This is a genomic window from Streptomyces sp. NPDC058326, assembly GCF_042879855.1.
Classification (GTDB): Bacteria; Actinomycetota; Actinomycetes; order Streptomycetales; family Streptomycetaceae; genus Streptomyces.
Genome location: NZ_JBHVZO010000005.1, coordinates 171,337 through 229,007, shown reverse-complemented (window position 1 = coordinate 229,007; position 57,671 = coordinate 171,337). Strand labels below are relative to the sequence as shown.

The 57,671-nt window shown below is 74.2% G+C and carries 43 protein-coding genes (2 of these 43 only partly in view); 39 read left to right on the top strand and 4 right to left on the bottom strand.

All coding sequences use genetic code 11. The features are described 5' to 3' along the window. The 9 genes in view from ACFVYX_RS12515 to ACFVYX_RS12475 are tightly spaced (at most 43 nt apart) and all read left to right on the top strand, a layout consistent with a single transcriptional unit that may run on beyond the window. Positions 1–3,096, top strand: the 3' portion of a protein-coding gene (locus ACFVYX_RS12515; protein WP_389681303.1) for an amino acid adenylation domain-containing protein. The gene continues 1,566 nt to the left of window position 1, outside the view; only the last 3,096 of its 4,662 coding nucleotides appear in the window; its start codon lies beyond the left edge, outside the window; the stop codon is at positions 3,094–3,096. After that, complete coding sequence (locus ACFVYX_RS12510; RefSeq protein ID WP_389681302.1) at positions 3,093–4,334, top strand: hypothetical protein; 1,242 nt, start codon at positions 3,093–3,095, stop codon at positions 4,332–4,334. The genes ACFVYX_RS12515 and ACFVYX_RS12510 overlap by 4 nt, the downstream gene beginning before the upstream one ends. Then, positions 4,319–5,602, top strand: coding sequence for a trans-sulfuration enzyme family protein (locus tag ACFVYX_RS12505; RefSeq protein WP_389681301.1), 1,284 nt, complete (start codon positions 4,319–4,321; stop codon positions 5,600–5,602). Before ACFVYX_RS12510 ends, ACFVYX_RS12505 begins: the two co-directional genes overlap by 16 nt. 43 nt (positions 5,603–5,645) lie before the next feature. Further along, a complete protein-coding gene (locus ACFVYX_RS12500) occupies positions 5,646–6,854 on the top strand; it encodes an OsmC family protein (RefSeq protein WP_389681300.1) in 1,209 nt (402 codons plus the stop codon). Next, on the top strand, positions 6,851–8,479 hold the full coding sequence (locus ACFVYX_RS12495; RefSeq protein WP_389681299.1) for an AMP-binding protein: 1,629 nt from the start codon (positions 6,851–6,853) through the stop codon (positions 8,477–8,479). Before ACFVYX_RS12500 ends, ACFVYX_RS12495 begins: the two co-directional genes overlap by 4 nt. Then, on the top strand, positions 8,476–9,411 hold the full coding sequence (locus ACFVYX_RS12490) for a 3-oxoacyl-[acyl-carrier-protein] synthase III C-terminal domain-containing protein (protein ID WP_389681298.1): 936 nt from the start codon (positions 8,476–8,478) through the stop codon (positions 9,409–9,411). Before ACFVYX_RS12495 ends, ACFVYX_RS12490 begins: the two co-directional genes overlap by 4 nt. 2 nt (positions 9,412–9,413) lie before the next feature. After that, positions 9,414–10,379, top strand: coding sequence for a 3-oxoacyl-[acyl-carrier-protein] synthase III C-terminal domain-containing protein (locus tag ACFVYX_RS12485; RefSeq protein ID WP_389681297.1), 966 nt, complete (start codon positions 9,414–9,416; stop codon positions 10,377–10,379). A gap of 37 nt (positions 10,380–10,416) precedes the next feature. Then, a complete protein-coding gene (locus tag ACFVYX_RS12480; protein WP_389681296.1) occupies positions 10,417–11,631 on the top strand; it encodes a cytochrome P450 in 1,215 nt (404 codons plus the stop codon). Then, complete coding sequence (locus tag ACFVYX_RS12475; RefSeq protein ID WP_389681295.1) at positions 11,628–12,044, top strand: hypothetical protein; 417 nt, start codon at positions 11,628–11,630, stop codon at positions 12,042–12,044. Before ACFVYX_RS12480 ends, ACFVYX_RS12475 begins: the two co-directional genes overlap by 4 nt. A 51-nt stretch (positions 12,045–12,095) precedes the next feature. Here the strand turns inward: ACFVYX_RS12475 and ACFVYX_RS12470 are convergent, their stop codons facing one another. Further along, entirely contained in the window at positions 12,096–12,647 is a 552-nt protein-coding gene (locus tag ACFVYX_RS12470; RefSeq protein WP_389681294.1) for a hypothetical protein, read from the bottom strand. Positions 12,648–12,744: 97 nt separating this feature from the next. Then, the gene (locus ACFVYX_RS12465; protein WP_389681293.1) at positions 12,745–13,449 is read right to left on the bottom strand and encodes a 4'-phosphopantetheinyl transferase; all 705 of its coding nucleotides are present in this window, start codon (positions 13,447–13,449) and stop codon (positions 12,745–12,747) included. A gap of 173 nt (positions 13,450–13,622) precedes the next feature. On the opposite strand from ACFVYX_RS12465, the gene ACFVYX_RS12460 reads away from it, so the two are divergent. The 13 genes from ACFVYX_RS12460 (at position 13,623) to ACFVYX_RS12400 (ending at position 27,233) form a co-directional block, all read left to right on the top strand. After that, positions 13,623–14,093, top strand: coding sequence for a cation:proton antiporter regulatory subunit (locus ACFVYX_RS12460; RefSeq protein WP_389681292.1), 471 nt, complete (start codon positions 13,623–13,625; stop codon positions 14,091–14,093). A gap of 7 nt (positions 14,094–14,100) precedes the next feature. Further along, positions 14,101–15,333, top strand: a complete 1,233-nt coding sequence (locus tag ACFVYX_RS12455; protein WP_389681291.1) for a cation:proton antiporter — start codon at positions 14,101–14,103, stop codon at positions 15,331–15,333. A 202-nt stretch (positions 15,334–15,535) separates the two neighbouring features. Then, a complete protein-coding gene (locus tag ACFVYX_RS12450) occupies positions 15,536–17,848 on the top strand; it encodes a collagenase (protein ID WP_389681290.1) in 2,313 nt (770 codons plus the stop codon). Positions 17,849–17,938: 90 nt separating this feature from the next. Then, positions 17,939–19,123: an NAD(P)/FAD-dependent oxidoreductase gene (locus tag ACFVYX_RS12445; protein ID WP_389681289.1), complete on the top strand. Its 1,185-nt coding sequence runs from the start codon at positions 17,939–17,941 to the stop codon at positions 19,121–19,123. Continuing rightward, positions 19,120–19,461 (top strand): (2Fe-2S)-binding protein, encoded by a 342-nt coding sequence (locus tag ACFVYX_RS12440; RefSeq protein WP_389681288.1) that lies wholly within the window; start codon positions 19,120–19,122, stop codon positions 19,459–19,461. Before ACFVYX_RS12445 ends, ACFVYX_RS12440 begins: the two co-directional genes overlap by 4 nt. Continuing rightward, the gene (locus ACFVYX_RS12435) at positions 19,442–20,980 is read left to right on the top strand and encodes an FAD-dependent oxidoreductase (RefSeq protein ID WP_389681287.1); all 1,539 of its coding nucleotides are present in this window, start codon (positions 19,442–19,444) and stop codon (positions 20,978–20,980) included. Before ACFVYX_RS12440 ends, ACFVYX_RS12435 begins: the two co-directional genes overlap by 20 nt. Positions 20,981–21,067: 87 nt before the next feature. After that, positions 21,068–21,982 (top strand): dihydrodipicolinate synthase family protein, encoded by a 915-nt coding sequence (locus ACFVYX_RS12430; protein WP_389681286.1) that lies wholly within the window; start codon positions 21,068–21,070, stop codon positions 21,980–21,982. A gap of 243 nt (positions 21,983–22,225) precedes the next feature. Further along, positions 22,226–23,230 (top strand): proline racemase family protein, encoded by a 1,005-nt coding sequence (locus ACFVYX_RS12425; RefSeq protein ID WP_389681285.1) that lies wholly within the window; start codon positions 22,226–22,228, stop codon positions 23,228–23,230. A gap of 121 nt (positions 23,231–23,351) precedes the next feature. Further along, a complete protein-coding gene (locus tag ACFVYX_RS12420) occupies positions 23,352–24,062 on the top strand; it encodes a GntR family transcriptional regulator (RefSeq protein ID WP_389681284.1) in 711 nt (236 codons plus the stop codon). Positions 24,063–24,372: 310 nt separating this feature from the next. Then, positions 24,373–24,804 (top strand): cell division protein SepF, encoded by a 432-nt coding sequence (locus ACFVYX_RS12415; protein WP_389681283.1) that lies wholly within the window; start codon positions 24,373–24,375, stop codon positions 24,802–24,804. 55 nt (positions 24,805–24,859) lie between these two features. Continuing rightward, a complete protein-coding gene (locus tag ACFVYX_RS12410; RefSeq protein WP_389681282.1) occupies positions 24,860–26,155 on the top strand; it encodes an ATP-binding protein in 1,296 nt (431 codons plus the stop codon). A gap of 25 nt (positions 26,156–26,180) precedes the next feature. After that, a complete protein-coding gene (locus ACFVYX_RS12405; RefSeq protein ID WP_389681281.1) occupies positions 26,181–26,594 on the top strand; it encodes a nucleotide pyrophosphohydrolase in 414 nt (137 codons plus the stop codon). Positions 26,595–26,747: 153 nt separating this feature from the next. Next, complete coding sequence (locus tag ACFVYX_RS12400; protein ID WP_389681280.1) at positions 26,748–27,233, top strand: DUF6099 family protein; 486 nt, start codon at positions 26,748–26,750, stop codon at positions 27,231–27,233. Positions 27,234–27,433: 200 nt separating this feature from the next. On the opposite strand, the gene ACFVYX_RS12395 is transcribed toward ACFVYX_RS12400, so the two are convergent. Then, positions 27,434–27,691, bottom strand: a complete 258-nt coding sequence (locus tag ACFVYX_RS12395; protein WP_389681279.1) for a hypothetical protein — start codon at positions 27,689–27,691, stop codon at positions 27,434–27,436. 296 nt (positions 27,692–27,987) lie between these two features. Here ACFVYX_RS12395 and ACFVYX_RS12390 point away from each other — a divergent pair, with 296 nt between their 5' ends. The 16 genes from ACFVYX_RS12390 to argF all read left to right on the top strand — a co-directional run bounded on the left by ACFVYX_RS12390 (position 27,988) and on the right by argF (position 56,495). Next, positions 27,988–28,911: an LLM class F420-dependent oxidoreductase gene (locus ACFVYX_RS12390; protein ID WP_389681278.1), complete on the top strand. Its 924-nt coding sequence runs from the start codon at positions 27,988–27,990 to the stop codon at positions 28,909–28,911. Between the two features lie 13 nt (positions 28,912–28,924). After that, positions 28,925–29,839, top strand: coding sequence for a homocysteine S-methyltransferase (gene mmuM, locus ACFVYX_RS12385; protein WP_389681277.1), 915 nt, complete (start codon positions 28,925–28,927; stop codon positions 29,837–29,839). A 52-nt stretch (positions 29,840–29,891) separates the two neighbouring features. Further along, positions 29,892–31,358: a 3' terminal RNA ribose 2'-O-methyltransferase Hen1 gene (locus tag ACFVYX_RS12380; protein ID WP_389681276.1), complete on the top strand. Its 1,467-nt coding sequence runs from the start codon at positions 29,892–29,894 to the stop codon at positions 31,356–31,358. Then, positions 31,355–33,907, top strand: coding sequence for a polynucleotide kinase-phosphatase (locus ACFVYX_RS12375; protein ID WP_389681275.1), 2,553 nt, complete (start codon positions 31,355–31,357; stop codon positions 33,905–33,907). Before ACFVYX_RS12380 ends, ACFVYX_RS12375 begins: the two co-directional genes overlap by 4 nt. Before the next feature lie 315 nt (positions 33,908–34,222). Beyond that, entirely contained in the window at positions 34,223–34,948 is a 726-nt protein-coding gene (locus ACFVYX_RS12370) for a Crp/Fnr family transcriptional regulator (protein WP_389681274.1), read from the top strand. A gap of 90 nt (positions 34,949–35,038) precedes the next feature. Next, complete coding sequence (locus ACFVYX_RS12365) at positions 35,039–35,917, top strand: hypothetical protein (RefSeq protein WP_389681273.1); 879 nt, start codon at positions 35,039–35,041, stop codon at positions 35,915–35,917. Continuing rightward, on the top strand, positions 35,914–38,337 hold the full coding sequence (locus tag ACFVYX_RS12360; protein WP_389681272.1) for a hypothetical protein: 2,424 nt from the start codon (positions 35,914–35,916) through the stop codon (positions 38,335–38,337). The genes ACFVYX_RS12365 and ACFVYX_RS12360 overlap by 4 nt, the downstream gene beginning before the upstream one ends. Continuing rightward, positions 38,334–39,974, top strand: a complete 1,641-nt coding sequence (locus tag ACFVYX_RS12355; RefSeq protein WP_389681271.1) for a hypothetical protein — start codon at positions 38,334–38,336, stop codon at positions 39,972–39,974. Before ACFVYX_RS12360 ends, ACFVYX_RS12355 begins: the two co-directional genes overlap by 4 nt. Next, the gene (locus tag ACFVYX_RS12350) at positions 39,971–40,567 is read left to right on the top strand and encodes a Pycsar system effector family protein (protein WP_389681270.1); all 597 of its coding nucleotides are present in this window, start codon (positions 39,971–39,973) and stop codon (positions 40,565–40,567) included. Before ACFVYX_RS12355 ends, ACFVYX_RS12350 begins: the two co-directional genes overlap by 4 nt. A gap of 8 nt (positions 40,568–40,575) precedes the next feature. After that, positions 40,576–42,975 (top strand): VWA domain-containing protein, encoded by a 2,400-nt coding sequence (locus ACFVYX_RS12345; protein WP_389681269.1) that lies wholly within the window; start codon positions 40,576–40,578, stop codon positions 42,973–42,975. A 22-nt stretch (positions 42,976–42,997) separates the two neighbouring features. Further along, the gene (locus ACFVYX_RS12340) at positions 42,998–46,594 is read left to right on the top strand and encodes a tubulin-like doman-containing protein (RefSeq protein ID WP_389681268.1); all 3,597 of its coding nucleotides are present in this window, start codon (positions 42,998–43,000) and stop codon (positions 46,592–46,594) included. Beyond that, positions 46,591–49,143: a hypothetical protein gene (locus ACFVYX_RS12335; protein WP_389681267.1), complete on the top strand. Its 2,553-nt coding sequence runs from the start codon at positions 46,591–46,593 to the stop codon at positions 49,141–49,143. Before ACFVYX_RS12340 ends, ACFVYX_RS12335 begins: the two co-directional genes overlap by 4 nt. Beyond that, complete coding sequence (locus tag ACFVYX_RS12330) at positions 49,140–51,494, top strand: hypothetical protein (protein ID WP_389681266.1); 2,355 nt, start codon at positions 49,140–49,142, stop codon at positions 51,492–51,494. The genes ACFVYX_RS12335 and ACFVYX_RS12330 overlap by 4 nt, the downstream gene beginning before the upstream one ends. Continuing rightward, positions 51,491–53,947: a hypothetical protein gene (locus ACFVYX_RS12325; protein ID WP_389681265.1), complete on the top strand. Its 2,457-nt coding sequence runs from the start codon at positions 51,491–51,493 to the stop codon at positions 53,945–53,947. Before ACFVYX_RS12330 ends, ACFVYX_RS12325 begins: the two co-directional genes overlap by 4 nt. Positions 53,948–54,151: 204 nt before the next feature. Further along, complete coding sequence (locus ACFVYX_RS12320; protein ID WP_389681264.1) at positions 54,152–55,387, top strand: arginine deiminase; 1,236 nt, start codon at positions 54,152–54,154, stop codon at positions 55,385–55,387. A 97-nt stretch (positions 55,388–55,484) separates the two neighbouring features. Further along, positions 55,485–56,495, top strand: coding sequence for an ornithine carbamoyltransferase (gene argF / locus ACFVYX_RS12315; RefSeq protein ID WP_389681263.1), 1,011 nt, complete (start codon positions 55,485–55,487; stop codon positions 56,493–56,495). Positions 56,496–56,582: 87 nt separating this feature from the next. Here the strand turns inward: argF and ACFVYX_RS12310 are convergent, their stop codons facing one another. Next, positions 56,583–57,062 carry an ATP-binding protein gene (locus tag ACFVYX_RS12310; protein ID WP_389681262.1) on the bottom strand — a complete coding sequence of 160 codons (480 nt, stop codon included), beginning with the start codon at positions 57,060–57,062 and terminating at the stop codon, positions 56,583–56,585. 238 nt (positions 57,063–57,300) lie between these two features. Between ACFVYX_RS12310 and ACFVYX_RS12305 the strand changes: the two genes are divergently transcribed. Continuing rightward, positions 57,301–57,671, top strand: the beginning of a protein-coding gene (locus tag ACFVYX_RS12305; RefSeq protein WP_389681261.1) for an enoyl-CoA hydratase family protein. The gene runs 457 nt beyond the window's last position; 371 of the gene's 828 nt are visible here — the first part of the coding sequence; the start codon lies at positions 57,301–57,303; its stop codon lies off the right edge, out of view.

Genomic DNA, 57,671 nt, shown 5'->3' with positions numbered 1-57,671 from the left:
CGCAGCTCCCGCCGCCTCGACGGGGTGGCGGCGGTCGTCTTCGCGCCCGTCCTCGGCCCCGGCACCCAGGGCGGCGTCTTCCTCGAGCGGCTCGGCTGGCACCGCCTCCACGGCGGGGTGCACACGCCCCAGGTGGCCTTCGACCATCAGGCCTTCGAACTGGCCACCGGTCTGCTCGTCAACTGGGACACCCTCGACGGCCTTTTCCCAGACGGCCTGGTGGACGAGATGTTCGGCGCCTACCGAGAGCTCCTGACCGAACTCGCCTCGTCCCCCGAGGCATGGAAGCGCGCCTCCTTCGACCTCACCCCGTCCGGCGGCCCGGCCGCCCGGCGTGCCGCCAACGACACCCGCCGGCCCCGCGGCGCCACCACCCTGCACGGGCTCTTCCGCGCACGCCTCGCCGAGCGGCCCGAGCGGCCCGCCGTGCTCACCGGGAAGCACACGGTGACCTACGCGCGGCTCGACGCACACGCCCGCGCCGTGGCCGACGCGCTCGCCGGGGCCGGTCACCGGGCGGGCGAACCCGTCGGTGTCGTGGCGGCCAGGGGATGGCAGCAGGTGGCCGCGCTCCTCGGGGTGCTCTACCACGGGGGCGCCTACGTCCCCCTCGCCCCCGACTGGCCCGGACAGCGGCACCGGCAGGTGATCGAAAGGGCCGGGCTGCGGACCGTGCTCGCCGGCCCCGAGTTTCTCGCCGGCCACCCGGAACGGCCCGCGGTGGTCGATCTGGCGGCGGCGCTCGACCGGCCCGCCGCCGACCGGATGAACGAGCCCCTCCCCGTGCCCGAGGACCCGGAGGCACTGGCGTACGTCCTGTTCACCTCGGGCACCACCGGCGTACCGAAGGGCGTGATGATCCGGCACGACAGCGCGGCGAACACCGTCCTCGACATCAACGAGCGGTGCGAAGTCGGCCCCGGGGACCGGCTGTTCATGGTCTCCGAGTACACCTTCGACCTCTCCGTGTACGACGTCTTCGGCGCGCTCGCCGCCGGCGCGGCCGTCATCGCCGCCGACGTGCCCCGCGGCGAGATCGGCGAGCTGTACCGCCTGGCGACCGGCCTCGAGGCCACCGTCTGGAACAGCGTGCCCGCCTACTTCGGCCTCCTGGCCGACTACGTGCGCAGCGGCGGCCACGCCCCCGTCGGCTCGCTCCGCCAGGTGCTCCTCAGCGGTGACTGGGTGCCGCTGAACGTCGCCGACGAGCTCGCCACCGTCGCGCCGGAGGCCCGCTGTCTGGCGCTCGGCGGCGCCACCGAGGCGTCCATCTGGTCCAACGCCCAGGAGGTTCCGCGCGAGGGGATACCCGCCGGATGGACCTCCGTCCCGTACGGACGGCCCCTGACCAACCAGTACTACGCCGTCCTGGACGAAGAACTCGCCGACCGGCCCGACTGGGTCCCCGGCGAGCTGTACATCGGCGGCAGGGGACTGGCCGACGGCTACCTGAACGCGCCGGAGACCACGTCCAGGGCCTTCGTCACCCGGCCCTCCACCGGAGAGCGGCTCTACCGCACCGGCGACTGGGGGCGCTACTGGCCGGACGGGACACTGGAGTTCCTCGGACGCCAGGACCAGCAGACCAAGGTGAACGGCTTCCGCGTCGAACTCGGCGAGATCGAGACGCACCTCCTCGCCTGCCCCGGTGTCGCCGACGCGATCGTCCTGGCCCAGGCCTCGGCCGGCGGCAGCGCGCTCGTCGCCCACCTGGTCGCCCAGGCGGGCACGGACGGCGAAGAACTCGTCGACCGCGCCCGACGGCACCTGCGGGAGACCCTGCCGCCCCAGCTCGTACCGCGCGGCTACCGGCTCCACCGGCGCCTCCCGCTCACCGACAACGGCAAGGTCGACCGGGCCGCGCTGGCCGCGAGCACGGACACGGGCTCGGCGCCCGGCGCCACCACCGCGGGCACCGGGACCAGCGGCACCAGCACCGGCGGCATCGGCTCCGCCCCCGGCGCCACCACCGCGGGCACCGACACCGGCAGCACCAGCACCAGCTCCGGCGGCATCGACTCCGTGGCCGGTGCCGCGGTGCTCCGGCTCTGGACGGAGCTGCTCGGCCCGGCCACGCCCGACTCCGACTTCTTCGACCAGGGCGGTGACTCCCTGACGGCCGCCCGCATGATGAACCGCCTCGAGGCCGAGCTCGGCACCCGCCTCCCGCTCACCGCCCTCTACGAGACGGCCACACCCGCCGGTCTCGCCGCCCTCCTCACCGAGGCGGCCGCCACCGCGCCCGGCAGCGCCGGCACACGGCCCACCGCCCCCTGCCTCAGCCGGCTCTCCGCCGCCGGGGGACCGCCGCTCGTCCTGATCCACCCCGTGGGCGGCGACATCCTGTGCTACCGCCCCCTGCTCTCCCGGCTCACCCCCACCCACACCGTCTGGGGAGTCCGCGCACCGGGCACGCTCGGCGACCGCGCACCCCTGCGCTCCGTGCGGGAACTCGCCGGGGAGTACGCCGCAGAGCTCCGCCCCCTGTTCGCCGACGGCGCCCCGGTGCGCCTCGCCGGCTGGTCCTTCGGGGCACTGGTCGCCCACGAGACCGCCCGCCTGCTCACCGCCGACGGCCACCGGGAGACCGGCGCCGACGTGGTGATGCTGGACCCATGGCTCGCCGCGGGGGACACCACCGCCGGGGAGCGGGAGCTGATCGGGTCGTTCTTCTTCAACCTCTCCGGAGGCCGGGCCGTCGTCCCGGCCGAAGCCCTCGCCGGACTCAGCGGGGAGGCGGCCCTCGCCCGGGCGCTGGAGCTCGCCACCGCGGGACACCCGGCGCTCGGCTCCCTGACCTCCGGGAGCCTGCGCACCCTGTTCGCGCTCTACCGTGCGCACAGTGAGGCCCTCGCGGAACACCGGTTCACCCCCGAGGACGCGGTACGCACCCACGTCCTGGAGACGGAACACGGTCTCGGTGGACCGGCGGGCCGCTACCTGCGCCCGCTGCGCCGGACGCTCACCGGGCACGGCACCCCGCCGCCCGCGTCGGTCTCCTTCCACCGGACCCCCGGCGACCACTTCTCGATCGTCACCGAGGAACAGGCCGATCTGACAGCGGGTCTGATCCTCGAGAGCGTGAGGAGCCGGTGACCCTACCTCACTGCCAGATCGTGGGATACGGCGCCGCCGCGCTGGGCGTCCCGCTCGCGGCGGACCGGGCCGGACTCCTGCCCCGGCTGGCCGCGGCCGGGCTGTGCCTCCTGGACGGAGCGCCGGACCGCGAGCGGCTGCTGCGGGCCCGCTTCCCGTACGCCATCCACTCCAACTCCCGCGCCGGGGACTTCATCGAAGGAGTGAGCCCGACGGGGGAGCTCGGCCGTGCGCTGCGCATGCCGGCGGGCCGGGAACTCTCCCTGGCCAGGGAACAGGCGGTGCCCCTGCGGCTGGTGGGACGGTTCCTCAACGACGTCTCCGACGTCCTCGAACAGGACGTCCTCACAGACGCCGTACGGCTCGGCGCGCGCGTCGCGGAGCTCCGCCGCAACGACGACGGCACCTGGACGAGCCTCGACGGGGACGGCGCGGAGCTGACGACCTCGTCCCGGGTCGTCCTGGCCACCGGAGGCTGGGAGGACACCGCTCGCACGGCGGGTGATCTCGGCGTACCGCCCGAGCGGGTGGTCGCCTCCGCCGACCTCCTCACCGGCGCCGTGCTCGACCGGGCGAGCGCCGTGCTGCGCGCCGGCGGCCGGATCGTCGTCGTCGGCGCCTCGCACAGCGGATTCGCCACGGTGGAACTGCTCCTCGAGCGGCTGGGACACCGGCTCACGGCCGGGGCCATCACCGTCGTCCACCGCACCCTGGCCCTGTCGTACGACAGCATGAAGCGGGCCCGCGCCGAAGGACCCCTCACCGGCCAGACCCTGACGGTCTGTCCCGACACAGGCAAGGTCAACCGGTTCAGCGGACTGCGCGGCCGCAGCCGGCAGGTGTGCGAGCGGGTCATCGGCGGCACCGAGCCACGGGTACGGCTCTGCGCGGCCGGCAGTCCTGAGGCCAGACGGGCCACCGCCGACGCGGGACTCCTGGTGCACGCCTCCGGCTACCGGACGTCCGACGTGCGGCTGCGCACCGCGTCGGGCGAGCCGCTCCCGGTCCGCACCCGGCGGGGCACCACGGCCGTCGACGACGGCTGCCGCGTCCTCGCCCGGCATGGCGGACCGGTCCCCGGGGTGTACGCCCTGGGCCTCGGCTACCCGCGCATCGGTGACGACGGCGTCGGCCGGGTCGGAATCAACCTCTTCCACGGCGCCGACGCGGATCGGATCGTCATGGCGCTGACCTCAGCACTGAGCAACGAAAGGGCACCCTCATGGCAAGGGCGATAGGCAACACTCCGGGCTCCAGCGAGGAGCACCAGTGGACCAACAGCCTGGAGCGCGGCCGCGTCCCCGGCCCCAGGCTGCCCCAGCAGACCGTGGTCGACGGCACCGGGCCGAGCACCCGCAGCGTCCACGCCGGGACCTACGTCGACCCGGTGACCGGCGCCGTCGGCACCCCGATCTTCCAGAGCAGCACCTTCGTCTTCTCCGAGGACACGTACAAGGCCTTCGACCAGGGCCACATCCGCGACGTGGCGATCTACGGGCGGTACGGCTCCCCGAACCAGTGGGCGGTCCAGGAGAAGATCGCCGCCCTGGAGAACGGGGAGAGCTCCCTGCTCTTCTCCTCGGGCATGGCGGCCATCACCACCGCGCTCCTGGCCCTGACCAACCACGGCGGGCACATCGTCAGCTCCCGTGACGTGTACGGCGGCACCTACAACCTGCTGCGCGAGGACATGCACCAGCTCGGCCGCACCGTGACCTTCGTCGACCCCACCGACATCGAGGAGATCCGCGCGGCGGTACGGGACGAGACGCAGGTCCTGTTCTTCGAGACCCTGACGAACCCGCTGCTCAAGGCGATCCCGCTGATCGAACTCGGCCGGCTGGCCGAGGAGCTCGACCTGTTGCTCGTCATCGACAACACCTTCCTCACCCCGCTGTACGCGCGCCCGCTGGAGCACGGCGCGCACATCGTCATCCACAGCTGTACCAAGTACCTCAACGGACACAGCGACGTGACCGCCGGAGTGGCCACCGGCCCCCGCAAGTACGTGGACCGCCTGTGGAGCCAGATGCTGAAGTTCGGCGGCTCGCTCGACGCGATGATGTGCTTCCTCCTGGAGCGCGGCCTGAAGACCCTGGTCCCGAGGATGCGGGCGCACGCGGAGAACGCCGCCGCCGTCGCCGCCTTCCTCGCCCAGCACCCCGAGGTGCGCCGCGTCCACCACCCCTCGCTGCCCGACTACCCCTACAAGGACCTGTTCGCCTACAGCCCCGACGCCTGGGGCGGAATGGTGAGCTTCGAGGTCGAGTCCGGCGACGAGGGCGCGCTACGGCTCCTCGACCGGCTGCGCGTCCCCGTGGTTGCCACCAGCCTCGGGGGAGTGGAATCCCTGGTCAGCCTGCCGTTCAACACCTCCCACAGCGTCCTGACCGAGCGTCAGCGCAGGGAGGTCGGCATCGAGCCCGGCCTCGTACGGTTCTCCGTCGGCATCGAGGACGCCGAGGACCTGATCGCCGACCTGGACCAGGCGCTCACCGGCCTGTGAGCACCCCCACCACCCCCGCAGAGACAGCGAGCAGGAGAGCAGCATGCGCAACGGACTGAACATCAGCGGTGTCTCGGAGCTGATCCACGAGATCCGGGAGAAGCCCGAGGAGGCCCTGATCGACTTCAGGGTCACCGGACACCCGGCCAGGGACGGCGTCGCCACCCATGTGCGGACCGCCCGGCACGGCACCGTCCGGATGGCCCGCGGGTTCCGCGTCGACCAGCTCTCCCACCGGACACGGCCCGAGGACGCCGTGTCGGCCGCCGGCCGCCTCGACCCGCTCACCAGCCCGTACGAGTCGGCCCTCGCCGCGCTCGGCGCCTGCGCGCTGATCACCCACGTCAACGGCTTCACCGGGCGCGGCGTGGCACTCGACGAGATCGACCTCACCGCCCGCGCCGAACTGCCCCTCGACGCCTCCGGCCACGCCGCGGCCGGCGCGGGGCTGCACGGGATCGCCTGGCGCTGCACGGTGGCGTGCGGCGCCTCCGACGACGTGGTCCAGGGCGTCAACCGCCTCGTCACGGCGTTCAGCCCCAACCACCGGGTCTTCCTCGACGAGGCCGAGCTCACCCTCAGGGCGCTGATCACCCGCGGCGACGGCCGCCAGGAGACGCTGACCCTGCCCTACACGCCGGCGGCCGCCCCGGACCCCGGCGCCGACCGGGCCCGCCTCGAGGTGCGGCTGCGCTGGGAGTACGGCACGGAGGTCCACGCCAGGACCACCCTGGAACACGGCGGCACCCGCCGTGAGGGCGCGTCCGTCCTCGTGGTCGACCAGTCCAAGCAGATGCTCGGCATCGGCAAGGGCCCCAACCCCCAGGAACTGCTCCTCTCCGCCGTCTGCGGCGAACTCGTCGGCCTCGTCCGCGAGGAGACCGACCGCACCGGGACACCGGTCGAGGAGCTGCACGTCGCCAGCGGCGGCCGGCTGGACATCCGCGGCATGCAGAACGTGCTCCGCGAGGTCCCGAGCCGCTTCCACAACCTCGGCTTCGACCTGGCGCTCACGAGCGACGCCGACCTCGACGCGCTCTCCTCGGTGCTCACCGCGGCCCTCGGCCGTTCCGTGCTCCTCGCCACGCTCGCCCGCCCGCAGACCATCGCGATCGAGCTGGGCCGCCCGGGCGCGCAGGACACCGAGTACCTCAGCAGCACCACCGCCGCCGAGGCCTTCCGCGACGAACTGTCCCGCCAGCAGCAGGAGGCCGCCCGCGCGGCGGAGGCCGCGGCCTCCGGCGAGGCGTGAGCACGGGCGGCTCCCTGCCGGGCGACGGCGTTCCCCGGCTCTTCCACACCTATCTTCTGCGCGCCGCCCGGCACACCCCGGAAGCGCCCGCGCTGATCTGCCGGGACCAGGTGTGGAGCCACGGACTGCTGGCCGACCGGGTGGCGTCCCTGGCCGACGCCCTGCACGCCCACGGGCTGCGCGCCGGGGAACGGATCGCCCTGGAGTTCGCCCCGTGTCCCGAGGCCGTGGCCCTGGAGATCGCCGCGGCCTCCCTGGGGCTCGTCTTCGTGCCGCTCGGCCCCGACCTGCCCGCGGAGCGCAAGGCCAACATCGTGCGCAGGACCGCGCCCCGCGCCCACATCACCCCGCCGGGCCGCACCCCCGCGGACCGCCCGGGGACGGCCACGGGCACCCTCACGCCGGACGGGCACCTGGAGCTGACCGGTGCCGGGCGGCCACCGGGGGAGCGCCTCGAGCCGCGACCCTCCGACCCGCTGTACGTCATCTTCACCTCGGGCTCCACCGGTGAGCCCAAGGGCATCGTGATGAGCCACGGCGCCGTCGTCTCGTTCTACGAGGGGTTCGGCGGGTTCGGCGTACGGCCGGGAGTCCGTCTCGGCAGCACCTCGCCGCTCCAGTTCGACTTCTCCCTCCTCGACCTCGGTCTGGCGCTCGGCGCGGGCGGCTGCCTGGTGCAGGTACCGGCCCTGCTCCTCCAGCAGCCGCAGGGCCTCGTCCGCCACCTCCAGCGCCACGAGGTGACCCAGATGAACGGGGTGCCCTCGATCTGGCGCGGTGTCCTGGACGCGGGGGCGACGGACCTGCTCGCCGGGACAGCGCTCGACACGGTGCTGTACGCCGGCGAGGGCTTTCCCCTGCGCGGCCTCCGGGAACTGCGCCGTGCGCTGCCCCACGCCCGGCTCATCAACGGCTTCGGCCACTCGGAGTCGATCGCCTGCGCGTGGAAGGTGCTCACCGGGAAGGAGGTGCCCCACCGCGACGGCCGCGTGCCGTTCGGCACCCGCGCCATCGACGGCATGCGCATGTACCTGGTGCGCGAGGACGGCACCCCGACGGACCGGCCCGGTGAGGTCGCCGAGCTCTACGTCGAGGGTGACGCGCTCTTCGACGGGTACTGGCAGGACCCGGAGACCACCGCGGCGGCACTGGTGCCGAGCCCCCTGGGGACGGGACGCCGCGCCTTCCGCTCGGGGGACCTCGCGTCGAGGGACGAAGCGGGGGAGTTCTACTTCCACGCCCGCAGGGACAGCCAGGTGAAGATCCGCGGCAACCGGGTCGAGCTGGAGGAGATCGACGCCTGCCTGCTCGCGCATCCCGCCGTGGACCTCTCCGCGACCATCGTGAGCGGCGGCGGTGCGATCGTGACCTTCGTCCGCCCCGGCGACTCCGCTCCCGGCGGTTCGGGTCCCGGCGGTCCGGGGCCCGGTGGTTCGGGTTCCGCCGGTTCGGGCCGGGACGGTTCCGTATCCGGCGAACTGGCCGACGAGCTGCGCCGGCACGCCGTCCGGCACCTTCCCCGGTACATGGTGCCCAGCCGGTTCCGCGTCGTCGACGACATCCCCCTCACCAGCAACGGAAAGACCGACCGGCACGAGATGGCACGACGTTGGGAGGGCAGATGACGGACATCCATCTGAGCGGACTCAGCCGCCGCCACGGACGCTGGCACGACCTGGAGGACCTCCTCGGCGACGGCGCGGTGTCCGCCGCGTCCGTCACCGCCCTGCGCCGGGGAGGCCTGACCCGGTACGCGGTCTTCGACGAACCGCCCCGCGCCCGGTACGACGACTGTCTCGCCGAGACCCTCGACCGCACCGGCCTGCGGCCCGCCGAGGTCGACGCGGTGCTGTTCTTCTCCTCCACGTTCTCCGCGTACGACGACCACGCCGATCTCGCCGCGCTCTGCGCCCGGTTCGGGATCCGTGACGCCTTCCCGCTCGGCATGTTCCTCGGCCAGTGCACGAACTTCTCGTCGGCCCTCACCGTCGCGCAGGGTCTCGCCGCCACCCAGGGCCTCGACCACGTGCTGCTGCTCGGCGTCGACGCGCTCGACGACCGGCGTGCCGCACGGGTGCTGCCCGGTGACGTGTCCGTCTTCAGCGACACGGTCGTCACCTGCCTGCTCTCCCGGCCGAGGACCGACGGCTACCTGGTCGAGCGCGTCGAGCACCGCTACCGGCCCGAACTGCACGCCCTCCACCCGCAGCGCGACCTGCTGCGCTACATCGACGGCTTCACGGACGCCCTCGGAGGGGTGGTCGACAGACTCACCAAGGCGACCGGGCGGGCCGCGGGCGACCACACCAAGCTGGTCCTGGCCAACCACGCGCGTCCAGTGCTCCGTAACTTCGCCGCGACCCTCGGCATCCCCTTCGACCGGGTGCCGACCGAGGGCATCGGCACCCTCGGGCACTGCTTCGCCTACGACCAGCTGATCACCCTGAGCGAGCTGGCCGAGCGCGGCGAAACGACGCCCGGCGACGCCCTCCTCGCGATCGGCGTGGGCGCCAACTACCTCTACAGCGCCACCTCCTTCATCCGCTGCGAGGCCTGACGATGACCAGCTCCCACCACCGCGCCGAGCCGGACGTCGGGCTCGGCGGGCTCGGGTACGCCGTCGGCGAGTCCCTGCCGATCGAGCGTGCGGTGCCGCCCGGCACCTCCGACGAGCTCCTCGACCGACTGCGTGCCCATGGCTTCGTCAACTGCTCGGTCGCGCGGGAGACACCGGCCGAGCTCGCCGCCCGCTCCGTCGCCGAGACGCTCGCGCTCTCCGGCGTCGACCCCCGCCGCGTCGACGCCGTGCTCTACGGCACCTGCAGCTACTGGGGCGAGGGGGACCCCCCGCCCGGCGACCCGGGGAAGCTGACCGGCACGATCGCCCGCCTCGTCCTCGAACCCCACGGGCTCGGGCACGCCGCGCTGTCCCTCGTGTGGCTCGCCGAGTCCGGCAACACCGGCTCCGTCCTGCGCCTCGCGCGGGCCCTGGTCGCCACCGGCGTCCACCGCACGGTGCTGTGCGTGAGCGCCGACGCCGTCCCGCCGCTCCCCGGCGAGTACCGGGCGATGCCCAACGCCGTCACGATCAACGGCGACGGCGCCGCCTCCTGCCTGGTCTCCACGGACGTGCCGGGAGACTTCCGTCTCCGCTCCACCGTCCAGCACTCCAGCGCCCCCATGCGCGCCCTCGCCAAGGGGCAGGGGCTGCGCAAGCACCTGGAGATCGTCAAGGGGATCCGCGTCTGCCGCGCCGCGCTCGACACACCCCAGGACGGCTTCGCCGTGATGCTCTCCAACCACTACTCGCGCCCGGTCCTCACGGAGTTCGCCACGCTGGCCGGTGTACCGGCGGAGCGCCTGTACACCGCCAACATCGCCCGCCTCGGGCACTGCTTCGCGGCCGACACCCTCATCGACCTCGCCGACCTGCACCGCGGCGGGCGGCTCGCGCCCGGGGACGACGTCCTGATGCTCACCACCGGTCCTTCCACCTGGGGCATGACCGCGGTTCGCGCCCGCTGAACCGATTCCCCTCCGCACCGACAGGAGTCCACACCTGATGGAGATCACGCCGGAGTTCCTCCGTGACCCCTACCCCGTGTACCAGCGGATGCGGGAGACCGGCCGTATGCACCTGAGTTCGGCCAACACCGGGCGCACCTGGTTCCTTCCGCACCACGCCGACATCCGCACCGCGCTGCGCGACGAGAGGTTCTCCGCCGCCCGTAAGGCCGGGGGTTTCGTCAACCAGTTCCCGGCCGAGGTGCGGCCCGAGTTCGCGCGGTTCAACGACGCCATCAGCCGGTGGATCGTGCTGCACGACCAGCCCGAGCACCGCCAGCTGCGCCAGCTGATGCAGCAGGGGTTCACCCGACGGCTCATCACCACCATGGAGCCGAAGATCCAGCGGGTCTGCGACGACCTGATCGACGCCTTCGTCAAGCGCGGCGGCACCGAGTTCATGACCGAGTACGCCCACCCCTTCCCCGCCAAGGTGATCGCCGAGATGCTCGGCGTGAACCCCGAGGACTACCCGGCCTTCGTCCGCTGGTCGGAGGACCTGCTCAACTTCGCCGGCTCCCTGCGGCCCACCCTCGACATGTTCCGTGCCGCCCAGGACGGACTCCTCTCGATGATGGACTACTTCGCCGAGCTGCTTCCCGAACGGCGGGCGAACCCCGGCGACGACCTGGTCAGCCTGCTGCTCAGCGCCGAGAGCGAGGGCGAGTGGATGACGGCCGAACAGGTCCTGGCGAACTGCACGCAGATCATCGTCGCCGGGCACGAGACGACACGGAACCTCGTCGCCAACGGCGTCGAGCTGCTGCTCCGCTTCCCGGAACAGCGCGCCCTCCTCGACGCGCGGCCGGAGCTGATGCCCAGCGCGGTGCGGGAGATCATGCGCTACGAGAGCCCGCTCCAGTTCATCCGGCGGGTGGCCCGGGAGGACTTCGAGTTCGGCGGCGCCGAGGTCCGGGAGGGGGACGGGCTGGTGCTGATGCTCGGTTCGGCGAACCGCGACCCCGAGGCCTTCGACGACCCCGACACCTTCGACCTCACCCGTAACCCCACGGGGCATCTGGCGTTCGGCTGGGGTCCGCACGTGTGCGTCGGCGCCGCCCTGGCCGAACTGGAGGGCCAGGTGTCGTTCCGGACCCTCCTCGACCGCCTCCCCGGCCTGGAGCTGCGGGGGCCGGAGCCCGAGCGCATCCCCAACCCGATGCTGAGAGGCTTCGCCACCCTGGACCTGGGCTTCCGGGAACAGTCCGCGTGAGCGCCGCCGACCCCACGGCGCGGGCGGAGCCCGACGCACCGGACGGCCACCGCTTCGCGCGGGCCGCCTCGACGGCCGCCGAGGCCCTCGCCGGCGCCGGGGTGGCGCCGGCCGACGTCGAACTCCTCCTCGTGGCCACCGACGCCTTTCCCGCGTACCACGAGCAGCCGTCCGGCGGGAACGTCCTCCTCGACGGGCTCTTCAACGCGGCCGTCATCCGCGAGTTCGACGAGCGGACGGGCCTCACGCGGGCCGTGCCGATCGGCCTCACCCTGGCCCCGGACGCCCCCGCCGACACCCCCGTCCGCTGGGCCGAGGCGCTGCTCGCCGCGGAGTCCCGGCGCACCGCGCTCGTCGTCACCGTCCTCGGCCCCGACACCCCGCGCGCGCGGGTCGTCCAGCGACCGGACTGACCCTCATATCTCCTGCGGACAGGGAAGCTTGGTCCCTGCCGGAAGCCGTTCTCAACCGCGAGGAGCGGGCCCCGTCGCGTGTCCGCTCCATCCGTCGGTGGGTGCGTCGTTGACCGCGAACACGCCCGTTCCGGTGGCGCACGGGTTACCGGCGAACCGGGAGGACGCTCCTCCGCCCAGGCTCACCTCGTCGCCCTCTCTCGCGAAGACCTCTCCGCGCGCGTCGTGGACGACGGCCTTGCCGTCCTCGATCCGGGCCGTCCATCCGTACCCCCAGTTGAGGGCGACGGTCCCGCCGGCGGGTTCCGACGTCACGGCCAGGCAGTTCTCGTCCGTGACCACCAGAGTTCCCGTGAGGAGCCCAAGGAGGCCGGCCGGCGGGTCGTCCTTCGCGCGCACGATCATCCGGGGCGGCGTCTCGGGGTTCCTGGCCGTGCCGCTCGCCCTCTCCCGGGCGGCGACCGGGTGCGGTTTCCGGTCCGCCGGGGGTTCGTCGGTGAGCGACCCGCAGCCGGTGACGCCCGCGAGCAGCAGGACTCCCGCCACGGCCGCCACGCCACGGTGCACGGTCGTCCTCGTCCGCTTGCCGAGCTGGTCTGTCATCGCATCCCGTCCGTTCGCCAGACGCACGACCGGTGTGCGCTCCGAGGTGGGACGGCCGTGCCGCCGCCCGGGTTCCGCACGGCGGCACGGCCGGTTGTCAGCCGACCTCCGGCGACACGCCCCACCGGGGGACGTCCGGCGTGCGCCGGAGGGCGACGGCGGTGACGACGAGGCCGGCGCGGCAGAGCCAGCGCCCTTCGAGCACTTTCAGACGGTCGCCGTCCGGGCCGTCGTCCGGGACGCCGACGTGCGCGGTGAACGTCCCCGCGTCCGGGTCGATCAGGACGTCCGCGTCCCCGAAGTCCAGTTCGCGCCCGGTCAGCGGGTACCAGACCTTGAACACCGCCTCCTTGGCGCTGAACAGCAGCCGGTCCCAGCGGACCTCCGGCACGGAGGCGGCCAGTTCACGGATCCGGGCCCGTTCCCCCGGCAGGGACACGACCTCCAGCACGTCGTCCGGCAGCGGCGCGTTCGGCTCCGCGTCGATGCCGAGCCCGCGGTAGTCGGAGACGCGGCCGACGACGGCCGCGCGGTACCCGGCGCAGTGGGTCATGCTGCCCACGAGCCCGGCCGGCCACCGCGGAGCACCGCGTTCCCCCGGCACGAGCGCCACCGCCGCCACTCCGAGCGCGCTCATCGCACGCCGGGCGCACATGCGGACGGCGGCGTACTCGTGGAGTCGTTTCGGCAGGGCGCGCGCGACGGCGGCGGCCTCCTCGGGGAACAGGGCGCGGACGGCCGACTCGCGGTCGAGGAAGGTGTGGGCGGCGCTCGCGGGCGGGGGTATCAGTTCCTCGATCACGGGAGCCCAGAGTACCCACGGTCCGACCGGATCCACCCGGGTCGCGTCACAGGGAGGCGGGCGGTCGCGCGTGACACCCGTGTTCCGGGGTTCCGGAGGGGCGATGACACCATGGCACGCGTCACGACCACCCACGATCGACAGGAGGGGACGGGCCTGTGCCTGCTCCGCGGATGAGAACGACACCCCTGCCCGGCATCGGAGTCCAGTACGACCTGACGACCCGGGAGCACCGCCAGCTGTCGGTCATCGCGCACCGCGACGGGACCCGCACCGTGAACGTGTACCGGGCCGACGACCCCGACGCGTGCGCGCAGTCGCTGCACCTCACCGAGGCCGAGACGGCCTCGCTGATCGACGCGCTGGTGCCCGCCCACCACAGCCCCACCGTGCTGCACACCACCGGTCTGGGGCTCGTCGCCGAACGCATCGAGCTGTCCGCCCACGCGTACTGGAACGGGCGGGTCCTCGGCGAGACCCGGATGCGGACCGAGTCGGGGGCCTCCGTCGTCGCCGTGCTCCGCCGCTCCGGGGCGATACCGTCCCCGACGCCCGCCTTCCGGCTCGCCGGCGGTGACACCCTCATCGTCATCGGCACCCGCGAGGGCGTCGACGCGGCCGCCGCGATCCTCGGTCGGGAGTGAGGGCGGCGTGCACTCCGCGGTCTTCCTGATCGAGTTCGGTGCCATCATCCTCGGTCTCGGCCTGCTCGGCCGCCTGGCCGGCCGGTTCCGGTTCTCCCCGATACCCCTCTACCTCCTCGCCGGACTCGCCTTCGGCAACGGCGGCCTGCTGCCGCTCGGCGCCAGTGAGGAGTTCGTCGCCATCGGCGCGGAGATCGGGGTGATCCTCCTGCTCCTGATGCTCGGCCTCGAGTACACCGCGAGCGATCTCGTCTCCAACCTCAAGACGCAGTACCCCGCCGGGCTCGTCGACTTCACCCTCAACGCCCTCCCGGGCGCCGCCGCGGCGCTGCTGCTCGGCTGGGGGCCGGTCGCCGCCGTCGTCCTGGCCGGCGTCACCTGGATCTCCTCGTCCGGCGTCATCGCCAAGGTCATGGGCGATCTGGGACGCCTGGGCAACCGCGAGACACCGGTGATCCTGAGCATCCTGGTCCTCGAAGACCTCGCCATGGCCGTGTACCTGCCCATCATCACGGCCCTCCTCGCGGGGGTCGGTCTCGCGGCCGGCAGTGCCACGCTCGCCATCGCCCTTGGCGTGGCCGGCGCCGTCCTGTTCGTCGCCGTCCGCTACGGGCGTCTGATCTCCCGTTTCGTCTCCAGCGACGACCCGGAGAAGCTGCTCCTGGTGGTCCTCGGGCTCACCCTGCTCGTCGCCGGTGTCGCCCAGCAGCTCCAGGTGTCCGCGGCCGTCGGGGCGTTCCTCGTCGGCATCGCCCTGTCCGGGGAGGTCGCCGACGGCGCCCACACCCTGCTGAGCCCGTTGCGCGACCTGTTCGCCGCGGTCTTCTTCGTCTTCTTCGGTCTGCACACGGACCCCGCCAGCATCCCGCCGGTGATCCTCCCGGCGCTCGCCCTGGCCGTCGTCACGGCGCTGACGAAGATCGCCACCGGGTACTGGGCGGCGCGCCGTGCCGGGATCGGGACCAAGGGACGGTGGCGGGCCGGCGGCACCCTGGTGGCGCGCGGCGAGTTCTCCATCGTCATCGCCGGTCTCGCCGTCACGGCGGGGGTGCAGCCGCAGCTGGGGCCGTTCGCCACCGCGTACGTCCTGATCCTGGTGGTCATCGGCCCGCTGACGGCCCGCTTCACCGAGCCCGTCGCGGCGCGCCTCATGCGGAGCCGGACGAAGAGCGTGCCGCCCGTGGAGGCTGTGACGCCCGAGGCGGTCGCGGCACCCGAGGCGGCCTCCGACCGCGTCTGAGGAACGGCTCGTTCCGGGGGGTCCCTCCAGGGGACCCCCCGGGTCTGTTCTGCGCCGGATTCCCGCCAGACCCTTGTCAGTGCAATTTCACATTACTATGGTACTGCTCGCACCACTGCTGGAAAGAACGTCAACTCGGCTTGCAACCAGGCGAGTTGACTGGGAACCACCCCCACATCCCCTCCCTCCCACAGGAGCCCTGGTGTCCCAGCACAGATCCGTGCGCAGCGCCCTCCTCGCCTCCGCGCTCGCGGTCGGCCTGCTCGTCCCCCTCGGACAGACCGTCAGCCAGGCGGCCGGGCCGACCGGTTCACCGACCGCGACGACGGCGCCGCGGCCGCACCCCCATGACGAGGTCGACCGCCTCGCCTCCGCGCCCCCGGCCGTCGCGGCCCCGGCGCCCGCTCCCGGCGGCGCGGCAGCCGGCCGTACACCCGGCGCCGCCACCGACCCCGCCGCCGAGCCGCCGCATACGCGACGGCAGGCCGGCGCCCCCTGCACCCTCGACGGCGTCACCGGCCTCACCCCCGAGCGCTTCGCCGATTTCCTCGCCGATCCCGCCGTGACCGCCGACGACTGTCTCCGCGGCCTCGTCTGGACCTGGGACGCCCGGCTCGCGCCGGTCATGTCCGACGCCCACGTCCAGGCCGTCGCACGCCGCGCCACCGGCCTCGCGGCCACCCACGACGGCACCAACTCCACCCATCTGGAGGAGATGTTCACCTACCTCCACGCGGTGGCCTACCACGACTTCTCGCGCGACGAGATCGACACCGGCGACGCCCCGACCGTCGACGCCGTACGACGGGCGGTCGCGGCCTTCGGCACGGCCCCGCGCACCTTCGACGTCACCGCCACCAACGCCGACACGCTCCGCGAGGCCCTGTACGCGGCGAGCGCCCCCGGCCTCCGCCACCACCAACTGCCCCTGATCCGCAAGGTGCTCGCCACCATGGACGCCGACCACCCGGCCACGCGCCTCGACCCCGCCTGGGCGGGCGCCGCGCTCGCCGGGCTCTCCGTCAACTACCTCGGCGTCTACCCCGGCAACCGGGACACCGCCTTCCACACGGCGGCCGCCGCCGACCCGGCGTACCGCGCGGCCTTCAAGGCCTTCGCGGGGTACGGCCACCTGAAGGGGACCGCGAACAGCTGGGTCGCCCGTGACGCCCTGAGCGAGTACGGCCGCTTCGGCCAGATCGAGGGCCTGCGCCCGGCCGTCGTCGCCGACCTCGGCGCCCTGCTCGGCCCGGCCGAGACCGCCTTCGGCACCGGCAGCGCGCAGTGGGCCTCGCTGGTCTCCTGGCTCAACGTCTACGAGGCCTGCGCCCCGTACGGGGTGTGCAAGGCGGACATCGAGCGCCGGATCTTCCCGTACACGTACACGTACGACAGCGGCGCCATCAAGGTCCGCACCGGGCTCCCGCGCGCCACCGTCGACACCCTGTACTACGCGAGCAAGCAGGTCGCGGCGCAGTTCCACCGGGTACTCGGCACCCAGGAGCCGCTGGCCGGCGACCCCAACACCTCGCTGAACATCGTCCTGTACGCCTCACGCGCGGACTACGAGACGTACCACCCGATCCTCACCGGTATGGGCACGGACAACGGCGGCATCTACATCGAGCGCGGCGCCACCTTCTACACGTACGAGCGCCGTGTCCCGCAGGACTCGTCGCTGACCCTCGAAGAGCTCTTCCGGCACGAGTACACGCACTACCTCAACGGACGGTATGCCGTCCCCGGCTTCTTCGGCGAGGGCCCCTGGTACCAGGGTGACCGCACCACGGCGATGGACGAGGGCACGGCCGAGTTCTTCGACGGGGCCACCCGCGACGACGGCGTCAGGGTCCGCAAGTCCCTCGTCCGCAGCGTCATCGCCGACACGGCGGGCGGCGGCCCGCGCATGACCGTACGGCAGATCCTGCACGCCACCTACGACGGCGACGGCTTCCGCTTCTACGCGTACGCCGGCACCTTCTTCGAGTACCTCTGGACCGAGAAGCCGTCCGCGCTGCGCGAGATGTACCAGCACCTGCGCCGCAACGACGTCGCGGCGTACGACGCCTGGCGCGCCCGGCTGAGCGCGGACACCTCGGTACAGCGCGACTACGACCGCTTCCTGGACACGGCGATCGCCGACGTCGACCGGCTGTTCGTGCCGGCCACCACGTTCACCCCCGTCGCAAGGCTCCGGGACTCCCGGGCCGCCGACGTCGCCGCCTCGTTCGCCTCCGCGACCTCCAACACCCCCGTCTGCACGGAGAGCGGTGCGCCGGGCGGACGCCGCTTCACCTGCACCGGACGCGTCACCGCCAACCTCGCGAACGCGGGCAGCGCCGACCAGGTCTTCAAGGACATGTCCGAGACGGTCGACTACTTCCTCCTCGACCGGGCGGGCACGGCCTCGAACAACCTCGCCGACATGAACTGCTCCTTCGGCCCCGTCGACATCTGGACCGGCGGGCGCGCGGGAACGTCCACCTACCGCTGCGAGGGACCCCTGCGCGGCTGACCCCGGCCGCCAACCCGTCCGACAGGGCGCGGAGTCCGACGCACTCCGCGCCCTGTTCCACCCCCTGAAAGAATGTGACATCTTACCGCCGTGCCCAAGACACAGAGCCTGGACGCCGTGATCATCGGCGCGGGCGTCGTCGGAGCCGCCTGCGCGTACTTCGCCGGCCGCGCGGGACTCTCCGTCACCGTCGTCGACAGGGGACCCGTCGCCGGCGGCACCACCGGCGCCGGAGAAGGCAACCTCCTCGTCTCCGACAAGGAGCCCGGCCCCGAACTCGACCTCGCGCTGCTCTCCGTACGCCTCTGGAGCGAACTCGCCGCCACCCTTCCGCAGGACACGGAGTACGAGACCAAGGGCGGCCTCGTGGTGGCCCCCGACCCGGCCACCCTCCAGGCCCTGCGCGGCTACGCCGAGAGCCAGCGGGCCGTCGGCGTCGAGGCCGCCGAGATCCCGGGCGACACCCTGCGCACCCTCGAACCGCACCTCGCGGACGGGCTCGCGGGCGGCTTCCACTACCCGCAGGACGCCCAGATCCAGCCCGCCCGCGCGGCCGCCCGGCTCCTCGCCGCCTCCGGCGCGTCCGTCCACCTCGGCGAGGAGGTCACCGGCATCCTGCGCACCCCGACCGGAGCGGTACGCGGAGTCCGCACGGCCCGCCGTGAACTCGCCGCCCCCACCGTGGTCAACGCGGCGGGCACCTGGGGCGGGGCCGTCGCGGCCCTGGCCGGCACGGAGCTGCCGGTGCGGCCCCGGCGCGGGTTCGTGCTCGTGACCGAACCCCTCCCCAGAGTCGTACGGCACAAGGTGTACGCCGCCGACTACATCGCCGACGTGGCCAGCGGCTCCGCCGCGCTCCAGTCCTCGGCCGTCGTCGAGGGCACCCCGGCCGGGCCCGTGCTCATCGGCGCCACCCGGGAGCGGGTCGGTTTCGACCGGGCCCTCTCCGTCGAGGCCCTGCGCAGGCTCGCCTCCCAGGCGGCGGCGCTGTTCCCGGTCCTCGCCGACGTACGGGTGCTGCGCGCCTACCACGGCTTCCGTCCGTACCTGCCCGACCACCTTCCGGCCATCGGCCCCGACCCGCGCGTCCCGGGGCTGCACCACGCCTGTGGCCACGAGGGCGCGGGGATCGGTCTCGCCCCGGCCACGGGACTGCTCGTGACGGCCGCGCTGACGGGGCAGGTCCCGGCCGTGGACCCCTTCCCGTTCCGGCCGGAACGGTTCGCCGCCGGCCCCCGTCCCGACCCCGCTTCCGCCCGGGAGACCACACCATGAGACGACTCCGCCGCACCACCACAGGCGCCCGCACCCCGCGCTCCCTGGTCGGCGGGCGGGCGAAGGACACCTTCACCGTGGAGTTCGACGGGCGCCCGCTGCCCGCGCTCGCCGGGCAGTCCCTCGCCGCCGCCCTGTGGAGCGCGGGCATCCTGACCTGGCGCACCACACGCGTCTCGGGCGCCCCACGGGGTGTGTTCTGCGGGATGGGCAGCTGCTTCGACTGCCTCGTCACCGTCAACGGCCGGCCCAACCAGCGCGCCTGCCTCACCCCGGCCCGCCCCGGGGACACCGTCACGACACAGGAGGGCACCGGCCGTGCCGAACTCACCGTCTGACACGAGCACAGGCACGAGCACGAGCACGGACCCGCGTCCGGAGCCGTATCCGGAAGGGGACGGGCCCGGAGGTTCGGGGCCTGAGGGCCTCGCCGACCTCGCCGTCGTCGGCGCAGGCCCCGCCGGACTCGCCGCGACCGTGGCGGCGGCCCGGCTCGGGCTCCGTGTGGTCCTTATCGACGCCGGGGACCGCCCGGGCGGCCAGTACCACCGGCACCCGGCGCCCGAGCTCGGCGCGCTGAGGCCCGGGGCGCTGCACCACGGCTGGCGGGAGTTCGCCCGGCGGACGGCGGCACTGGACGGCCTCGTCCGCTCCCGTCGCGTGACCTACCGCCCGCGATGCCACGTCTGGACCGTGGTGCCCGAGGGCTCCGTCTGGCGGCTGCACGCCCTCGTCACCGGCGACGACACCGCGGTGACCGTACGCGCCCGTGCGGTGCTCCTGGCCACGGGCGCGTACGAGCGTCAACTGCCCTTTCCCGGCTGGACCCTGCCCGGCGTCGTCGCCGCGGGCGGCGCGCAGGCCATGCTCAAGGGCGGGCTCGTCCTGCCGGGCCGCCGTGCCGTCGTGGCCGGCAGCGGCCCGCTGCTCCTGGCGGTCGCCGGCTCCCTCGCGGCGGCGGGCGCGCGTGTCCCCGCCGTCGTCGAGGCCGGAACGTATCTGGGGTACGCCGGTTTCACCCCCGCCCTCCTGCGCAACCCCGCCAAACTCGCCGAAGGAGCCGTGCACGGTGGCGCGTTGCTGCGGCACGGGGTCCGGCTCCTCACGCGCCACGCGGTCGTCGAGGCGCACGGCGGCGACCGCGTGGAGGCGGTGACCGTCGCCCGGCTCGATGCCGACTGGCGGCCCGTGCCGGGCACGGGCCGCCGGATCCCCTGCGACACGGTCGCGGTCGGCCACGGGCTCGTACCGCAGCTGGAGCTGGCGACGGCCCTCGGCTGCGCCACCCGCACGGCAGCCGACGGGACGCCCGCGCTCGTCCTCGACACCGATCAGTCGACCTCCGTTCCGGGCATCTGGGCGGCCGGGGAGACCGGTGGTGTCGGCGGCGCCCGACTGGCGGTTCTGGAGGGCGAGTCGGCGGCGGAGTCCGTGGCCCGGACGCTGCTCGGTGCTCACTCGCCCGGGCTCCCCGCGAGGGACTCGGCCGCCCGGCGCCGCCGTGACCGGCTGCGCGGGTTCGCCGAGGCGATGGGGGCCGTGCACCGGCCCGGCGCCGGATGGACCCAGTGGCTGCGGGAGGACACCGAGATCTGCCGGTGCGAGGAGGTGCCCGCCGCCCGTGTGACGGAGGCCGTCGACACGCTCGGAGCCCGGGACGCCCGTACGGTCAAGCTGCTCACCCGAGCCGGAATGGGCTGGTGTCAGGGCCGGATGTGCGGGTCCGCCGTGGCGGCACTGGCGGGACAGCACCCGTGCGCCGGTGGCGAGGCCGCCCCGCCACCGGACCGCCGCCCGCTGTCCTGTCCCGTACCCCTGCGTCACCTGGCCGAGCTGCCGACAGACACGCCGACCTGACTTTCAGTCAAAAACCTTTCGCGGCAGTCATCTTGTGATCCTTACGCCCACCAGTAAAATGTCACACACCACACAAGGGAGTTCTTCATGGCTCACGAGCAAGCCCCTGTGCACCGCGTCCACCCCTGGCACGGGATCATGGTCGCCACCGCCCTCCCCCTGCGCGACGACGGCTCCGTCGACCACGACGCCTACGCCCGCCACGTCGCCTGGCTCATCGCCCAGGGCTGCGACGGCGTCGTCCCGAACGGCTCCCTCGGCGAGTACCAGACCCTCACCGGCGAGGAGCGCGCCCGCGTCGTACGGACCGCCGTCGAAGCGGCCGGCGACGGCTCCCGGGTCATGCCCGGCGTCTCCGCGTACGGCAGCGCCGAGGCCCGGCGCTGGGCCGAGCAGGCCGCGGAGGCCGGGGCGGGCTCGGTGCTGCTCCTGCCGCCCAACGCCTACCGGGCCGACGAGCGTTCCGTACGCGCCCACTACGCCGAGGTCGCCGGAGCCGGCCTGCCGGTCGTCGCCTACAACAACCCCCTCGACACCAAGGTCGACCTCACCCCCGCCCTCCTCGCCCGCCTGCACGCGGACGGCAGCATCGTCGCGGTCAAGGAGTTCAGCGGAGACGTCCGGCGCGCCTACGAGATCGCCGAACTCGCCCCGGGACTCGACCTGCTCGTCGGCGCCGACGACGTCCTCCTCGAACTCGCCCTCGCCGGAGCGGTCGGCTGGGTCGCCGGCTACCCCAACGCCCTCCCGCGCACCTGCGCCACGCTCTACCGCGCCGCCGTCGCCGGAGACCTCGACACCGCGCTCCCGCTCTACAAGTCCCTCCACCCGCTGTTCCGCTGGGACTCCAAGGTCGAGTTCGTGCAGGCGATCAAGCTGTCCATGGACCTGGCGGGCCGCCCCGGCGGACCCACCCGCGCGCCCCGCGTCCCACTGACCCCGGAGCAGGAGGCCGTCGTGCGCGCCGCGACGGAGAAGGTCCTCGCCGAGGGACACGCGTAGGGCGTGTCTGACAATTCCCGTCGGGTCCGGCCCGCCCGGCACGCACGCTCGCCGCACGGCCGAAACGCCCAAGTAGCTCCGCTACGAGGGCGTCCCGGCCGCACGCCGATCGCACGCACCGAACGACCCGGCCTGATCCGACGCCAATTGTCAGACACGCCCCAGGCCCGGGACCGCTCCCGCGCACAGGTACGTACACCGCCTCCGTACGTACGCCACCTCCCGTAGACCCGAAGGGACCCCATGCGCACCCGCCACGTCTACCACGCGGTGGACTCCCACACCGAAGGCATGCCCACCCGGGTGATCACCGGCGGCGTCGGGGTGATCCCCGGCGCCACCATGGCCGAGAAGCGGCATCACTTCGCCACCCACCTGGACCACGTCCGCACCCTCCTCATGTACGAGCCGCGCGGGCACGCGGCGATGAGCGGCGCGATCCTGCAGCCGCCCACCCGCCCCGACGCCGACTACGGCGTCCTCTTCATCGAGGTGTCGGGGCTCCTCCCGATGTGTGGCCACGGCACCATCGGTGTCGCGACCGTCCTCGTCGAGACGGGCATGGTGCCGGTCGTCGAGCCGGTCACCACCGTCCGCCTCGACACCCCGGCGGGGCTCGTGAGCGTCGACGTCCGGGTCGAGGACGGCCGGGCGTGCTCCGTCACCCTCACCAACGTGCCCGCGTTCGCCGCCGGTCTCGACCTCAAGGCGGACGTGCCCGGATACGGCACCGTCACCTACGACCTCGCCTACGGCGGCAACTTCTACGCCTTCGTCGCCCTGGAATCCCTGGGGCTGCCGTTCGACCCGGCCCACAAGGACGAGCTGCTCGCCGCCGGCCTTGCCGTCATGGAGGCGGTCAACGCGGGCCCCGACCGGCCCGTCCACCCGGAGAACCCGGACATCGCCGGGGTGAAGCACGTCTACCTGGCCGCGCCCGGCTCCGACGCGGTCCGCTCACGCCACGCGATGGCCATCCACCCGGGCTGGTTCGACCGCTCCCCGTGCGGCACCGGAACGAGCGCCCGCCTCGCTCAGCTGCACGCCAGGGGACTGCTCGCCCCCGGTGCCGACTTCGTCAACAAGTCCTTCATCGGCACCGAGTTCACCGGGCGGATCGTCGAGGAGACGGAAGTGGCCGGCCGGCCGGCCGTCGTCCCGACCGTCACAGGCCGCGCGTGGATCACCGGCACGGCCCAGTACTTCCTCGACCCCGAGGATCCCTTCCCCGCCGGATTCCTGCTCTGACCGCGACGGACGCGCGCGAGGGCCGACGGCGAGGACCCTGGGGGGTGGGCAACTCCCGCCCCCCGGAAGGAGAAACGTGACATTGTACGATGCTCCTCCGTGACTTCTCGGAGGACGCACGATGGGTGACCTGAAGCAGTACGGCCTCGTCAGAGCGCAGGAACGGCTCCGCGACCAGGTCGGGCACGCCCTCCGCGCGGCCCTGATCGCCGGCGAGCTGCGGCCCGGCCAGGTCTACTCCGCCCCCGGTCTCGCGGCCGACCTCGGCGTCTCCGCCACCCCGGTCCGCGAGGCCATGCTCGACCTGGCCCGGGAAGGCCTGGTCGAACCCGTCCGCAACAAGGGCTTCCGCATCACCGAGGTCAGCGAACGGGACCTCGACCAGTTCACCGAACTGCGCACGCTCATCGAGGTCCCCACCATCGGCCGCGTCACGAGGAAGGCCGACCGGGAGCGGCTGGAGGCGCTGCGCCCCGTCGCCGAGGAGATCGTCTCCTGCGCCCGGCAGCACGACCTCATCGGCTATCTGGAGGCGGACCGCCGCTTCCATCTCGCGCTGCTCGCCCTCTCCGGCAACGAGCGTCTGGTCGAGACGGTGGGGGAGCTGCGCAAGCGCTCCCGCCTCTACGGTCTGACCGGTCTGGACGAGGCGGGCAAACTCGTCTCGTCCGCCGAGGAACACCTCGAACTCCTCGACCTGATGATCGCCGGCGACGCGCGCGGCGCGGAGGCGTGCATGCGCCGCCACCTCGGGCACGTACGGTCGCTGTGGGCCGACGCCCGCGACGAACCGGCCGGCCGCGGGCGTCCCGGCGAGGGCGGGGCGAGGTGACCCTCGGCCACCGCGCCGACCCGCCTGATCGTTGGCTCTGGCGCAAGGACGGCGACCCGGTCATGGCCTTCGAAGCGGCTCGCGGCACGGCGTGAAACTGTCCCGTGCCACCCGCACCCCGACCCCGCAGATCTACGGCATGGGCCGCTAGGGCCTGTCTTTTGGATCATGCCGGGCCCGACGGGATGGGGCCGGACAGGCCCAGGATCCGTCCGGCGATTCCGTCCGGAGAGGCCCCGGGGCTCCGCCACCCGGGCATCACCTCGTGTCGTTGTTGGGCCGAACGGGTGAGGAGCGGGAGGATGTGCCCATGAGTAGGTACGAGAGGTACGACGTCACCGACGAGCAGTGGGAGGGCCTCGCCCAGGTCGTGCCCCTGCGCGGCCGTGACGAATGGCCGTCCAGGGTCGACCACCGCACGATCCCCGAGCAGTACGAATCCGCCGAGCAGCGCCGCATGGTCGTGCTCCGCGTGCAGGTGTTCGCCGACGCCCGTGAGGTCGCCGAGTACCTGATCGCCCAGATTCCGGTGCTCCTCGACCTGACGAGCGCCGACACCGAGGTCGCCAAGCGCATCCTCGACTTCAGCAGCGGTGTCGTCTTCGGCCTCGGCAGCGTGATGCACCGCGTCGACCGGAACGTTTTTCTCCTTGCCCCGGCCGGTACGGAGGTCGAGGGTTCGGAGGGGGAGGACGAGGAGAGCACCGTCGGCGGCAGGACGGCCGGGGTCCCCCGATCGTAGGAAGGTCATCTCGACGTAACGGTTCGTCAGGGAATGGACTGCGTACGGTCCGGGCATGGACCTCACCGGCGGCTTCACGCTCGACCACCTCTCCTCCGCGGCTCCCTCCTCTCGCGCACGTGTCTCCGTCCCCGAGGCGCGCGGCCCGGCCGCGTCGGAGAACCGGCCCCGGGGCCGGAGCGGCCGGAGGCCGGAGGGCGGGCCGGCCGGTGAGGGAGAGGACGGAGGGCTCCGCGCGCGGCCGGCCGTCACCGAGCTCCGCCTGTCCGCCTTCGCCGGGCACCGCGCCGCCGTGCACGCGCTGGGGCCGGTCACGCTCTTCGCGGGACCCAGCGGAAGCGGCAAGTCCACCACCCTGAGGGCGTACGAGGCGCTGGCCCGGCTCGGCGCGGGCGACCCGCTCGGCGAGGTGTTCCCCGACGCCGCCGACTGCGTGCCCGAGCGGGCCAGGCCCGACGCCCAGGGCAGGCGCGGCTTCCGCATCGGGTGCACCGTCGACGGACCGGAAGGCCCCGTCCACCTGGACCTCGCCGTCCAGGCCGAACCCCGGCTCCGCATCGTCGGCGAGCGCCTCACCGGCCGCGGCCGCACCCTGCTGGCCACCGCCCTGCGCGACCCCGGCCGCACCACCGTCCAGGCCGAGTGGCACACGGCCGGCTCCACCCCCGTCACCCGGGCCCCGCTCCCCGACGACCTCCTCGGTACGGCTCTGCTGCCGCTGCGGGTCGCCGGGAAGACCCCGGGCCAGCTGGAGGTCCTGGCCGCCGCCGAGCAGGTGGTCATCGGGCTGCGGTCCGCCTTCGCCTGCGACCCGCGGCCCGAGCGGATGCGGGCCCCCGTCCTCCCCGGCGAGGGCCGGCTGCGGCGCGGCTGCGGCAACCTCGCCGAGGTCCTGCACCGCACCCACACGGACTGCCCGCGCCGTCACCACCGCCTCGCGACCATGGCGGGCGCGGGCTGCGCGGGATCCGTCACCGGGCTCGCGGTGCAGGAGCTCCCCGAGGGCACGGTCCGGGCGGTCCTGGAACGAGGAGGCAGGCCCGCCACCCCGCTCGGCCGCCTCGGGGACGGGGAACTGCGCTACCTGGCGCTCGCGCTCACCCTGCTCACGGGCCCCGGTGTGCTGGCGATGGACCGGATCGCCGAGGTGCCCGACGCCATGCAGTCCCTGACGCTGCTCGCCGACGGCCTCGACCGGGGCCTCGACGGGCGGCAGGTGAGCGAACTGCTCGGACTGGCGACGGGCATCGCCGCCGACGGACACGTCCGGGTGGCCGGGACGGTCGGCGACCGGGCGGCGGGGGAGGCGCGCCGGACGCCCGGGGTGACGGTGGTGGACCTGAGCGTCTGAGGGTCACGGTGGTAGACCTGCGGGCATGACCGACAACGACGTAGCGGGACTCCGGCGCAGGCTGGCCGAGTTCGCGGCCGCCCGGGACTGGCAGCCCTTTCACACGCCGAAGAACCTGGCGGCGGCCCTCAGTGTGGAGGCGGCCGAACTCCTGGAGATCTTCCAGTGGTTGACGCCCGAGCAGGCGGAGCGGGTGATGGACGACCCCGAGTCGGCGCACCGGGTCGCCGACGAGGTCGCGGACGTCCTCGCCTATCTGCTCCAGTTCTGCGAGGTGCTGGGAGTCGACCCCCTGGCGGCGCTCGCGGCGAAGATCGACCGGAACGAGGTCCGGTTCCCGGCCCGTCGACGGGGCGACGGGGTCGGGGGAGGAGCCGGGGGAGGCAGTGAAGAGAGAGGCGGGGAAGGGGGCGAGGAAAGGGGCGAGAAGGGGGCGTGACGGGAGATCGTCACTCTTCGGAGTGATCGACTTTTCCCCGTCGAGCCTCCTGTCCACAGATTTCCGAATTCCCCTGGTGACGTGGCTCAGGCGGCCTCACTCTGGGTAGTGGACTGAGTGGGCAGATAAGTCGTACGAACGGGGGCGGCGTTGATGGAAGCGGAGCGACTCATCGCGCTTGGCCGGCACGCGCTGGCCGAGAGCGGAACGGCGGAGGGCATCGTGGCGGAGGCCTGGCAGGCCCAGGCACTCGCCCAGGCGATAGGGAACCATCTCGCGCTCTGCGGACCGCAGGAGTTGCGCGGAGAGGCGCGCGGGCTCAGCGAGATCGGGGAGTACCCGGCGTGGGGCGCCGGCGGTCCGCGAGCGGCCCAGCTCTCCGACGTGGCGGATCCGGCAGGAGCGTTGAGCCTCCTCGGGGAACTGCTCGGGGAGGTGGGCATCGCGCTGGTCGGCGTGGCCTGCGTCACCGACGAGGAGGGGCTCTACTGGCAGTGCATCGAGGCCATCGACGCCGCCGACGAGTCGAGCGACCGGGTGCGCGGGATGCTGCGGCGCCTCGCCGTGCGTGACGGAGAGCGGGCCCGCCCGCCCGACGCCGCCCAAGGCCGCGCGGGCCCAGGGCGGGGCCGGTGGTGAACGGCGTCGGGCGACCGGCGGGGCAGACGGACGTACTAGGGCCTGTCTGACAATTCCCGCCGGGTCCGGCCCGCCCGGCACGCACGCTCGCCGCACGGCCGAAACGCCCAAGTAGCTCCGCTACGAGGGCGTCCCGGCCGCACGCCGATCGCACGCACCGAACGACCCGGCCTGATCCGGCGCGAATTGTCAGACAGGCCCTAGGGGCGCTCGGGACCGAGTTGCCCGCGCCGGCCCTGGGGGTCCTGCTCGGCCTCGTGCTGGTTCGGCTCGTGGCGGTCGGCGGTGGACTGGAGGTCGGCGTCCAGCTGGGAGAGGTCGGCGGAGAGCGCCGCCATCAGCTCCTCCATCTGCTCCAGCAGACCCTTGGGCGCGCCGGTGCCCTTCTGCTCCGGCACGGACTGCGGCACCGGCTGCTGCTCGGGCACGGCCCGCTCCGGCGGGGCTTCCTGGGACATGGCGGCCTCCTCGGCCCGGGCCCCACCGCCGAGGACGGGACCACGAGAGAGAGCGACGCACCGGCAGCGGCCGCCGGCACGCGGGCCGGGCGGTCCGGCTCCGCCCGAGCCAACGACGGGCGCCGGGCCCCGGTCACTGGCGAGGGCGGACGCGGCCCGCCAGGGGGCGGGATATTCACCCGACCGAGCCGGGGCGATCAAGGGGCTGACGGAGAGGTTGACGGAGAGGCCGGCGGAGAGGCCGACGAGGCCCGGCGAGGGGGCTGATACGGCCCCGGCGGTGCAGGATGGAGGGCATGGATCTTCGTATCTTCACCGAGCCCCAGCAGGGGGCCGACTACGACACTCTCCTCGCGGTGGCACGGGCCACCGAGGAGCTCGGGTTCGACGCCTTCTTCCGCTCGGACCACTATCTCAGCATGGGCTCGGCCGACGGGCTGCCCGGACCGACGGACGCCTGGATCACCCTGGCCGGCCTCGCCCGGGAGACCAAGCGGATCCGCCTCGGCACGCTGATGACCGCCGGCACCTTCCGGCTCCCCGGTGTCCTCGCCATCCAGGTCGCCCAGGTCGACCGGATGTCCGGCGGCCGGGTCGAACTCGGTCTCGGCGCGGGCTGGTTCGAGGAGGAGCACAAGGCCTACGGCATCCCGTTCCCGAAGGAGAAGTTCGGCCGGCTGGAGGAGCAGCTGGCGATCGTCACCGGCCTGTGGGGGACCGAGGTCGGCAAGACCTTCAGCTACGAAGGGGAGTTCTACCAGCTCACCGACTCTCCCGCGCTGCCCAAGCCCGCCCAGGACAGGGTCCCGGTGCTGATCGGCGGGCACGGCGCGCGCCGCACGCCCCGCCTGGCCGCGCGGTACGCGGACGAGTTCAACCTTCCCTTCGGGTCCGTGGAGGAGAGCGAGCGGCAGTTCGGCAGGGTCCGCGCGGCGGCCGAGGAGGCCGGGCGGGCACCCGGCGACCTGGTGTACTCCAACGCGCTGGTCGTCTGCGTCGGCAAGGACGACGCCGAGGTGGCCCGGCGGGCCGCCGCCATCGGGCGGGACGTCGACGAGCTGAAGGCGAACGGTCTCGCGGGCTCGCCCGCCGAGGTCGTCGAGAAGCTCGGGCGGTACGAGGCCGTCGGCTCCTCCCGGGTCTACCTCCAGGTCCTGGACCTGGACGACCTGGACCATCTGGAGCTGATCTCCGCGCGGGTCCAGTCGCAGCTGGGATGAGAGGAGCACTGCGGTGAAGCCGGTGCGCACGCTCGCCGAGGCCCTCGGAGCGGACGTCCTCGTCCTCGACGGCGGCCTGTCCAACCAGCTGGAGGCGCAGGGCTGTGACCTCTCGGACGCGCTCTGGTCCGCGCGGCTCCTCGCCGACGCCCCCGAGCAGATCGAGGCGGCCCACGCGGCGTACGTACGGGCGGGGGCCCGGGTACTCATCACCTCCAGCTACCAGGCCACCTTCGAGGGCTTCGCCCGGCGGGGCGTGGGCCGGGACGAGGCGGCCGGGCTCCTCGCGCGGAGCGTGGAACTGGCCCGGGCGGCGGCGGAGGGCGTGCGGGAGGAGGTCTGGGTCGCCGCCTCCGTGGGACCGTACGGCGCGATGCTCGCGGACGGGAGCGAGTACCGGGGACGGTACGGGCTGTCCGTGCGGGAGCTGGAGGCGTTCCATCGGCCCCGGATCGAGGCGCTCGCCGCGGCGGAGCCGGACGTGCTCGCCCTGGAGACGGTTCCGGACGTGGTGGAGGCGGAGGCGCTGCTGCGGGCGGCCGAGGGGTGCGGGGTGCCCGTGTGGCTCTCGTACACGGTCGAGGGCGGGCGGACCCGGGCCGGGCAGGACCTGACGGAGGCCTTCGCGGTCGCCGCCGGGGCCGAGCGGGTCGTCGCCGTCGGCGTCAACTGCTGCGACCCGGAGGAGGCCGGACCCGCCGTGGAGCTCGCCGCCGCCGTGACGGGGAAGCCCGCCGTGGTCTACCCCAACAGCGGCGAGCGGTGGGACGCCCGCGCGCGGGGCTGGCACGGGGACGTGGCCTTCGACCCGGCCCGCGCCCCCGCCCTGGCCGCGGCCGGCGCACGGCTCATCGGTGGCTGCTGCCGGGTGGGCCCGGCCACGATCACCGCGCTCGCCGCCTCCACGGCCACCCATCGCAGGGGCTGAGCCCAGGGAAAATGCCTGGTCGGCAGGGGAGAGGGGAACCATACTCGGACGGGTGTTCCTGACGATCAGTACGACCGGCGACCAGGAGCGTCCCGCGACCGATCTCGGCTTTCTGCTGCACAAGCATCCCGAGCGGGCGCAGACGTTCTCGACTTCCCACGGCACCGCGCACGTCCTCTACCCCGAGGCGAGCGCCGAGCGGTGCACGGCGGCACTTCTCCTGGAGGTGGACCCCGTGGCGCTGGTGCGCCGCGGCAAGGGCAAGGGACGGGGCGGCGCCCCGGACTCGGCGCTCGCGCAGTATGTGAACGACCGGCCCTACGCGGCCTCTTCGCTGCTCGCCGTCGCGCTCGCCACGGTCTTCAAGACGGCGCTGCACGGTGTGTGCAAGGCGATGCCCGAGCGGGCCGCCGCGCCGCTGCCGCTCCGTGTCGAGGTCCCCGTGCTGCCCGCCAGGGGCGGCGCCGATCTGGTGCGCGCCCTGTTCGGGCCGCTGGGCTGGGACACGGTGGACGCCGAGCCGGTGACGCTCGACCCGGAGTTCCCCGAGTGGGGCGACTCCCGTTACGTGCGGCTCGTCCTGGAGGGCGAGCTGCGGCTCGCGGACGCCCTCAACCACCTGTACGTCCTGCTGCCGGTCCTCGACGACGCCAAGCACTACTGGGTCGCGCCCGACGAGGTCGACAAGCTGCTGCGCGCCGGTGACGGCTGGCTCGCCGGCCACCCCGAGCGGAAGCTGATCACGGCGCGCTACCTCTCCCGCCGCTGGGGCCTGGCCCGCGAGGCGACGGAGCGGCTCGAACTGGTCCGGCTCGCCGAGGCCGAGGGCCTGGACGTCGACGACGTCGACAACGCCGTCGACGAGTCGACCGACACCGAGGAACGGCCGGTGCCGCTGGCCGAGCAGCGACGGGACGCGATCCTCGCCGCCCTGACCGCCGCGGACGCGAGCCGCGTCCTCGACCTGGGCTGCGGACAGGGCCAGCTGGTGCAGGCCCTGCTCAAGGACGTCCGCTTCACGGAGATCGTCGGTGTCGACGTCTCCGTCCGCGCCCTGACCGTCGCCGCGCGCCGGCTGCGGCTCGACCGGATGGGGGAGCGGCAGGCTGCCCGCGTGAGACTGGTGCAGGGTTCGCTCGCGTACACCGACAAGCGGCTCACCGGCTACGACGCGGCCGTGCTCAGCGAGGTCATCGAGCACCTGGACCTGCCGCGGCTGCCGGCCCTCGAGTACGCGGTGTTCGGCTCGGCCCGGCCGCGCACGGTCCTCGTGACCACGCCGAACGTCGAGTACAACGTGCGCTGGGAAACGCTGCCCGCCGGGCACGTCCGGCACCGCGACCACCGGTTCGAGTGGACCCGTGAGGAGTTCCGGAGCTGGGCCGCCTCGGTGGCCGAGCGGTACGGGTACGACGTCGGGTACACCCCCGTCGGCCCCGACGACCCCGAGGTCGGACCGCCCACCCAGATGGCCGTCTTCACCCGCGCCGGCGAGACCCCGAAGGAGGTCGCGGCATGACCCGTACGCTCCCCGTCACCGACCTGTCCCTCGTGGTGCTCATCGGCGCCACCGGTTCCGGCAAGTCCACCTTCGCCCGGCGCCACTTCAAGCCGACCGAGATCATCTCCTCCGACTTCTGCCGGGGGCTCGTCGCCGACGACGAGAACGACCAGTCCGCGAGCCGGGACGCCTTCGACGTCCTCCACTACATCGTCGGCAAGCGCCTCGCGGCGGGACGCCTCGCCGTCGTCGACGCCACCAACGTGCAGCAGGAGGCCCGGCGACAGCTCGTCCAGCTGGCCAGGTCGTACGACGTGCTGCCCATCGCGATCGTCCTCGACCTGCCCGAGGACGTGTGCCGCGAGCGGAACGCCGCACGCCCCGACCGCGCCGACGTGCCCGCGCACGTCATCCAGCGCCACCGCCGCGAGCTCCGCCGCTCCCTGAAGGGCCTGGAGCGCGAGGGCTTCCGCAAGGTGCACGTCCTGCGGTCCGTCGAGGAGGTCGAGGCGGCCGAGGTCGTCCTGGAGCGCCGCTTCAACGACCTGCGCCACCTCACCGGCCCCTTCGACATCATCGGTGACATCCACGGCTGCCGCTCCGAGCTGGAGACCCTCCTCGCGAAGCTCGGCTATGTCGACGGCCACCACCCCGAGGGGCGTACGGCGGTCTTCGTCGGCGACCTCGTCGACCGGGGACCCGACTCGCCCGGCGTCCTGCGCCGGGTGATGGGAATGGTCGCCACGGGCGACGCGCTGTGCGTCCCCGGCAACCACGAGAACAAGCTGGGCCGCTGGCTCAAGGGCCGCAAGGTGCAGGAGACCCACGGTCTCGCCGAGACGATCGAGCAGCTGGGGCACGAGAGCGAGGAGTTCCGGGCCGAGGTCGGACGGTTCATCGAAGGACTCGTCAGCCACTACGTGCTCGACGGCGGCAACCTCGTCGTCTGCCACGCCGGTCTGCCGGAGAAGTACCACGGCCGGACCTCGGGGCGGGTGCGTTCGCACGCCCTCTACGGGGGCACCACGGGCGAGACCGACGAGTTCGGGCTGCCGGTGCGCTACCCGTGGGCGGAGGAGTACCGGGGACGGGCCACCGTCGTGTACGGACACACGCCCGTGCCCGACACCTCGTGGATCAACAACACGATCTGCCTCGACACCGGAGCCGTCTTCGGCGGGAAGATGACCGCGCTGCGCTGGCCGGAGCGCGAACTCGTCGACGTACCCGCCGAGCGCGTCTGGTACGAGCCGGCCCGGCCGCTCGCGACCGAGGCGCCCGGCGGCCACCAGGGACGCCCCCTGGACCTGGCCGACGTGCACGGCCGGCGGACCGTGGAGACCCGGCACCTCGGCAACGTCGCCGTACGGGAGGAGAACGCCGCGGCCGCCCTGGAGGTCATGAGCCGGTTCGCGGTCGACCCGCGGCTGCTCGCCTACCTGCCGCCGACGATGGCACCGACCGCCACCTCGAAGGAGGAGGGCTACCTGGAGCACCCGGCCGAGGCCTTCGCCCAGTACCGGGCGGACGGTGTCGAACGGGTCGTGTGCGAGGAGAAGCACATGGGCTCCCGGGCCGTCGCCCTGGTCTGCAGGGACGCCGGGGCCGCCCGCGAGTGCTTCGGCGTCGACGGGGTGACCGGTGCGCTGTACACCCGCACCGGCCGGCCCTTCTTCGACGATCCCGCCGTCACCGAGGAGGTCCTCGGCCGGCTGCGGACCGCGATCGGCGCCGCCGGGCTCTGGGACGAACTCGCCGCGCGGGACAGCGCCTCCGGCGCGGGGGACTGGCTGCTGCTCGACGGCGAGCTCATGCCCTGGTCGCTCAAGTCGGCCGGGCTTCTCCGCGCACAGTACGCGGCGGTCGGCGCCGCCTCGGGCGCCGTCTTCCCGGGCGTCGTCACCGCCCTCGAACGCGCGGCGGCCCGCGGGGTCGACGGGATCGAAGGGCTGCTCGCCAAGCAGCGGGAGCGGGCGGCGGACGCGGCCGCGTTCACCGAGGCGTACCGCAGGTACTGCTGGCCGACCGAGGGCCTGGAGGGCGTGCGGTTCGCCCCCTTCCAGCTGCTCGCCGCGCGGGGACGCTCGCTCGCCGCCGTGCCCCACGACACACAGCTGGCCTGGCTCGACCGGCTCGTCGAACACGACCCGACCGGGCTTGTCCAGGTCACCCGCCGGCTCGTCGTCGACACCGGTGACGAGGCGTCCGTCCGCGCGGGCGTCGACTGGTGGCTGGAACTGACCGGCGCGGGCGGCGAGGGCATGGTCGTCAAGCCGCTGGCCGCGCTCGTCCGCGACGCCAGGGGCCGGCTCGCCCAGCCGGGCGTGAAGGTGCGCGGCCGGGAGTACCTCCGGATCATCTACGGCCCCGAGTACACCCGGCCGGAGAACCTGGAGCGGCTGCGGCAGCGCTTCCTCGGCCACAAGCGGTCGCTGGCCCTGCGCGAGTACGCCCTCGGCCTCGAAGCGCTGGACCGTCTGGCGGACGGGGAACCCCTCTGGCGGGTCCACGAGGCCGTCTTCGCGGTCCTCGCCCTGGAATCGGAGCCGGTGGACCCGAGACTCTGACGCCCTAGGGGGTGTCTTGTCGATCAGGCCGGGCTCGCGGCGTCCGACACCCCCGGGGCGGGACGGGGGCGCCGGAGGCCGTGACGCCGACGGGGGGCGCAGGGGTGCCGGGAACGGCGCTCCCCTGCGCCCCCTGTGCCCGTTGACGCGTTTCTTCCGTACCCTCTAGCGTTCTTCACCCCACGACGTGACACAGCGTCAATAACGTGGCGGGGTACGCCGTATGAGGCGGAAGCGCACACGTGAACGCGCCGGTCGGACACCGGCGGGCGGTCTTCCCGGAAGGCCCGGGGACGGTACGGGGGTGAGCGGTCGGTGAGTCTCTTCGGCCAGGACCGCTCCTTCCTGCATGCCCTCCCGGTGGCCGACCGGCGGTCCCTGCTCGCCGAGGGCGCCCGGCGCGTCTACGAACCCGGGGAGGTGATGATCCGCGAACGCGACACCAGCGCCTACGTCCTCGCGCTCCTCACCGGCTGGTCCGTCGTCTCCGTCGGCACCGAGCGGGGATCGCGGCTCATCCTCGCCCTCCGCGGCGCGGGCGAGGTCGTCGGCGACCTCTCCGCCGTCGACCGTCGCCCCCGCAGCGCCAGCGTCACCGCGCTCGGCAGCGTCGAGGCGGTGGCCATCTCGGGCGACCGGTTCCGGCGCTTCCTCGCCACCCGGCCGCACGCCACCGCGCTGATCATGCGCCAGCTCGCCACCCGGCTGCGCAGCGCCGACGTCGAGCGCCGCGCGCTCGCGTCCGAGACCGTCCTCCAGCGTCTCGCCGCCCGGCTCGTCGAGCTGGCCGAGCGCGCCGGACGGACGGGGGACACCGGGACCGTACTCGAACTCCCGCTGCCCCAGCACGACCTGGCGGCGGCCGTCGGAGCCACCCGGGAGGCGGTGGCCAAGGCGCTGCGGCTGCTGCGGGAACAGGACGTGGTCCGCACCGCGCACCGCACCGTCGTCGTCATCGACATGCGGGTCCTCGTCCTGCTCGCGGAGGGGCGCGCACGCCCCGGCGGAGACCCGGCGGACGAATCTCCTCCGGGTGTGTAAACGGCTACATCGCCGGTCGCGGAACGCGGCCAGTCTGGACACGCACCACCACGGCACCAACGGCACCAGGGCATCACACAGGGAGTCCGAGTGAGCACTGCGGGAGTGAACGGGGAAGCGGGCGGAGAAGGGGGCGGAGGGTCGGGCGGCATCCACCGGTTCGTCGTCTTCGGCGACATCTGCGGATCCGGGTCCCTGGACATGGCCGAGAAGAGACTGCAGCGCACGGCGATGTACGCCGCGTTCGAGGACGCGTACAGCTCCGTCGGCGTCGAGCCCGGCACCTTCCACCAGGAGGACCGGGGGGACGGCATCCTCGCCGCCCTGCGCCCCGACGTGCCGCCGACCCTGATGGTCGGACGCTGGATCGACACCCTGTACGAGAGCCTGCGCGGCCACAACAAGGGCCGGACACGGCCGCTGCGGCTGCGGATCGGCATGAACGCGGGGCTCGTGGTCCAGGACCGGCACGGGCTCGTCGGGCGGGCGGTGGACCTCGCCGCCCGGCTCTGCGACAGCCCCCCGGCCAAGCGGATCATGAACGAGTCCCCCGGCGTCGACCTGCTCGTCGTCGTCTCCGACTGGCTGTACGCCAACGTGGTCGCCGAGGGCGGCCGGTACGTGGAGCCGGACCACTACCGGCAGGCCCGCATCCGCTCCAAGGAGACCGACGAGGCCGCCTGGTTCCACGTACCGCGCCGACCCGCGCCGCCGCTCATCGGCCCCGAAGGGGAACTCGCGGCCGCGGAGGAGCGGGTGCCGGCGGTGGGGTCACGGACCGGCGTTGGGCCGTCGCGGGGGGACGGCCCAACGCCCCGGACCGGGGGCGGGAGCCGTACGTACCACGTCGGGGGCGACCTGCTCGACGTCCACGGCAACACCATCCACGGCGGTTTCACCGGAATCAGCAAGGGCGGCGGAGCCGACCAGGGGGCGGGGGCCGGCTCCGGGGCGGGGGAGACCCAGTGAGCGACGAGGACGAGTCCGCGCCCCACGAGGAAGGGCCGGACGGCGGGCACGGCGACCGGGCGGACGCACAGGACCGCGGAGGCGACCGCGGGAGCGATCGTGGCCCGGACCGGGGCTCCGACCGTGGTTCGGACCGTGGCGGCGAGCGCGCCGACCGGGACGCGGACCGGGCGGGCGGGGCCGACCGGTCCGACACCCCCGGCGAACAGCCACGCGAACCGAGCGTCTTCGAGGTCGCCGACCGGGGACCCCTCGGCGGCGAGAGCGACACCGGCGGCGCCGCCACCGCGCGCCGGGCCGTCCGCACCTGGGCCGGCGGCGGCGCCGACCGCCTCACCACCATCCACGGCGACGGCACCGTCTTCGAGGGCAACCAGATCTTCGCCCTGTACGGCTCCGACCGCTCCCCGCACTTCGTCCAGGGCCCCGTCCCGCCCGAGACGCTCGACCACCTCGGCCGGGTCTACTGCGCGACCGCCGGCTACCGGCGCATGCGGGACCGGCTCCGCGACCACCGGGTGCTCGTCCTCTGCGGCGAGCCCGGCAGCGGCCGCAAGGCCACCGCGCTCGCCCTCCTCGACGAACTGACCGGCGGCAAGGTCTTCCGCCTCGACCCGCGCCACGGCGTCGACGAGATCACCGAGGACGCCCTCCAGGAGAGCGGCGGCCACCTCCTGGAACTGCTCACCGAGGACGTACCCGCCGAGAACGAACCGCGTCCCTCCCGCTCCCGCCGGGGCGAGCACACCACCGCCGCCCGCCACTCCGCCGCCCGCCTCTCCGAACTGCACCTGGACCGCTTCGGCGACCTGCTGCGCGGCCGGGACGCCTACGGGGTGGTCCTCGTCGAGAACGGGGAGCTCGCCGACCGGCTGCTGCGCGGACGGTACGGCATGTACTGCGCGCCCCCGCCCGCCGACGAGGTCCTTCACCGCCACCTCTGGCACCGGCTGCGCGCCGAGCCCGACGAAGCCCTCGGTGCCGCGCGGGCGCGCGCCGCGCGGCGGGACGTCGCCGACGCCCTCGGGCTCGAGGAGCTGCGGCCCCGTGAGGCCGCCCGGCTCGCCGACCACCTCGCCAGGCACTGGCGCGGCGAGGTGACCGACGAGCAGCTCCTCGCCGAATGCGCCTCCTTCGTACGCTCCCAGGCCCGCGAGTGGTTCGCCGGCGCCGACCGCCCCGGCGCGCTCCCCGAGGCCCTCCCGGCCCTGAACGCCGGGGCGTTCCGCATCGCCGTCGCCGTCTTCGACGGCTCGGCCTTCAGCCTCGCCGCCGAGGCCGCCGAACTCCTCGCCTGGGAACTCGCGGTCACCCTCGACCCCGAACACGCCCCGGGCCGCCGCCTGTTCGGGACGCACGCCGAGCACCGGCCCGTGCAGGCCCGCGCCGTCCTCGAGGACGGCGAGCTGGACCTCGGCCCGGCCAAGGTGCCGGTGCGCGCCGTCCGCTTCCAGGGCGAGGCCCTCGCCGGAGCCGTCCTCGGCGAGGTCTGGCACGGCTACCACAACGTCCGTGGCCCGGTGGCCCGCTGGCTGCGCGCGCTCTGCGACGACCCGCGCCCCGAGGTGTGGGTACGGGCCTCCATCGCGGCCGGCGTGCTCTGCTCCTGGGACTGGATCCACGGCTTCCGCGAGCTGGTCGTGCCGCTCGCCGTGACGGACGAGCCGGTCGCCCGCATGGCCGCCGCCACCGCGCTCGCCGAGTCCGCGCGCGACCCGCGCGTCCGGCCCGCCGTCGCCGCCGTGCTCAAGAACTGGGCGCGGTCCGGAGAGGACGCGCTCGTCAGGACCGCCCTGCTCACCCACGGCTACGTCCTGGCCGCCGGCGGCGTCCCCGGCTCCCTCGACGCCCTCGCCCGGGTCGTCAGGACCCGCGAGGCGACCGACGTCGAGGTCCTCGTGCCCGCCTCCTTCAGCGTGGCGCGGCTGCTCGCCTCCGGTGAGCCCGCGCCCGTGCTCCGGCGGCTCCGGGAGTGGCTGGAGGACGGCCGGCTCAGCCTCGCCAACCTGGTCCACCTCGCCGTCATCCGCGCCGTGAGCACCCGGACCACCCACCTGTGGGGACTGCGGGAGGTGCCCGAACTCGACGGTCACGCGGCCCGCCCCCTGTTCGTCGCCCTGCTCGCGACCCGGCCCGGGCTCGCGCCCGAGCTCGCGTCGCTGCTGCGGCACACCCTCGCCACGGCCCGTTCGGGGGAAGCCGCCCTGGAGGCCTTCGGCGGTCTGCTCCGGCGGGCCGCGAAGGACCCGGAGTCGCTGGAGCACGTCTGCGCCTTCCTGCCCCGCCTCGCGGTGGACCGCAGGGACCGGGACCGGCTCAGGGGCCTGCTGAACGAACTGGTCCGGGACCGTGACCGGCCCCTGGACAGAGCCGCGGCGCGCCGGATGTGGGACGCCGTGACGGAAGGAGCGAACCGATGACCGGACCCGAGCAGCACAGGAACGCCAGGCCGGACGAGCGGGCACGCGCGGACGAGCGGGGGCGCGACGGGCGGGGACGGGACGAGCGGGCACGGGACGGCCGCGAGCGGCAGGGGTACGACAGCCGGGAACGGCAGGGGTACGACGGCCGGGAGCGGCAGCGGTACGACGGGCAGGACGGCGGCCGGCACGCCGGTGGCCGCGACGACGACGAGGGCCTGGACACGGACCGCGAGCGGGACAGGCACCAGGACCAGGAGCGCGTACGGGGAGACGGGCAGCGCCGGTGGGGCGGGGAGGCCGGCGGGTCCGAGTCCGGGCCCGGCGGACGTCCGCGGGGACCGCTGATCGGTGAGTACGCGCCCCCGTACCGGCGCCGGAGCGGCCGGGTCGCCGCCGTGCTCCTCTACCGCAACGGTGGCCACCGCGTGGTCTGGCCGGATCGCACGGAGGACGTGAACAAGCCGATGCTCGGCTCCCCGTACACCGTCTTCGAGGTCCAGCTCGGCCGTAACGTCACCGAGTTCAGACTCCAACTGCCGGCCGCGGGGGACGGCGTCTTCTTCGAGGCCGTCGCCAAGGTGCAGTGGGTCGTGACCGACCCGCACCTCGTCGTCAGGGAACAGGTCGAGGACGTCGCCGAGCTGCTCCACGACGAGCTCCTCGACGGACTGCGCAGGCTCTCCAGGAGGTTCCGGATCACCGAGGCGCAACGCGCGGACGAGGCCGTACGGGAGGAACTGAGCGCCGGACGCCTCAGTTTCGGCCGGGACATCGGGCTGCGGACCCGCGTCCTCGTCTTCATCGACCTCGACGACTCCGTCAAGGCCGAGGTCTCCCGCCGTGACCGGGTCGGCGTCACCATGGAGGCCGACGAGCGCGTCGCCGAGGCGGAGCGGCGCAGGGAGGCCGCCGAGCGGGCCCTGGTCGCCGACCGCGCCCGCGAGATGGAGGCCCTCTTCCGGCGCGGCGACCTGGCACAGATCGCCCACCACATGGCGATGCACCCGGACAAGCAGTGGGAGATCCGCACCCAGCTCCAGCGGGAGCGGCGCGAGGGCCAGGAGGACTACCTGGCCGTCTTCAACCGGCTCCTGGACACCGGGGTCCTGGAACGGCACGACATCGGCGAGCAGATGTACCAGGTCCTCATGTACCTGCGGACGCAGACCGGCACCGTCATCGACGGCATCACGGACCGGGTCCTCAACCCCTCGGGCGGTACCCCGCCGCGCCACCTCGCCCTGGAGGACGCGCTGCCGGAGCCGAGCCGCCCGGACTGGGACGAGGACCACGGGGACGCCCCACGGGACCCCCGGGTGTACGAGCCGACCCGGGTCGAGTCCGGCTCCGAGCGCGAACGGGACCGCGAACGGGAGCGGGGGAGGGCGCGCGAGCGGGGCCGCGACGGCGACCCCCGCGACCGGGGCCGGTCGCGCGACCGCTACGGCGACGGTCACGGCGACGGCCACGAGCGGTACGAGGAGGAGGACCCGTACGAGCGGCGCGACGCGTACGAGCGGGACGACCGGTACGACCGCGACGACCCGTACGACCGCGAACGGCGTGAGCGTCCCCGGCGGCCCGCCCGCCCGGCCCGCCCCAGCTCCGAGTTCGACGACTGGGACGACGCATGACCACGACCCCGGGCCCCGCGCGGGGCCCCGCGACGCCGCACACCGGTGCCGATCCCGTACGGGACCCCGCCGCGGATCCCGTACGGGACCCCGCCCCCGTACCGAGCCCCGTCCCCGCCCCCGTACCGCCCGAAGAGCTCCGGTTCATGGCCGAGCGGCTGCTCGCGACCGTCCGTGAGGACATCGGACGTGCCGACACCAAGGCCGCGATCCTGCTCTCCGGCGCCCTCGCCTTCCTCGCCGTCGTGTTCTCCGCGGACCGGGGCCCCCTGCCCGCCGCCGGTGCCGGACTCGCGTTCCTGCTGCTCTCGGGAGCCCTGTGGACGGCGGGTGTCCTGATGCTCGTCTCGGTCGTGCTGCCCCGCACCCGGATCGGGGCCGACCGCACGCTGCTGCGCGAACTGACGGCCGGGCCGTCCGAGCCCGCGCTGCGCGAGCGGCTCACCGCGTCCGGCACGGACGCCACCGGCTGGCTCCTCGAACAGGCCAGCGTGCACGGACTCGTGCTCGCGGCGAAGTACCGGTGGCTGCGCCTGGGCGTGTCCGCGCTCGTGCTCGGCGCCCTCCTGGCCCTCTTCAGCGAACTGTGGTGAGAGAGAACATGCAGTGGAACAACAAGGGGGGCGCCCTGCTCCTCGCCGGGGCGCTCCTGGCGCTCTCCGGCCCGCTCGCGGCGACCACCGCCTCGGGCGCGCCCCGGCCCCCGGCCGGCAAGACCGCCGCCGCACCCGCCGAAGGACCCGAGGCACTCGTCGAGGGGCCCGACCCGATCGACTTCGCCGTCGTCGTGGACCAGTCGGCGAGCCTCGCCGACAAGGACCTCGCGCGCGAGACCGAGGCGGCGGCGCTGCTCAGCCAGGGCGAGATATCGGAGCGCTCCCGGGCCACCGTCATCGGCTTCGGCAGCTCCGAGAGGCCCGGCCAGTCGCCCGTACGCGAGGTCTGCCCGCTCACCGTCGCCGACGCGGCCGGCCGTGAACGGCTCAGCGACTGCGTCCAGGAACTGAACCGCCGTGACCCCGCCCGTACGGGACCGGGCACCGACTTCCCCGCCGCCATCCGCCAGGCCGTCACCCGCCTCACCGGCACCGCCAAGGGCACGGGCAAGGCCGGGAAGGGCGCCGCCCCCCGGGTCGTCTTCCTGCTCACCGACGGCAGGCTGGACGTCGCCGACAGCCCCGAGTACGGCCCCGACCGGGACAGCCGCCAGGCCAACGGAGCACGGCGGCTCACCGAGGAACTCGCCCGCGCCCGCGCGGCCGGCGTGCAGATCTGGCCCCTCGGCTTCGGCCAGGAGATCGACCGGGCCGCCCTCACCGCCATGGCCGCCGGCGGCCACCTCGGCGGCTGCTCCGAGATCCCCGGCTCCGTGCCGCGCATGCGGGTCGTCGACACCTCCGCCGAGATCGACAAGGCCCTCCAGGAGACCTTCGCCGCCGCCCGCTGCGCCCGGATCGCGCACGGCACCGTCGGCAAGCCGCCCGCCGACCTGACCGTCGTCATCCCGCCCATCGCCACCGACGGCTCCCTCACCGTCGCCAAGCACGACCCGAAGGTCAGGGTCACGTACTTCGACCCGGCGGGCCGCAAGGTCCCCGTACGCGGCGAGTTCGACGGCTCCGCCTTCGAGGTGAGCGGCCAGAACGGCCCGGTCGAGGCGCTGCGCGTGACGAACCCGCTGCCGGGACGCTGGCGCGTCCACATCGAGGCGCCCGAGGGCCACCGCGACCGCGAGGTCGCCGTCCGGGCGCTCTGGCAGGGCCGCCTCCGCTCCACCGTCGTCCTCGACCCCGCGTCCCCGCGCGCAGGGGAGCAGGTGAAGGTCGAGGTACGGATGCAGACCCGGCGCGGAGTCGTCGTCACCGACCCGAAGCAGCTCGCCGGGCTCTCGGTCGCCGCCGACCTCAGCGGCGAGGGCTTCGAGCCCGTCGCCTTCCGGCTCGCCGACGACGGAAAGGCCCCCGACGCGAAAGCGGGCGACGTGCGGTTCACCGGCACGCTCACCGTCCCCGCCGGAGCCACCGGCGACCTGGAGCTCGTCACCCGCATGGAGGCGCCCGGGATCACCTCCGACCGGCGGCCGCTGCACGCCGTCGTCGCCGGCGACGCACCGCTCGTGACCGCCGCCCTCACCGTCGACCAGGCCACCGTGCACCCCGGGGGCACCGTCCATGGCACCCTCGACGTCACCAACAACGACGCGGAGCCGCGCACCCTGCGGCTCGCCCTCGGGGACCAGACCCCCGGCGCCGAACTCGCCGTCGCCCCGGCGACCGTCACCGCCCAGCCGAACCGCAGCGCCCGGTTCCCCTTCACCGTCACCGTCGGTGACGGCACCCCCCTCGGTGAACTCGGCGGCCGGATCAGCGTGATGGACACCGGTGACGGCGACCGCGTCCTGCGCGGCGCCTTCCTCGACATCCGGGTGGTGGCGCCGCCGAGCTGGTGGGAGCGCTGGTGGAAGGTGGTGGCGGGCGGGGCCGCGGTCCTCCTCGTCCTCGGCGCCCTCGTCGGCATCCGGCTCGTCGCCTGGCGCCGCCGCCGCGACCTCACCGGCGTCACCCTCGAACTGTGTCAGGACGGGCAGCTGATCGACTCGCTGACCGTCCACCGTGGGCAGAGCCCCGGCGGCGCCTACGCCTTCGCCGTCGACGAACGGTACGGGGCGCCGCCGACCCTCCGCCGGATCCCCGGCGGCGGCTCCTCCACCGCCCATGTGCTGCGCCGCACCGGCGCGGGTGAGCTGCTGCTGCGCCCCAGTGGCGGCGCGCGGATCCCCGTCAGGACCGGTGAGCCGACCGCGCTCGGCGCGCACGAACTCGTCGTACGGGGGGGCCGCCCGGCACCGCGCGGCGCCCGCGCCACGCCGTGGTCCCGCCGCCCGCCCCGCACCGGCCCCGGCACCAGGGGAGGGGGAGCGGGCGACCCGGGCGGCTCCGGGCCCGTGACCGGGGGACCGGACGCCTCCCCGGGCGCGAGCGACTACGACCCCGCCTTCTGAACCGGTCACCGAGGAGAACGACATGAAGATCTACCAGCCCATGCTGTTCGTCGGACTCGGCGGCACCGGCGGACGCATCGGCAGCGAACTCGAACGCAGCCTGCGCCGGGAACTCTGCGGCCCCGACGGCACCGACCTGGTCGACGGCGGCCGCCGGCTCCCCTTCCAGCTGCCCGACTGCCTCCAGTTCGTCTACGCCGACTTCAGCGAGGGCGAACTGCTGAGCCAGCCCCAGTTCCGGGCGAAGGGAGCCGAGGGCGCCGCCTTCGCCCGTACCTCCCGGATGGTCCGCGACCTGCTGCCCACCGACTTCGACTCCTCGCCCGAGGTGACCCGCATGCTGCGCGTCTCCGTCCCCGAGGAGACCCGGCTCTGGCTGCCGCCGCAGGCCCGCCAGCCGCGCGTCGCCCCCCTCAACAACGGGGCGGGACAGCTGCCGACCGTCGGCCGCGCCGCGCTCTTCGCGACCCTGCGGTCCGGGCTCGAACCCGTCCTGCGCCAGCTCCGCGAGGCGATCGGCGCCATCGGGCAGTCCGCGGGCGACCTCCGGCGGGTCGGCGGCGGCCGGATCCGTGGCTGCGACGTGTTCGTCGCCTTCTCCGTCGCCGGCGGCACCGGAGCCGGCATCTTCTACGACTTCATCCATCTCATCGGGCACGAGTTCCGCAACGCCCACGTGCCAGGGGTGAAGATCTACCCGCTCGTCGTCATGCCCTCCGCATTCCCGCCCGAGGCCGGCGGCGGACGCGAGGCCGAACTCAACTCGGCCCGCGCCCTCGTGGACCTCTCGCGGCTGGTCGACGACCAGAACGTGCCCGACGCCGTCGACCAGGTCGGCGACGTCGAGGACCGCGGCCGGCTCAGCGTCACCTACCCCGGCGACGGCGTCGTCGCCCTGCGCCCCGCCACCATGCAGACCGCGTTCCTCTTCTCCAAGCCGTCCGTCATCGGCAGCGAGGACCTGCGCCGCTCCATCGCCGCCATGGTGATGTCGCTGATCGGCACCGACCTCGGCTACGACAACGGCTCGGCGACCCGGGTGGAGGAGGACTACCAGTCCTTCGCCGCCAGCTTCATCAACAAGGCCGTGGAGCGCTCCACCCCGGGCCGTACGGGGATCGGCTACCGCGGCATGTCCACCAGCCTCGCCGCCTCCCTCACCGTGCCCGTCGACGACCTCGCCGAGATCGTCGCCGCCCGCCTCCTCGCCCAGGCGGTACGCAGCATGTCCGAACGCGCCCGGCGGCCCGACCGCGAGGGGCAGAACCAGGTCAGGGAACTGTTCACCCGCTCCGGCATCGGCCGCCTCTGGACCCGGGAGGCCCCGGACGTCCCCGCACCCGAGCAACTCCCCCGGGGGAAGGGCAAGATCACCCAGGAGCTGCGGAACCGGCTCGGGGGCATGGAGCAGGGACTGCGCCGCCTCGACAGCGGTCTCGCCCGGGAGATCCCGCGCCTCACCGAGGACTTCAGGCCGAGCGCGGGCGTACGCGAACTCCTCGGGCACATGGACCCCTTCCAGGTCGAGGTCGTCCTGGGCGGCCTGCCGGGCCACCCCGACCGGGTGGCCAGAGAAGGCTTCACCGGCATGCTCGACAACCGCCGCAACGAACCCGAACGCCCCCCGAACGTCCAGGCGTTCGCCCCACCCATCCCCCCGATCAGCGGCACCGTCGGCGGCATCGTGCCCGCCCGGTGGAGCGACCCCGACGTCCAGGAGGCCCTCGCCGCCCAGGAGGCCTGGTACCAGTGGCGGGCCAGGACCCTCTGGCACCGCGGCTGGCAGGCCGGCGAGGCGCAGTGGCGGCCGTCCCTGAACCGGGCCTCCGTCGAGGTCGCCGAACTCGCCAAGGCGCTCCGCGCCCACGAGCACGACGAGGCGAAGTCCTTCGCCGACCGCCGCCGCGACCTCTACCGCGACGACCGGGCCGGCATCGCCTATCTGCTGCCCCCGCAGAACACCCTGCGCGCCTTCTACGACGACGTCGTCGACCGGCTCGCCCAGAGCCTGGGCCTGCCCGAGTCCGCCGACGCCGCGAGCCTCCTCGGCCGGCTCGTCGGCCCCGACGACTGGCGGCGGGCCCTCGACGCGGTCCGCCGCTCCTCCGGCGCGGCGGTCAAGGAGATCAAGCAGGTCGTGGAGCGGCGGGTCAAGCGGCTCTTCGGCGAGGCCAACGAGGACGCCTTCGCGCGCCCCCTGCTGCCCTCCATGGAACTGCTCCTCCGCGCCGCGTCCGGCGACGAGACCGCCGAGGCGAAGGTCGACCCGCGCTGGCTCGACCAGTTCAGGTCCCGCCTCGCCGGACTCATCCCGGTGGGCTTCGTCCCCGACGGCAGCGGCCCGCTCAAGATCCTCATCGTGCACCCGGCGAGCGAGTCCGACGGCCGGGCCCGCGAATACCTGGAGCAGGAACTCAACCTGCCCGCCCGCGTCACCCCGGAGAGCCGGGCGGGCGACACCGACTCCCTCACCGTCGTCTTCTTCCGCAGCGGCATGAACCTCACCGACATCTCCGAGGTCCGCGGCGTCCTCGGCCTCTGGTCCGAGGCCCGCGACGCGGCGAGCGAGGACGACTTCCTGCACTGGCGGCAGCGGCTCGGCTACCAGGACGACTGGCTGGTCTCCACCGAACAGGACCGGCAGCGCATCCTGCACCGGCTGCTCTGCGCGATGTGGAACGGACACGTCGCCGCCGAGGGCCCGGCGGGATCGCCCCATCTCGTCCGCATCCGCCTCCAGGACGGCGAGTCCGCCACCATGTCGCTGCGCCTGGAGAGCTACGACGGCTCGCTCTCCAGCTGGGCGGGGCTGCTGCGCGCGTACGAGCGGTGGGCGCTGCTCGACGAGGGACAGATCATCGAGCAGTTCTGCGAACGCCTCATGCAGGCCCTGCCCAGGGGCCTCGCGCAGGTACCGTCGGCCCCCTCCCCCCTCTTCACCCACTTCGTGGAGGAGGTCGCCCCGCGCCAGCTCGCCCTGATCGACGCGCTCGTCGCCGAGTACGGCGAGTCGGACAGCGAATGGCTGACCCCGCTGCGCCACTTCTGGGCGGTCACCTACCCGGGCGCCCTCGGCATGCGCTTCTCCCAGTCGGCCCACGCGGTGAGGCCCACCCTGCGCGCCCTCTACGAACGCCACGGCCCGGGAGCCGGCCAGACGCAGACGAGTGGCCAGGGCCCCGGGCAGGGGCAGGGCGGATACGGCCATGGGTACGGCGCTGGGCAGGTGCCCGCGTCGGGGCACGGATACGGCGCCGGGTACGTCCCGGGGCCAGGCGTCGGGCACGTCCCGGGGCCCGGTCACAGCCACGTACCGGGGCCCGGGACCGGCCACGGGTCCGCCGACGGCCACCACGTCCCGGCCTCCGGCCACGGGAACGGCGCCGGACCGGCCTCCGGGTCCGGCCACTGGTCCGGTCACGGGCAGGGCGCCGGGCAGCCCCCCGCGCACGGGAACGGAGCGCCGCCCGACCCCCGTACCGGATACGGCACCACCCCCGCCCCCCAGCCCGCGGCAGCGCCCCCGCCCCTCCCGTCCGTCTACGAGGGCGACTGGGAGCTGGAACCCGAGCCGGACTTCGGGCCCGAGTTCGACGACGAGCCCGGGGAGACCGTGTGAGCCCGCGTGTCCTGCCCGAACGGCCCCTGCCAGGCCACGCCGTCTGCCTCGACCTGCGGACGGCGGGGGCGCACGACCACGACGCGGCCGTCCGCGCCGCCCTCGACACCCCCCAGTCCGGCGGCGAGCGCCGCTTCCTCGTCCTCGACGAGGCCGAGCGGCTCGTCGCCCACCAGCTGCTCTACGAGCGGCTCTCCTCCTACGGACCCGCCCACATCGTCTGTCTGGCCGTCGGCGCCCGGGGCGAGCGGAGCCTGCGCCGCTCCCTCACGCTCCGCCCGCCCGCGGCGGGCGTCCTGTGGCTGTTCGACACCGTGGAGGACGGCGTCCCCGGCGACGCCGTCCTGCGCCCGCTCGTCGACGTCCTGGCCACCCCCGAGGTCTTCGACGCCGTTCTCCGCGCGCTCGGCGAGGTGGTGCACGGTGTCGCCGTACCCGCCGTGCGCGTCCTGGAGCACGACCTGACCGACGAGGCGCGGGCCCGTGCCTGGCGGCAGGCGGTGGAAGGGCTGACCGGCCCGGACGTCCCGGCCGGCACCGCCTCCGCGTCCGCCGCCGAGCAGGTGCCGGGCACCCTCGCCCTCCTCCTCGACGAGGGCGTCCCCCGTTCCCTCTCGGGCCACCGCTGGCTCCCTCCGCAGGGCCGGGCAGGGGCCCGGCTCGCGGCCTGCGACGAGGCCGTCGGCGCCGCCGTCGACGGCTACCGCCGGGTGCGGGGCGCGGCGGGGCTCCTCACCGGAGCAGGCCGCGGCGTCGACCTGCCGGGGGACATCGAGCGGGTGACGGAGGAGCTGGCCCGGTTCCGTACCGCCGTCGCGGACGCGTTCGGTGCCGCGGGCGGCAGCCGGCTCACCGCCGAGCACCGTGGCGTGCTCCGCGACCGGGGCGTCGAACTGCCGGAGCTGCCCAGGGAGATCTCGCGGGCGGGAATCGTCCCGGCCCTGCGCGACCACACCCACGACCTGATCGGGAAGGGGCTCCCGCTCCGCTCCGCGGCGGCCCGGCTCGCCGCGCTCTCCGCGCGCACCGCACCCGTCGGCAGCGCCGCCCGGCTCGCCCGGCTCGACGCGATCTGCGGGCCCGAGCGGCTGCGGCGGCTCGGCGGCCGGTACCCGTTCACGGCCGGCGGCTCGCGCCCCGTGGCCCTGGCCGTGACCGGGGTCCTCGCCCTGCTCGCCGGGGTGTGGCCGGTCCTCGGCTGGGTCCTCGGCCCGGCCGTCGGCGTGCTCGCCGCCGGGCTCGCCCATCTGATGCTGCGGCGCAGGCCCAACCGCTCCCCGGACGGGCGGATCGACGGTGGCGGCGCCACGGGCGCGGCGCCCCGCCTCTTCGGCGGTCTGCTCGGCGGTCTCGCCGGGGCGGGACTCGGCCAGTTCCTCGGCCCGCCGTCGTGGCTCGCGGCGGTGGCGCTCGCCGTGTCCCTGACCGCCGTCGTCCTCCTCGCGCTGCGCGACTGGACGCGGGCCGTGGACGACTGGTGGGCCCTCGCGGACCCCGAGGAGGCCTGGCGGATCCTGCGGGAGACCCAGACGCTCCTCGTCACCACCGCCGTGCACGACTGGCTCTTCGCGGAGGTGCGGCACCACTGCTCCTCGGGGGCGGCGGCGGTGTCCCGGCTGCTCAGAAACCTCGCGGAGACGGCCGAAGCACACGGTCGGGTGTACGCGCACGGGCAGCCGTACCCGCCGTGGGCCGCGCCACCGGAGCAGGACTCCCCGGCGGAGCCGCCGCAGGGGACGGACGGCGTGACGGCCTCCTGGAGCTGGCAGGACTGGACCGACGGCGGGGTGGAGGACGTCTGGTCGGACATGGACGAGGAACCCGCGCCGACGGAGGCTCCCGCGCCGCCGCCCCCGTCTCCCCGCACGTCCGGCCCGTACGACGAGGACCACACCGTCCCGGCTCCCGCCCCGGCCGACGCGCCCGCCCCCGCGCCCGAGTGGCTGGAGCGGCGGTACGGCGACGGGGGACCCCTGCTCGTCGACACGCTCGCCGGCGATCTGGTCGCCGGCACTCTGCTGATCCTCGACCGGTGCTGGGCGGGCATCGAGCGCGACCCGGGCGCCACCGCGTCCACCGTCCACGAGCAGCGGATGGCGGAGCTCCTCGACGAGACCCGCCTCCGCCTGGAGCGGGACGTCGCCGCCTCGCCGCCGCCCCGGTACGAGGGTCTCCGTGACCCGGACGCGCTCGCCGGCCTCGCCGCCTTCGCCGACCGCTCCGACCGGCCCGACGCCGCCCGGCTCACCGGTGTCGCCCCGGACGCGGTGGCCCGGTTGCTCCTGGCCGGGGACGACCCCGCCCGCACGGTCGCGCTCTGCGGCCCCGAGCACCTGCGGCTGCTCTCCCACGACCCGCTCGCCGCCCGGCAGGTCCGCTTCGTGCCCGAGGCGATGCGGCGCGGGGCCGCGGGGGACGACGTCTGGCGGGGCACCGCCGAGGACGTCGTATGGACCGGTGCGGGACGCCACGCCGGAATCCTCCGTCTCGTACCGCTGCGCGCGGACGTCGTGCACACCGTCCGCGCCGAGGAGGCGGGAGAACCGTGACCGACCCGAACCACCCGAACGACGACCGGAACCCCCCGAGCGACCCGCACCACCGACCCGACCCAGACGCCGCCCCTGACCCCGACCCCGACTCCGGCTCCGGCACCGGCCCCGACCACCAGGACCCCGCGGCCGGCCCGAACCGCCCGTCCGACCCCCGCCACCCCCTCGGGCCCGACCATCCCGACCACCTCAGCGAGCCGAGCCCGCCGCCCCACCCGTACTACCAGGAGCTGGAGTTCCTCACCCCACAGGAGGCGCAGCTCCGCTTCGCCGTGCGTTACGGGGAGGACCACAGGCCCCCCGGCCGCCCGGGGGTCCTCGCGCGCCGGGCGGTCCTGGGGGCGGGGGCGGTGCCGGTCCTCCAGTACCGGCTGGCCTCGTCCGCGCACCGAGACCCCCACGCGTACGGGCTCCTGGAGCGGGAGGTCGCGGCCGCCGTCGCCCTGGAACGGCGGTACGGCACGGCGCAGTTCGTCGCCGTCCTGCCCCGGATCGTCGGCTTCGACCTCACCGCCGCCGAACCCTTCGTGCTGTACCGGCCGCCGGGCGGGCGGCCGCTCTCCGCCTGGGCGGGGCGCCTCGGTGCCGACGACCCGGAGGCGATCACCGGGCAACTCGCCATGGCCGTGCGCCTCCTGGGCGAGCTCGACCTCGTGCACCGGGCGATCACGCCCGACACCGTGCGCTGGGACGGTGGACGCGTACGGCTCTGCGAACCGTTCGCGGCGCTGCGCGCCGGCGAGACCCGTGAGCCCTTCGGCACCGCACCCTGGGCCTCGCCCGAACAGCGAGCGGGGCGCGGCCCGGCAGACCCGCGCGACGACCTGTGGTCCGTCGCCTCACTGGCCTACTGGCTGCTCTCCGGCCGCCCCGACCGGGGCGAGGGCCCACCGGGCGACCTGGCCGACTACCGGCGCCTCGCGGCCCTCGGGCACAGCGGCCTCTTCTCCCCGCACGCGGCGGAACGCCCGCATCCGGCCGAGCTGCTGCGGCTCCTCAACGTCCCCGACCCGCTCGCCACCGGCGTCGGCGCGGCGGACCCGCTCGACCGGTGGCGCGCCGAGTACGACACCCAGATCGCGCGGAAACGTGCGCTGGCCGGAGGAGACCCGCCGGGCGCGGCACCGGCCGCCGACCCCCCGGAGGCCTCCGCCCGGGATCCGCGGCCCCCGCGTACCTCCGTGTTCCGCCGGGTCTTCGGCGGCGGCGACGAGCCGGTCCGCCCCGCCGTTCCCGCGTCCGAACCGGTACTGGTACCGGCACCGCCGTCACGGGGCCGGATGTGCCCGCACTGCCTGCTCCCCGTCGAGTACGACGAACGGCTGCTCGTCACCATCGACACCAAGGGCAACCGGATCCCCCTCGACCTCAGCGCCGAACGGCGGCCCGGCCACCGGACGGACGCCCTGCGCAAGGCGTACCACCTCTGCCCCCACACCCGGGACGGCGACGAGGGGCACGAACTCCCCGTCCCCTACCTCACCAACGGGGAACCGCTCTCCATCGCCCTCGTCGGCAGCTCCTCCGTCGGCAAGACCCACCTCCTCGCCGCCATGCTCGGCGAGGTCGAGCTCGGCGGCCTCGAACCGTACGGTCTGAAATGCCGGCCGCTCAACCCCGACGCACACCGCACCTATCTGCGCGAGCGCGTGCAGAGCCTGCACCAGGGACGGCAGCTGGGCCGTACCGGACAGCAGACCTTCGCGCGCTTCGCCGACGGTCTGCTCGTCTCGGCGGGCGGCGCGACGCCCCGGCCCGTCGTCTTCTTCGACCTCGCGGGCGAGGACCTCGCCCAGGACAGCGAGGTCGGCCGCTTCCTGATGGGCGTCGACGCGTTCGTCTTCGTCCTCGACCCGTTGCGCGCGCTCCGGCTGCCCTCCCTCGACCCGGTGAGGCGACAGAGCGGACTGCACCGGCGCGAGCTCGGCGACGAGGCCTTCACCACCGTCCTGAACCGCATCCCCCGGCAGCGCGGCGGACTCGTCGCGGCCCCGGCCGCGCTCGCCGTCAACAAGAGCGACCTGGTGCGCTTCGAACCGGTCGTGGACCGCTGGCTCGGCCGCGCCCTGCCCGGCCGCCGGGAAGCCGTCGCCCCGCGGGCCGAGAGCCGGGACGCGTACGCCTTCCTCGCCGAGCACGCCGGCGCCGCCTGGCTGAAGCCCTTCGACGACTGCGCGGACTGCACCCTGCACTTCGTCGCCGCGACCGGCGGGCAGGCACGCGGCGACCGGTTCCCGCACGGGGCCCGGCCGCGCCGGGTTCTCGCGCCACTGCTCTCTCTCTTCGCCATGTGCGGGCTGCTGCCCGGGGCGGAACCCGCGAGACCTACGGAGGGGATCGTCCGATGACACGGTCGGAGAACGAGGTCGACCAGATCGTCTTCCGCTGGGACAGCGAGAACCTCTCCGGCAGCACCGGCTTCGGACCGGTGGCCTGGTCCGGGCCGCGCGACGAGGCGGAGAACCTCTTCCGTATCTCGGGCCCCGTGCTCCGGGCGAGCGGCGAGGAGACCCGGCCCGCCCTGATCCGCCTCCAGCGGCGTGCCGACGTGATGCTGATCCGGCGCGTCCCCTTCACGGACGCCGGCGGCGGGACCTCCGTGCTCTGCCACGCCCTCGTCGGATCGCCCGCGCTCCTCGACCCCTCCGTCTGCCTCGGGCTGCACGCCTGGAACTGGGAGGGCGCGGACCTGGACGCCGCCGAGGCGCGCGGGCGGCTGCCCGTCATCCCCGAGGAGGTACTCGTCCCGGCGACCGGCCGGGGACAGGGGGAGCTCGACCGGACCCTGCCGTACGTGGCCGAGGAACTCACCGGCGCCGTCGCGGAGTTGCTGCGTCACCCCGAGGAACGCTTCACCGTCCTCGACGAACACGGCGACACCGCCTGCCCCGTGCTCTGGGGACTGCACAGCATGTTCGGCACGCTCACCGACCGCCGGTGGACCTTCGCCACCCACGACACCGCCGAACTCCCCGCCCTGCGTTACGTGTTCGTCGGCCGCTGGTCCGGCGCGGCGAGCCACAACACCGAGCGCCGCCGCGTCGACCCGCGCGAGCGGACCGGCGACCGGGCGGAGGAGGCCGCGGACCGGCTCGTCCGCCACCACCTGAGGGGGGTCGCGGAGGGCGAGGGCAGGGAGTACGCGGTGGGCAGCGCCCTTCACGCGGCCTCCGCCGCCCGCCGCGGCCCTCTCCTGGAGACGGTCACGCGCGCCCTCCAGGCCCTCGACGGCGACGCGGACGCCCCGGCCCCGCCCGGCCCGAGGCCCGCGCGCGCCCTCCAGGTCCTCGACGGCGACGACGGCGCCCAGGCCCCGAGGCCCGCGGGACGGCGGTGGGGCAGGACACCGGGTGGCCGGACCGCCGAGGATCCGCCGCCCTCCGGACGCCCGGTGGGCCAGGTCCCGCCGCCGGCGCCGGGCGTGCTCCGAGGTGCCGACCGTCCCGGACCGTCGGAACGCCCGGACCTGTGGTTCCGCCAGGACCCGCCACCGGACGACCGGAACCTCCCGGGCACCGGAGAGCTCCGGCCCACCCCGTACGGGCCGGAGACGGAGGCCCCGGAGCACATCCCGGAGACCCTCCACCTCCCGACCGTCCCCGACGGTGATGACGGATCCGCCCCCGACCGCCACCGCCCCGCTTTCCCCGACCCTGCCAGTCCGAGCGCCCCGGACCGTGACCACCGGGCTTTCCCAGACTCCGCCCGTCCGCCCGCCCCGGACCGTGACCACCGGGCCTTCCCCGACTCCGCCCGTCCGACTGCCCCCGATCGTGACCACCGGGCCGTCCCCGAAGCCCGCTCGTATCCGCCCGCCCCCGACCCTCGCCCCCGAGCCGTTCCCGAGGCCCGCTCGTATCCGCCCGCCCCTGCCGACCCCGCGCACCCGGACGATCCGTTGATGCCGCGCTCTTCGGAGCCCGGCGACCGGTCCGCGTCCCCGGCGGGCGACGGATCTCCGAGCGGATCCGGGACGCGGGCCCCCGAGGGCCGGCTGGGCCCGCCCGCACCGGGGGCGCCGCGGCCCGGGGCCGACCCGTACCCCCGGCCCGTGCTGCCCCTGGTCGCGCCCGTGTGGACCGGGCCCGGTGCGGGCGAGGGGCGGTCCTGGGCGAGGGCGCGCGGCGGCCGGGAGCGGGAGGCCGAAACCGGGCTCGTGCACAAGCTCCCGATCGCACGGACCGTGGAGGAGGCACGGGAGCTCGTCGAGCGCGGCGGCAGCCGCGAGCTGCTCGGCGCGCTGCGCCGCCCCCAGGCGTACGTCGTCCTCACCCTTCTCCTCAGGGAGACCGCCCGGCGCCTGCCGTCCTGGGAGCATCCGCTGCGCAGGGAGCTGTGCGAGGTGGCCCTGGAGCAGGAGTACTGGGCCGTCGCGCCGCCGGGCGGCGAGGCCGATCCGTCCGACCCGCCGGAGGAGCAGCGCGCGGCGAACGCCGCCGAGCTGCACCGCTGGGCGGTGAGCCCGCTCCTCGATCGCGGTGACGCCCCCGTCGGCACGGTCGCCGAGCTGCTCTCCCGGCTCCGTACGAGCCCGGCGCCCTCCGCCCGAGAGGCGTTCTGGCTGATCGTCGACGGGGAGCGCCCCGGCCTGCCGGAAGCGGTCTGGCTGACCCTGCTCAAGGAGGCGTACGGCGTGCCCCGCACGGCCTCACGCCCGGGAGGAGCCGTGTCCCGGCCTTCCGGCCACCCCGTGGACCCCGGCAACGGCTACACCCGCCGCTTCCTGCGGCGCGCCGCGGTGCTGCTCGGCGGCCTGGTGGCGGCGATCGTCCTGATCGCCGCCTGGGGGTGGCTCACCTGACGGGCGGCACCCGGGCCCGCGAAGACCGCCGGCGGGCCTGCCGCCCGTCGGACGCGGGCGGCGCTCAGGCGCGCGGCGAGGGCGTCAGGCGGTCCGGCCCGAAACCACGGCAGGGGCCGCGCCCCGCGCTCGCGACGACGGCGATCACCCCCGCCTCGTCCGAAACGCGGGCCACGGCCGCCCGGCTCCGTCAGGATGGGTCGCATGGGATTCCACGTCGATTCCGAGACCGGGCGGCTGCGCCGCGTCATCCTGCACCGGCCCGATCTGGAGCTGAAGCGGCTCACACCCACCAACAAGGACGCCCTCCTCTTCGACGACGTGCTGTGGGTGCGCCGGGCCCGGCAGGAGCACGACGGCTTCGCGGACGTGCTGCGTGACCGGGGGGTGGAGGTGCACCTCTTCGGGGACCTCCTGAGCGAGGCCCTGGAGGTGCCGGCCGCCCGCGCGCTCGTACTCGACCGGGTCTTCGACGAGAAGGCGTACGGGCCGCTCGCCGCCGACCACCTCAGGGACGCGTTCGACTCGCTCGACGCGGTCGCGCTGAGGGAGGCGCTCGTGGGCGGGATGACCAAGCGGGAGTTCCTGGCGGCGCACCGCGAGCCGACCTCGGTCCGTTTCCACGCCCTGGACCTGGACGACTTCCTCCTCGGCCCGCTGCCGAACCACCTCTTCACCCGGGACACGTCGGCCTGGATCTACGACGGCGTCTCGATCAACGCGATGCGCTGGCCGGCCCGACAGCGCGAGACCGTCCACTTCGAGGCGATCTACAAGCACCATCCGCTCTTCACCGGCCCCGAGGCGGGCGCCTTCCACCACTGGTCGGAGGGGCAGGCCGACTATCCGTCGACGATCGAGGGCGGGGACGTCCTGGTCATCGGCAACGGCGCCGTGCTCATCGGGATGAGCGAGCGGACGACCCCGCAGGCGGTGGAGATGCTGGCCAGGGGCATGTTCGCGGCCGGTTCGGCGCACGCGATCGTCGCGCTCGACATGCCGAAGCGGCGGGCGTTCATGCACCTGGACACGGTGATGACGATGGTGGCCGAGGACACGTTCACCCAGTACGCGGGGCTCGGGATGCTCCGCTCGTACACGATCGAACCGGGGGCGGACGAGGGCCACCCCCTCCGGGTGACGGACCATCCGCCGGAGCAGATGCACACCGCCATCGCCGAGGCGCTCGGGCTCCGGGAGATCCGGGTCCTGACGGCGACTCAGGACGTGCACGCGGCCGAGCGCGAGCAGTGGGACGACGGGTGCAACGTGCTGGCCGTGGAGCCGGGTGTGGTCGTCGCGTACGAGCGGAACGCCACGACGAACACGCATCTGCGGAAGCAGGGCATCGAGGTCATCGAGATCCCGGGCAGTGAGCTGGGCCGGGGGCGGGGCGGGCCGCGCTGCATGAGCTGCCCGGTGGTGCGGGACGCCGCCTGAGTCACCGGAGGGGGCTGTATATAAATGTTGAAGTGCGTATACACTTCCAACGTCCCCGATCGCCCGTCCTCCGACCGTACCCATAGGAGCGCGTCCCATGGCCACAGACCTCATCGGCCGCCACTTCCTCAAGGAGCTGGACTTCACCGCCGAGGAGTTCCGCGCCCTGATCGCGCTCTCGGCCGAGCTCAAGGCCGCCAAGAAGGCGGGCACCGAGGTCCAGCGGCTGCGGGGCAGGAACATCGCCCTGATCTTCGAGAAGACCTCGACCCGCACGCGCTGCGCCTTCGAGGTCGCCGCCGCCGACCAGGGCGCCTCCACCACCTATCTGGACCCCTCCGGGTCCCAGATGGGCCACAAGGAGTCGGTCAAGGACACCGCCCGTGTCCTCGGCCGGATGTTCGACGGCATCGAGTACCGCGGTGACAGCCAGGCCGCCGTCGAGGAGCTCGCCGCCTTCGCGGGCGTCCCCGTCTTCAACGGGCTCACCGACGACTGGCACCCCACCCAGATGCTTGCCGACGTGCTCACCATGACCGAGCACACGGAGAAGCCGCTGGAGGCGATCACCTTCGCCTACCTCGGCGACGCCCGCTTCAACATGGGCAACTCCTACCTGGTCACCGGCGCCCTGCTCGGCATGGACGTGCGGATCGTCGCCCCCGAGGCGTACTGGCCGGCCGAGGACGTCGTCGCCGCCGCCCGCAAGCTCGCCGAGGCCAGCGGCGCGACCGTCACCCTCACCGAGGACGTGGCCGAGGGGGTCAGGGGCGCCGACTTCGTGGCCACCGACGTCTGGGTCTCCATGGGCGAGCCCAAGGAGGTCTGGGACGAGCGGATCGCCGCCCTCGGCCCGTACTCCGTGACCATGGACGTGCTGCGTGCCACCGGCAACCCGGACGTCAGGTTCCTGCACTGCCTGCCGGCCTTCCACGACCTGGGCACGGCGGTCGGGCGGGACATCCACGCCCGGCACGGCCTGACCGAGCTGGAGGTCACCGACGAGGTCTTCGAGTCGGCCCACTCCCTCGTCTTCGACGAGGCCGAGAACCGGATGCACACCATCAAGGCGGTCCTGGTCGCCACGCTGGCCGGCCCCTCGGCGTAGTTCCGCGCACCCCCCGCCCCGAGCGCCCGTCGCCCGCCCAGCCGCCCGCCGCCCGCCGCCCGCGAGGATCCCGTCATCTCCGGCCGGTCACGGCCCCGGGCGGCGCTGGGCCGGTATCCCCGGCAGGGTGAACCAGACCGCCTTGCCGTGGGCGGTGGGGCGGTGTCCGCAGTCGCTGCTGAGCGCGCGGATGAGGAAGAGCCCGCGGCCGTGTTCCTGCCACGGGTCGATCTCGGTCCCCGGATCCGGGCAGATGAGCTCGTCGGGGCGGGCGGGCTCGGAGTCGTGGACCTCGATCTGGCAGCCGCCGCGCCCCGGGAGCAGCTCGACGACGAGTTCGATGGGGCCGCGGCCCGCGGTGTGCTCGACGGCGTTGGCGACGAGCTCGGCGGTGAGGAGCTCCGCCGTGTCACGGTCGGGGCGGTCGGCGGCCTCGGGGCCGATCTCGGTCAGCGCGGTACGGATCAGGGCGCGGGCGATCGGCACGGCGGCGGTGGTGTGGGGCAGCCGGATGCGCCGGGAGGCGGCCGCGCGTACGTCGGCCGTGGGTCCGCTGGCTTCGGGCATGGGGGGCAGGGCTCCCTTCACCCCGTGGGGGCGGGCTGTGGGGCGACTGGGCGGGGCGTCCCGAGACGTCCTGGTTTCAACCTTACGGTGCGCAATTCTTCGTTCCAGGGGCACCCCTCCCGTCACGGCAGGGTCTTTCGTCACTCGGCCCCAGGGCCTCGGCCCCATCTATCGCGTACTCGTGACGACAGTCACAGTAGGGTGATACCCTCCGAACGGAGGAAGGAGGCCCTTCCGCATGAGCCCGTTCACCGGCTCCACGCCCCGCACCGCGGACTGGCGGCATCTGCGCCTCGTCATCGACCGGGGCGTCGCCACCGTCACCCTCGCCCGCCCCGCGAAGCTCAACGCCCTCACCTTCGGCGCCTACGCCGACCTGCGTGACCTCCTCGCCGAGCTCTCCCGCGAGCGGACCGTCCGCGCCCTCGTCCTCGACGGCGACGGGCGCGGCTTCTGCTCCGGCGGGGACGTCGACGAGATCATCGGCGCCACCCTCTCCCTCGACACCGCCCAGCTCCTCGACTTCAACCGGATGACCGGCCAGGTCGTCCGGGCCCTCCGCGAATGCCCCTTCCCGGTCGTCGCCGCCCTCCACGGTGTCGCCGCGGG

Coding starts and splice junctions, on each gene's coding strand:
- ACFVYX_RS12425 (WP_389681285.1), top strand. CDS start 22,226: ATGCGCACCCGCCACGTCTACCACGCGGTGGACTCCCACACCGAAGGC.
- ACFVYX_RS12325 (WP_389681265.1), top strand. CDS start 51,491: ATGACACGGTCGGAGAACGAGGTCGACCAGATCGTCTTCCGCTGGGAC.
- ACFVYX_RS12375 (WP_389681275.1), top strand. CDS start 31,355: ATGACCCGTACGCTCCCCGTCACCGACCTGTCCCTCGTGGTGCTCATC.
- ACFVYX_RS12320 (WP_389681264.1), top strand. CDS start 54,152: ATGGGATTCCACGTCGATTCCGAGACCGGGCGGCTGCGCCGCGTCATC.
- ACFVYX_RS12350 (WP_389681270.1), top strand. CDS start 39,971: ATGACCACGACCCCGGGCCCCGCGCGGGGCCCCGCGACGCCGCACACC.
- ACFVYX_RS12415 (WP_389681283.1), top strand. CDS start 24,373: ATGAGTAGGTACGAGAGGTACGACGTCACCGACGAGCAGTGGGAGGGC.
- ACFVYX_RS12430 (WP_389681286.1), top strand. CDS start 21,068: ATGGCTCACGAGCAAGCCCCTGTGCACCGCGTCCACCCCTGGCACGGG.
- ACFVYX_RS12400 (WP_389681280.1), top strand. CDS start 26,748: ATGGAAGCGGAGCGACTCATCGCGCTTGGCCGGCACGCGCTGGCCGAG.
- ACFVYX_RS12355 (WP_389681271.1), top strand. CDS start 38,334: ATGACCGGACCCGAGCAGCACAGGAACGCCAGGCCGGACGAGCGGGCA.
- ACFVYX_RS12500 (WP_389681300.1), top strand. CDS start 5,646: ATGCGCAACGGACTGAACATCAGCGGTGTCTCGGAGCTGATCCACGAG.
- ACFVYX_RS12440 (WP_389681288.1), top strand. CDS start 19,120: ATGAGACGACTCCGCCGCACCACCACAGGCGCCCGCACCCCGCGCTCC.
- ACFVYX_RS12345 (WP_389681269.1), top strand. CDS start 40,576: ATGCAGTGGAACAACAAGGGGGGCGCCCTGCTCCTCGCCGGGGCGCTC.
- ACFVYX_RS12310 (WP_389681262.1), bottom strand. CDS start 57,062: ATGCCCGAAGCCAGCGGACCCACGGCCGACGTACGCGCGGCCGCCTCC.
- ACFVYX_RS12410 (WP_389681282.1), top strand. CDS start 24,860: ATGGACCTCACCGGCGGCTTCACGCTCGACCACCTCTCCTCCGCGGCT.
- ACFVYX_RS12390 (WP_389681278.1), top strand. CDS start 27,988: ATGGATCTTCGTATCTTCACCGAGCCCCAGCAGGGGGCCGACTACGAC.
- ACFVYX_RS12340 (WP_389681268.1), top strand. CDS start 42,998: ATGAAGATCTACCAGCCCATGCTGTTCGTCGGACTCGGCGGCACCGGC.
- ACFVYX_RS12395 (WP_389681279.1), bottom strand. CDS start 27,691: ATGTCCCAGGAAGCCCCGCCGGAGCGGGCCGTGCCCGAGCAGCAGCCG.
- ACFVYX_RS12485 (WP_389681297.1), top strand. CDS start 9,414: ATGACCAGCTCCCACCACCGCGCCGAGCCGGACGTCGGGCTCGGCGGG.
- ACFVYX_RS12470 (WP_389681294.1), bottom strand. CDS start 12,647: ATGACAGACCAGCTCGGCAAGCGGACGAGGACGACCGTGCACCGTGGC.
- ACFVYX_RS12460 (WP_389681292.1), top strand. CDS start 13,623: ATGAGAACGACACCCCTGCCCGGCATCGGAGTCCAGTACGACCTGACG.
- ACFVYX_RS12420 (WP_389681284.1), top strand. CDS start 23,352: ATGGGTGACCTGAAGCAGTACGGCCTCGTCAGAGCGCAGGAACGGCTC.
- ACFVYX_RS12505 (WP_389681301.1), top strand. CDS start 4,319: ATGGCAAGGGCGATAGGCAACACTCCGGGCTCCAGCGAGGAGCACCAG.
- argF (WP_389681263.1), top strand. CDS start 55,485: ATGGCCACAGACCTCATCGGCCGCCACTTCCTCAAGGAGCTGGACTTC.
- ACFVYX_RS12405 (WP_389681281.1), top strand. CDS start 26,181: ATGACCGACAACGACGTAGCGGGACTCCGGCGCAGGCTGGCCGAGTTC.
- ACFVYX_RS12480 (WP_389681296.1), top strand. CDS start 10,417: ATGGAGATCACGCCGGAGTTCCTCCGTGACCCCTACCCCGTGTACCAG.
- ACFVYX_RS12490 (WP_389681298.1), top strand. CDS start 8,476: ATGACGGACATCCATCTGAGCGGACTCAGCCGCCGCCACGGACGCTGG.